The organism is Halomonas sp. E19 (assembly GCF_052439355.1).
In the GTDB taxonomy this organism is placed as follows: Bacteria; Pseudomonadota; Gammaproteobacteria; order Pseudomonadales; family Halomonadaceae; genus Halomonas.
In genome coordinates this window covers 224162-280509 of record NZ_JBNFWU010000001.1, presented here as the reverse complement: position 1 = coordinate 280509, position 56348 = coordinate 224162, and the positions used below count along the sequence as shown (strand labels likewise).

At 65.6% G+C, this 56348-nt stretch carries 46 protein-coding genes and 11 pseudogenes (2 of these 57 running past the window's edge); 22 read left to right on the top strand and 35 right to left on the bottom strand.

Annotated elements, in window-relative coordinates:
• Both ACUDAL_RS01535 and ACUDAL_RS01530 read left to right on the top strand, forming a co-directional pair.
• Nucleotides 1-848, top strand: partial view of a PhoX family protein gene (locus ACUDAL_RS01535; RefSeq protein WP_444676881.1) — the 3' portion only. It extends 250 nt beyond the left edge of the window; only the last 848 of its 1098 coding nucleotides appear in the window; the start codon falls outside the window, past its left edge; it ends in the stop codon at nt 846-848.
• Nucleotides 845-1771, top strand: coding sequence for a PhoX family protein (locus tag ACUDAL_RS01530; protein ID WP_444676880.1), 927 nt, complete (start codon nt 845-847; stop codon nt 1769-1771). Before ACUDAL_RS01535 ends, ACUDAL_RS01530 begins: the two co-directional genes overlap by 4 nt.
• A gap of 62 nt (nt 1772-1833) precedes the next feature.
• Here ACUDAL_RS01530 and ACUDAL_RS01525 read toward each other — a convergent pair whose 3' ends face one another.
• The 6 genes and pseudogenes from ACUDAL_RS01525 to lhgO all read right to left on the bottom strand — a co-directional run bounded on the left by ACUDAL_RS01525 (nt 1834) and on the right by lhgO (nt 8548).
• On the bottom strand, nt 1834-2973 hold the full coding sequence (locus tag ACUDAL_RS01525) for a 5-(carboxyamino)imidazole ribonucleotide synthase (RefSeq protein ID WP_444676879.1): 1140 nt from the start codon (nt 2971-2973) through the stop codon (nt 1834-1836).
• A gap of 39 nt (nt 2974-3012) precedes the next feature.
• Entirely contained in the window at nt 3013-3534 is a 522-nt protein-coding gene (gene purE, locus ACUDAL_RS01520) for a 5-(carboxyamino)imidazole ribonucleotide mutase (protein ID WP_444676878.1), read from the bottom strand.
• Between the two features lie 113 nt (nt 3535-3647).
• Nucleotides 3648-5683 (bottom strand): annotated as a pseudogene (locus ACUDAL_RS01515) (TRAP transporter permease).
• 10 nt (nt 5684-5693) lie between these two features.
• Entirely contained in the window at nt 5694-6122 is a 429-nt protein-coding gene (locus tag ACUDAL_RS01510; RefSeq protein WP_444676877.1) for a DUF1850 domain-containing protein, read from the bottom strand.
• Between the two features lie 91 nt (nt 6123-6213).
• Nucleotides 6214-7170: pseudogene (locus tag ACUDAL_RS01505) on the bottom strand (TAXI family TRAP transporter solute-binding subunit).
• Between the two features lie 181 nt (nt 7171-7351).
• Entirely contained in the window at nt 7352-8548 is a 1197-nt protein-coding gene (lhgO, locus tag ACUDAL_RS01500) for an L-2-hydroxyglutarate oxidase (RefSeq protein ID WP_444676876.1), read from the bottom strand.
• A gap of 237 nt (nt 8549-8785) precedes the next feature.
• Between lhgO and ACUDAL_RS01495 the strand changes: the two genes are divergently transcribed.
• Nucleotides 8786-8965 carry a hypothetical protein gene (locus ACUDAL_RS01495; protein WP_444676875.1) on the top strand — a complete coding sequence of 60 codons (180 nt, stop codon included), beginning with the start codon at nt 8786-8788 and terminating at the stop codon, nt 8963-8965.
• 147 nt (nt 8966-9112) lie between these two features.
• On the opposite strand, the gene ACUDAL_RS01490 is transcribed toward ACUDAL_RS01495, so the two are convergent.
• Nucleotides 9113-9430: a hypothetical protein gene (locus ACUDAL_RS01490; RefSeq protein WP_444676874.1), complete on the bottom strand. Its 318-nt coding sequence runs from the start codon at nt 9428-9430 to the stop codon at nt 9113-9115.
• Nucleotides 9431-9459: 29 nt separating this feature from the next.
• Here ACUDAL_RS01490 and ACUDAL_RS01485 point away from each other — a divergent pair, with 29 nt between their 5' ends.
• The 4 genes and pseudogenes from ACUDAL_RS01485 to ACUDAL_RS01470 all read left to right on the top strand — a co-directional run bounded on the left by ACUDAL_RS01485 (nt 9460) and on the right by ACUDAL_RS01470 (nt 14327).
• Complete coding sequence (locus ACUDAL_RS01485) at nt 9460-10044, top strand: 4Fe-4S dicluster domain-containing protein (protein WP_444676873.1); 585 nt, start codon at nt 9460-9462, stop codon at nt 10042-10044.
• 57 nt (nt 10045-10101) lie between these two features.
• Nucleotides 10102-11241: an NrfD/PsrC family molybdoenzyme membrane anchor subunit gene (nrfD, locus tag ACUDAL_RS01480; RefSeq protein WP_444676872.1), complete on the top strand. Its 1140-nt coding sequence runs from the start codon at nt 10102-10104 to the stop codon at nt 11239-11241.
• A pseudogene (locus ACUDAL_RS01475) lies at nt 11234-12382 on the top strand (molybdopterin-dependent oxidoreductase); the annotation flags it as partial. The gene nrfD and the pseudogene ACUDAL_RS01475, both read left to right, overlap by 8 nt.
• 760 nt (nt 12383-13142) lie before the next feature.
• Nucleotides 13143-14327, top strand: a complete 1185-nt coding sequence (locus ACUDAL_RS01470) for a molybdopterin dinucleotide binding domain-containing protein (RefSeq protein ID WP_444676871.1) — start codon at nt 13143-13145, stop codon at nt 14325-14327.
• 98 nt (nt 14328-14425) lie between these two features.
• Here ACUDAL_RS01470 and ilvD read toward each other — a convergent pair.
• The 13 genes and pseudogenes from ilvD to ACUDAL_RS01405 form a co-directional block, all read right to left on the bottom strand.
• Nucleotides 14426-16111, bottom strand: a pseudogene (gene ilvD, locus ACUDAL_RS01465) (dihydroxy-acid dehydratase).
• Complete coding sequence (locus ACUDAL_RS01460) at nt 16108-17271, bottom strand: sigma 54-interacting transcriptional regulator (protein ID WP_444679277.1); 1164 nt, start codon at nt 17269-17271, stop codon at nt 16108-16110. The pseudogene ilvD and the gene ACUDAL_RS01460 overlap by 4 nt, the downstream one beginning before the upstream one ends.
• Nucleotides 17154-17867 (bottom strand): GAF domain-containing protein, encoded by a 714-nt coding sequence (locus ACUDAL_RS01455; RefSeq protein ID WP_444676870.1) that lies wholly within the window; start codon nt 17865-17867, stop codon nt 17154-17156. The genes ACUDAL_RS01460 and ACUDAL_RS01455 overlap by 118 nt, the downstream gene beginning before the upstream one ends.
• 87 nt (nt 17868-17954) lie before the next feature.
• Nucleotides 17955-18404 carry a cyanase gene (gene cynS / locus ACUDAL_RS01450; RefSeq protein WP_444676869.1) on the bottom strand — a complete coding sequence of 150 codons (450 nt, stop codon included), beginning with the start codon at nt 18402-18404 and terminating at the stop codon, nt 17955-17957.
• 139 nt (nt 18405-18543) lie between these two features.
• Nucleotides 18544-18870 (bottom strand): hypothetical protein, encoded by a 327-nt coding sequence (locus ACUDAL_RS01445; protein ID WP_444676868.1) that lies wholly within the window; start codon nt 18868-18870, stop codon nt 18544-18546.
• A complete protein-coding gene (locus ACUDAL_RS01440) occupies nt 18867-19397 on the bottom strand; it encodes an ABC transporter ATP-binding protein (protein WP_444676867.1) in 531 nt (176 codons plus the stop codon). Before ACUDAL_RS01440 ends, ACUDAL_RS01445 begins: the two co-directional genes overlap by 4 nt.
• Nucleotide 19398: 1 nt before the next feature.
• Nucleotides 19399-19896, bottom strand: coding sequence for an ABC transporter permease (locus ACUDAL_RS01435; protein WP_444676866.1), 498 nt, complete (start codon nt 19894-19896; stop codon nt 19399-19401).
• A 5-nt stretch (nt 19897-19901) separates the two neighbouring features.
• Nucleotides 19902-20246 carry a hypothetical protein gene (locus ACUDAL_RS01430; protein ID WP_444676865.1) on the bottom strand — a complete coding sequence of 115 codons (345 nt, stop codon included), beginning with the start codon at nt 20244-20246 and terminating at the stop codon, nt 19902-19904.
• A gap of 32 nt (nt 20247-20278) precedes the next feature.
• The gene (locus ACUDAL_RS01425; RefSeq protein WP_444679276.1) at nt 20279-21235 is read right to left on the bottom strand and encodes a CmpA/NrtA family ABC transporter substrate-binding protein; all 957 of its coding nucleotides are present in this window, start codon (nt 21233-21235) and stop codon (nt 20279-20281) included.
• Between the two features lie 32 nt (nt 21236-21267).
• Nucleotides 21268-21666: a twin-arginine translocation signal domain-containing protein gene (locus ACUDAL_RS01420; protein ID WP_444676864.1), complete on the bottom strand. Its 399-nt coding sequence runs from the start codon at nt 21664-21666 to the stop codon at nt 21268-21270.
• A 30-nt stretch (nt 21667-21696) separates the two neighbouring features.
• Nucleotides 21697-23030, bottom strand: a pseudogene (locus tag ACUDAL_RS01415) (FAD-dependent oxidoreductase).
• Nucleotides 23031-23683: 653 nt separating this feature from the next.
• Complete coding sequence (locus ACUDAL_RS01410; RefSeq protein WP_444676863.1) at nt 23684-24190, bottom strand: hypothetical protein; 507 nt, start codon at nt 24188-24190, stop codon at nt 23684-23686.
• A gap of 43 nt (nt 24191-24233) precedes the next feature.
• A complete protein-coding gene (locus ACUDAL_RS01405; protein ID WP_444676862.1) occupies nt 24234-24797 on the bottom strand; it encodes an OsmC family protein in 564 nt (187 codons plus the stop codon).
• 446 nt (nt 24798-25243) lie between these two features.
• Here ACUDAL_RS01405 and ACUDAL_RS01400 point away from each other — a divergent pair, with 446 nt between their 5' ends.
• A complete protein-coding gene (locus ACUDAL_RS01400; protein WP_444676861.1) occupies nt 25244-25918 on the top strand; it encodes a hypothetical protein in 675 nt (224 codons plus the stop codon).
• A gap of 68 nt (nt 25919-25986) precedes the next feature.
• Here ACUDAL_RS01400 and ACUDAL_RS01395 read toward each other — a convergent pair whose 3' ends face one another.
• From ACUDAL_RS01395 to ACUDAL_RS01385, 3 genes and pseudogenes are all read right to left on the bottom strand, one after another.
• The gene (locus ACUDAL_RS01395; protein ID WP_444676860.1) at nt 25987-26574 is read right to left on the bottom strand and encodes a peroxidase-related enzyme; all 588 of its coding nucleotides are present in this window, start codon (nt 26572-26574) and stop codon (nt 25987-25989) included.
• A gap of 75 nt (nt 26575-26649) precedes the next feature.
• On the bottom strand, nt 26650-28506 hold the full coding sequence (locus ACUDAL_RS01390) for a sensor domain-containing diguanylate cyclase (protein WP_444676859.1): 1857 nt from the start codon (nt 28504-28506) through the stop codon (nt 26650-26652).
• A gap of 128 nt (nt 28507-28634) precedes the next feature.
• Nucleotides 28635-30132, bottom strand: a pseudogene (locus tag ACUDAL_RS01385) (CoA-acylating methylmalonate-semialdehyde dehydrogenase).
• A gap of 182 nt (nt 30133-30314) precedes the next feature.
• Between ACUDAL_RS01385 and ACUDAL_RS01380 the strand changes: the two are divergent.
• Together ACUDAL_RS01380 and ACUDAL_RS01375 are read left to right on the top strand one after the other, a co-directional pair.
• Nucleotides 30315-31100 carry a LysR family transcriptional regulator gene (locus ACUDAL_RS01380; RefSeq protein WP_444676858.1) on the top strand — a complete coding sequence of 262 codons (786 nt, stop codon included), beginning with the start codon at nt 30315-30317 and terminating at the stop codon, nt 31098-31100.
• On the top strand, nt 31052-31252 hold the full coding sequence (locus ACUDAL_RS01375) for a hypothetical protein (RefSeq protein ID WP_444676857.1): 201 nt from the start codon (nt 31052-31054) through the stop codon (nt 31250-31252). Before ACUDAL_RS01380 ends, ACUDAL_RS01375 begins: the two co-directional genes overlap by 49 nt.
• Before the next feature lie 9 nt (nt 31253-31261).
• Here the strand turns inward: ACUDAL_RS01375 and ACUDAL_RS01370 are convergent.
• Nucleotides 31262-32738 (bottom strand): annotated as a pseudogene (locus tag ACUDAL_RS01370) (protein adenylyltransferase SelO).
• Nucleotides 32739-32925: 187 nt separating this feature from the next.
• On the opposite strand from ACUDAL_RS01370, the gene ACUDAL_RS01365 reads away from it, so the two are divergent.
• From ACUDAL_RS01365 to recD, 5 genes and pseudogenes are all read left to right on the top strand, one after another.
• The gene (locus tag ACUDAL_RS01365) at nt 32926-33879 is read left to right on the top strand and encodes a D-2-hydroxyacid dehydrogenase family protein (RefSeq protein ID WP_444676856.1); all 954 of its coding nucleotides are present in this window, start codon (nt 32926-32928) and stop codon (nt 33877-33879) included.
• A 19-nt stretch (nt 33880-33898) separates the two neighbouring features.
• Nucleotides 33899-34174 (top strand): hypothetical protein, encoded by a 276-nt coding sequence (locus tag ACUDAL_RS01360; RefSeq protein ID WP_444676855.1) that lies wholly within the window; start codon nt 33899-33901, stop codon nt 34172-34174.
• 82 nt (nt 34175-34256) lie between these two features.
• Nucleotides 34257-37902 (top strand): annotated as a pseudogene (recC, locus tag ACUDAL_RS01355) (exodeoxyribonuclease V subunit gamma).
• Nucleotides 37899-41799: pseudogene (gene recB, locus ACUDAL_RS01350) on the top strand (exodeoxyribonuclease V subunit beta). The pseudogenes recC and recB overlap by 4 nt, the downstream one beginning before the upstream one ends.
• Nucleotides 41796-44122: pseudogene (gene recD / locus ACUDAL_RS01345) on the top strand (exodeoxyribonuclease V subunit alpha). Before recB ends, recD begins: the two co-directional pseudogenes overlap by 4 nt.
• Nucleotides 44123-44380: 258 nt before the next feature.
• Here recD and ACUDAL_RS01340 read toward each other — a convergent pair.
• From ACUDAL_RS01340 to ACUDAL_RS01330, 3 genes are read right to left on the bottom strand one after another with little or no spacing between them, the layout of a single operon-like run.
• The gene (locus ACUDAL_RS01340; RefSeq protein WP_444676854.1) at nt 44381-46468 is read right to left on the bottom strand and encodes a helicase HerA-like domain-containing protein; all 2088 of its coding nucleotides are present in this window, start codon (nt 46466-46468) and stop codon (nt 44381-44383) included.
• On the bottom strand, nt 46461-46940 hold the full coding sequence (locus ACUDAL_RS01335; protein WP_444676853.1) for a hypothetical protein: 480 nt from the start codon (nt 46938-46940) through the stop codon (nt 46461-46463). The genes ACUDAL_RS01340 and ACUDAL_RS01335 overlap by 8 nt, the downstream gene beginning before the upstream one ends.
• Nucleotides 46941-46954: 14 nt before the next feature.
• A complete protein-coding gene (locus ACUDAL_RS01330) occupies nt 46955-47677 on the bottom strand; it encodes an SIR2 family protein (protein ID WP_444676852.1) in 723 nt (240 codons plus the stop codon).
• 486 nt (nt 47678-48163) lie between these two features.
• Between ACUDAL_RS01330 and ACUDAL_RS01325 the strand changes: the two genes are divergently transcribed.
• Together ACUDAL_RS01325 and ACUDAL_RS01320 are read left to right on the top strand one after the other, a co-directional pair.
• Nucleotides 48164-48565: an antitoxin Xre-like helix-turn-helix domain-containing protein gene (locus ACUDAL_RS01325; RefSeq protein WP_444676851.1), complete on the top strand. Its 402-nt coding sequence runs from the start codon at nt 48164-48166 to the stop codon at nt 48563-48565.
• 217 nt (nt 48566-48782) lie between these two features.
• Nucleotides 48783-49241, top strand: a complete 459-nt coding sequence (locus tag ACUDAL_RS01320; protein WP_255698297.1) for an RES family NAD+ phosphorylase — start codon at nt 48783-48785, stop codon at nt 49239-49241.
• Nucleotides 49242-49253: 12 nt separating this feature from the next.
• Here the strand turns inward: ACUDAL_RS01320 and ACUDAL_RS01315 are convergent, their stop codons facing one another.
• The 3 genes from ACUDAL_RS01315 to ACUDAL_RS01305 form a co-directional block, all read right to left on the bottom strand.
• Nucleotides 49254-50141 (bottom strand): DUF6544 family protein, encoded by an 888-nt coding sequence (locus ACUDAL_RS01315; RefSeq protein WP_444676850.1) that lies wholly within the window; start codon nt 50139-50141, stop codon nt 49254-49256.
• Nucleotides 50142-50239: 98 nt separating this feature from the next.
• Complete coding sequence (tehB, locus tag ACUDAL_RS01310) at nt 50240-50806, bottom strand: tellurite resistance methyltransferase TehB (RefSeq protein ID WP_444676849.1); 567 nt, start codon at nt 50804-50806, stop codon at nt 50240-50242.
• Between the two features lie 215 nt (nt 50807-51021).
• Nucleotides 51022-51237: a DUF2945 domain-containing protein gene (locus tag ACUDAL_RS01305; RefSeq protein ID WP_444676848.1), complete on the bottom strand. Its 216-nt coding sequence runs from the start codon at nt 51235-51237 to the stop codon at nt 51022-51024.
• A gap of 106 nt (nt 51238-51343) precedes the next feature.
• Between ACUDAL_RS01305 and ACUDAL_RS01300 the strand changes: the two are divergent.
• Nucleotides 51344-51551 (top strand): annotated as a pseudogene (locus ACUDAL_RS01300) (thioredoxin-disulfide reductase); the annotation flags it as partial.
• On the top strand, nt 51528-51719 hold the full coding sequence (locus ACUDAL_RS01295) for a helix-turn-helix domain-containing protein (RefSeq protein ID WP_444679275.1): 192 nt from the start codon (nt 51528-51530) through the stop codon (nt 51717-51719). The pseudogene ACUDAL_RS01300 and the gene ACUDAL_RS01295, both read left to right, overlap by 24 nt.
• Here the strand turns inward: ACUDAL_RS01295 and ACUDAL_RS01290 are convergent.
• The 3 genes from ACUDAL_RS01290 to ACUDAL_RS01280 are packed head-to-tail and all read right to left on the bottom strand — an operon-like array spanning nt 51714 to nt 52857.
• Nucleotides 51714-51902, bottom strand: a complete 189-nt coding sequence (locus tag ACUDAL_RS01290) for a hypothetical protein (protein ID WP_444676847.1) — start codon at nt 51900-51902, stop codon at nt 51714-51716. The genes ACUDAL_RS01295 and ACUDAL_RS01290 overlap by 6 nt on opposite strands.
• A complete protein-coding gene (locus ACUDAL_RS01285) occupies nt 51848-52543 on the bottom strand; it encodes an SDR family oxidoreductase (protein ID WP_444676846.1) in 696 nt (231 codons plus the stop codon). Before ACUDAL_RS01285 ends, ACUDAL_RS01290 begins: the two co-directional genes overlap by 55 nt.
• Nucleotides 52544-52548: 5 nt before the next feature.
• Complete coding sequence (locus tag ACUDAL_RS01280) at nt 52549-52857, bottom strand: hypothetical protein (RefSeq protein WP_444676845.1); 309 nt, start codon at nt 52855-52857, stop codon at nt 52549-52551.
• Here ACUDAL_RS01280 and ACUDAL_RS01275 point away from each other — a divergent pair.
• Nucleotides 52856-53524 carry a 5'-methylthioadenosine/S-adenosylhomocysteine nucleosidase gene (locus ACUDAL_RS01275; RefSeq protein ID WP_444676844.1) on the top strand — a complete coding sequence of 223 codons (669 nt, stop codon included), beginning with the start codon at nt 52856-52858 and terminating at the stop codon, nt 53522-53524. The genes ACUDAL_RS01280 and ACUDAL_RS01275 overlap by 2 nt on opposite strands.
• An 11-nt stretch (nt 53525-53535) precedes the next feature.
• Here the strand turns inward: ACUDAL_RS01275 and trxC are convergent, their stop codons facing one another.
• A complete protein-coding gene (trxC, locus tag ACUDAL_RS01270) occupies nt 53536-53970 on the bottom strand; it encodes a thioredoxin TrxC (protein WP_444676843.1) in 435 nt (144 codons plus the stop codon).
• Nucleotides 53971-54202: 232 nt separating this feature from the next.
• On the opposite strand from trxC, the gene ACUDAL_RS01265 reads away from it, so the two are divergent.
• Nucleotides 54203-54691: a pyridoxamine 5'-phosphate oxidase family protein gene (locus ACUDAL_RS01265; RefSeq protein WP_444676842.1), complete on the top strand. Its 489-nt coding sequence runs from the start codon at nt 54203-54205 to the stop codon at nt 54689-54691.
• Nucleotides 54692-54700: 9 nt separating this feature from the next.
• On the opposite strand, the gene ACUDAL_RS01260 is transcribed toward ACUDAL_RS01265, so the two are convergent.
• Nucleotides 54701-55732: an Acg family FMN-binding oxidoreductase gene (locus ACUDAL_RS01260; protein WP_444676841.1), complete on the bottom strand. Its 1032-nt coding sequence runs from the start codon at nt 55730-55732 to the stop codon at nt 54701-54703.
• Between the two features lie 212 nt (nt 55733-55944).
• Here ACUDAL_RS01260 and ACUDAL_RS01255 point away from each other — a divergent pair, with 212 nt between their 5' ends.
• On the top strand, nt 55945-56348 hold the 5' portion of the coding sequence (locus tag ACUDAL_RS01255) for a TetR/AcrR family transcriptional regulator (protein ID WP_444676840.1). Its footprint extends 163 nt past the window's final position; the window shows 404 of its 567 coding nt (coding positions 1-404); its start codon is at nt 55945-55947; the stop codon falls past the right edge of the window.

The following is a 56348-nucleotide window of genomic DNA, read 5'->3' as shown; positions in this document are numbered from 1 at the left end:
TCGGCACCGGCGACAGCGTGGTGGTACCGGAAGGCTACCGGGTGCAGGCCTTCATTCCCTGGGGCACGCCGATCAGCGGCAGCATGCCGGCCTTCTCGCTGGACGCCAGCGGCGAGGACCAGGCGCACCAGATCGGCAGTCACCATGACGGCATGCACTACTTCGCCATCGACGGCAGTTCCCGCGACGGCCTGCTGGTGCTCAACCACGAATACGTCGAGCCGCGCTTCCTGCACGGGGCGGCGGCCGGGCTGGCGCTGGACGCCGACGGCTTCCCGCAGCACGAGGACGGTTCCCGCGATGCCGACCAGGTGCGCAAGGAGCTCAACGCCCACGGCGTCTCGGTGGTGCGGGTGCGCCAGGGCGACGACGGCCAGTGGCAGGTGGTAGAGGATCGCCTCAACCGTCGGGTCACCGGTCTCACGCCGATGCAGCTGGCCGGGCCGGTAGCGGGCACCGAGCACGTGGTAACGAAGTACAGCCCCGACGGCCGCATGACCCGCGGCACCCTGAACAACTGCGCCCACGGCGTCACGCCGTGGAACACCTACCTGGCCGCCGAGGAGAACTGGGCCGGCTACTTCGCCAACGAAGATGCCGAGCTCGACCGTCGCCAGAGCCGCTACGGCATCGAGACGCGCGCCGAAGGCCGCTACCAATGGCACCGCGCCCAGGGCGGCGCCGACGAGTTCGCACGCTTCGACGCCACTTCCTACGGCGCCTCGCCCAGCGAGGATTACCGCAACGAGCCCCACGCCTTCGGCTACATGGTCGAGATCGACCCCTTCGATCCGGAGAGCACGCCGGTCAAGCGCACCCACCTGGGCCGCTTCGCCCACGAGGGGTGATCTTTGCCCCGGCGGTGGAAGGCCAGCCGGTGGTGGCCTACTCCGGCGACGACGCCCGCTTCGAGTACATCTACAAGTTCGTCTCGGCTCGCCCCTATCAGGCCGCCAGCTCCGACGGCTCGCTGCTCGACGAAGGCACCCTCTACGTGGCCAGGTTCAACGACGATGGCAGCGGCGAGTGGCTGGCGCTGGCCCCGGGCCAGAACGGCCTGACGCCGGAGAACGGCTTCACCGACCTGGCCGACATCCTGGTCAACACCCGCAGCGCCGCCGACCATGTCGGCGCCACCAAGATGGACCGCCCCGAGTGGGGCGCCGTCGACCCCGCCACCGGCCAGGTCTACTTCACCCTGACCAACAACACCCGCCGCAGCGAAGCGCAGCTCGACGCCGCCAACCCGCGCGCCGAGAACCACTTCGGCCACATCATTCGCTGGCAGGAGGACGGCACCCATGCCGCCGAGCACTTCACGTGGGATATCTTCGTGCTGGCCGGCGATCAGGATAGCGGGCGCGACCTGGCCGGTGAGCCGCTGGGCCAGGAGGCGATCTTTGCCAGCCCCGACGGGCTGTGGATCGACCCCGATCGCCGCGTGTGGATCCAGACCGACATCAGCGAGTCGGTGATGAACACCGGCATCCACGAGGTGTTCGGCAACAACCAGATGCTCGTCGCCAACCCCGAGAGCGGCGAGATCCGCCGCTTCCTGACCGGCCCCATCGGCCAGGAGATCACCGGCGTGGTCACCACCCCGGACCAGCGCACCATGTTCGTCAATGTGCAGCACCCCGGCGCCACCACCAGCGCCGAGGCGTTCGCCGCGGGCGAGCTGGTCAGCCACTGGCCGGACGGCGGCAGCGCCATTCCGCGTTCGGCGACGCTGGTGATTACCCGAGAGGACGGCGGTATCATCGGCGCCTAAGAGAGGGCAAAAAAACAGCGGGCCCCGCCAATGGCGGGGCCGCTGCGTTGCGTCTTGCCGTGTTACAGGTTGCCCTGGCGGAACGCGTCCTCGAAGCTGAAGCGCGCCTCCGGCGCCTCGGGCAGCAGCCAGGCGCAGGCGTGCACTTTCTCCAGCAGTTCGCCGTGGGTCGGTGCCAGCAGGTTGACGTGGGCGAGCTTGCGCCCGGGGCGCTCGCTCTTGTCGTAGCGGTGCAGATGGGCGTCGGAGATGGCGAGTATGGCCGCCGGATCGCCCTCCTGGCCGATCACGTTGATCATGCAGGTCGGCATGCGGGCCGAGGTGTCGCCCAGCGGCAGGCCCTGGATCGCGCGCAGGTGGTTCTCGAACTGGCTGGTCACCGCGCCGTCCATGGTCCAGTGGCCGGAATTGTGCACACGGGGCGCCATCTCGTTGGCCAGCAGCTTGCCGTCACGGGTCTGGAACAGCTCCAGGGTCAGCACGCCGACGTAGTCGAGCTCGTCGAGCAGCGCGCGAATATAGCCGTCGGCGGTCTGCTGTACTGCCTCGTCGAGGTCCGGCATCGGCGCCAGCGAATAGCGCAGGATGCCGTCTACGTGCAGGTTCTCGGCCATGGGGTAGAAGGCCATCTCGCCCTCGCGGCCGCGCACGGCGATGATCGAAACCTCGCGCACGAAGTCGACGAAGGCCTCGACGATCAGCTTGGGGTGATTGATCGAACGCCAGGCCTCGGCCGCCTCGGCCGGGTCGCGCAGCACCGCCTGGCCCTTGCCGTCGTAGCCCTCGGTGACCGACTTGGCCACCACCGGCGTGCCCAGCTCGCGGGCCGCCGCTTCCAGCGCCTCGGCGCTCTCCACGATGCGGTAGGCGGGGGTGGGAATGGCCAGGCGGTCGAACAGCGCCTTCTCCTCGGCGCGGTTCTGGCAGATGCGGATCGCCTCGCTCGAGGGGTAGACCGGCTTGACCTCCTCAATGGCCTGCACCAGTGCCACGGGCAGGTGCTCGAACTCATAGGTCACCAGGTCGACCTTGGCCAGGAAGTCGTCGAGCAGGTGATGCTGGTCGGTGTAGACCATGACATCGCCGATCCCGGCGCTGGGGTGGCCGGTAGTATCGAGGAAGGTGAAGCGGTTGCCCAGCGGGTAGCCAGCCAGGGCCAGCATGCGGCCGAGCTGGCCGGCACCGAGTACGCCGATATTCATGTCGCTCTCTCCTCTCGCTGGCTCAATGGATGCGCCGGCTCATTCGTCCGCAGGGCTCGGATCGGGCCGGGGATCGGGGTTGTCGAGCACCGTCTGGGTCTGCTCGGCGCGAAACGCCTCCACGGCAGCACGCACCTTGGCATCCTGCAGGCCGACGATCTGCGCCGCCAGCAGGCCGGCATTGGTCGCCCCGGCCTTGCCGATGGCCAGCGTGCCCACGGCGATGCCGCCCGGCATCTGCACGATGGAAAGCAGCGAATCGAGCCCCTTCAGCGCCTTGGACTCCACCGGCACGCCCAGCACCGGCAGCGCCGTCTGCGAGGCCACCATGCCCGGCAGGTGGGCGGCCCCACCGGCACCGGCGACGATTACCTGCAGGCCGCGCCCGGCGGCGCTCTTGGCGTAGTCGAACAGCAGGTCCGGGGTGCGGTGCGCCGAGACCACGCGGGTCTCGTAGGCCACGCCCAGGCGTTCGAGCATCGCCACGGCGTGCTCCATGACCGGCCAGTCGGATTTCGACCCCATGATCACGCCTACGCGTGGCGGCTCGCTGGATGACATTTTGCGGTTCCCCGTGATGCTGCTGGTTGGCGAAGGGCAGGTATTCTAACGGCGCCCGCAGGCGCCGTCATCTTGACCAGCTGGGCAAGCGGCCGCGCCTGCGGCCGTAGCGATCAGCCCGCCCCGGGCGCGGCGGCATCCACCTCGCGCCGGCTGGCCAGCCAGTTGGCAGCGATGGCGACGATCATCACCGCCACGCCGACCGCCTCGACCAGGAAGTTGGGGTAGAACACCGCCACGATGGCGCCGGATATCGCGATGCGCGGCAGCCACGACATGCGCGTGAAGAGGTACCCCTCCAGCGCCGCGGCGAAGGCGCCGAGCGCGAGTATCGCGATCACCCCGTTCCAGGCCAGCACGTGCAGCGGGCCGCCCATGATGATCTCGGGGTTGAACACCATGAACACCGGGATCAGGTAGAGCCCCTTGGCGAACTTCCACGCCTGCACCCCGGTGGCCATCGGCTTGCTGCCGGCGATGGCCGCCCCGGCGAAGCCGGCCAGGGCGATCGGCGGCGTGACGTTGGAGTCCTGCGAATACCAGAACACCACCAGGTGGGCGATCAGCAGCGGAATGCCGAACTCGGCGGTCAGCGCCGGGCCCACCAGCACGATCAGCACGATGTAGCTGGCGGTGACCGGCAGCCCCATGCCCAGCACCAGGCTGGCCAGCAGCACCAGCAGCAGCGCCAGCACGATATTGCCGCCGGAGAAGGCCAGCATCATGGCGGAGAACTTCAGCCCCAGGCCGGTGAGGCCGACGATGCCGACGATGATCCCCGCCACCGCACAGGCCATGGAGACCGCCACGGCGTTGCGGGCGCCGAGCTCGAGGCCCTGCACCAGCTTCACCCAGCCGGCCCAGACCACGGCCCCTACCCGGGCCAGGGTCACCTTCTCGCCCTGGCGCGGGGCGACGAACAGGAACCAGATGGCGTAGCGCAGCGCCGCCACGGCCAGCATGGTCACCACCGCGTAGAAGCCCACCCGCATGGGCGACATGTGCATCACCAGCAGCCACACCAGCACGCCCAGCGGCAGCAGGAAGTGCCAGCCCTCCTTCATCACCTCGCGCACCTGGGGCAGCTCGCTTCGGGCCATGCCCTGCATGCCCTGCTTGAGGGCGATGATATGCACGAAGAGGTAGACGGTGGCGAAGTACATGATCGCCGGCAGCACGCTGACCTTGACGACTTCCAGGTAGGAGACGCCGGTGTACTCGGCGATCAGGAAGGCCCCGGCGCCCATCAGCGGCGGCATGATCTGCCCGCCGGTGGAGGCCGCCGCCTCGATGCCCCCGGCCTGCTTGGGCTGGTAGCCCAGGCGCTTCATCAGCGGGATGGTGAAGGCACCGGTGGTCACCACGTTGGCGATGGCGCTGCCGGAGATGGAGCCCATGCCGGCGGAGGCGATGACCGCCGCCTTGGCGAGCCCGCCGCGCTGGCGCCCGGTGGCGGCATAGGCCAGGTCGATGAAGAACTTGCCGGCACCGGTGCTCTCGAGAAAGGCGCCGAACAGCACGAAGATGAAGATATAGGTGGCCGCCACCCCCAGGGCAGGCCAAAGATCCCCTCCTGGCCCAGGTAGAGCTGGCCGACCACCCGGTCGATGTTGTAGCCGCGGTGCTCCAGGATGCCGGGCAGGAACTGGCCCAGCCAGGGCAGCTCGCCCCGGGGGCCGGCGAAGGCGTAGAGGATGGCCACGGCGCCGATGATGGTCATGCCGAGTCCCACCGCCCGGCGGCTCGCCTCCAGCACGGTGACCACGGCGATGCAGCCGACCAGGATGTCGGTCTGGCTCCAGAAGCCGGCGCGGCGGAAGATCTCGTCCAGGTAGAACACCAGGTAGCCGCCGGTCAGCAGGGCGCCGGCCAGAAACAGGCAGTCGAGGGCCCAGCCCAGCATGCCGCGCTTTCGATGCGGGCCGAACACAGGGAAGATCAGGAAGGCCAGCAGCATGATCAGCATCAGGTGGATGCTGCGCTGGTAGAAGAGCCCCAGGGGCTGGATACCGGCGGAGTAGAGCTGGAACAGGGAGAGGCCTACGGCCACCAGGGTGATCAGCCAGAGGATGGGGCGCGCCTGGATGGCGCCTCCCCCAGGCACGGTGACCTCGGGCGCAGTGGCGGCGGGCTTGGCGGATTCGCTCATGGGCGTCTCGTCAGGGAGTGGCTGCCGAGGTGCGCAGGTGGATCGTCACCCGCTCGCCGGCGGCCTGGTCGCTCAGGCTGAGCCGGCGGCCCTCGTGCAGCAGTCGATGGTTGACCTCCGGGGAGCCGACCCGGAGGCGATAGCGGTTGCCGGGCACCGGCTCGTCGAGCCCCTCGATCCAGTAGCCGCCCTCCCCGTCGGAGACCTGCCGCCCGCGACCGGGAATATGGTCGAGGCCGGCGGCGAAGTCCGGCAGGTGGCTGCGCTCCAGCACCATCAGTCCCTCGCGGTGGCGATAGCAGTCCAGCACGGGAAAGCCGGCCACGGAGTGGTTCCACTCCAGGCACCAGGCCTCGCCCTCGGGCACCGGCAGGGAGGCGATCATCCGACCATGCTCCGCGGTGACCTCCAGCCACCCCTCGCCGCCGGCCAGGGCCACGGTGTGAAGAGCAGGCTGAGCAGAAGCGCCGCCGGCCCGAGGGCTCGGCGGCTGCGGTCATGGATCAGGGCAGGCATCGGCGTGCCCGGGGTCAGGGACGCTGGTGGTCCTGGACCTCGGCGCCGATCTCCTCGTAGTAGCGCAGGGCGCCGGGATGGAAGGCGACCGGCGTGGAGTTGACGCTGAATTCCACGGTGGTGTCGTTGGCCGCCGGGTGCACCGCGATCAGCTCATCGGTCTGCTCGAAGAGCATCTTCGTGATCTGGTAGGCCAGCTCCTCGTCCATCTCGCTGCTCACCGCCAGCACGTTGGGAATACCGATGGTCTGCACGGCCTCGTCCATGCCCTCGTAGAGGCCGGCACGCAGGTCATAGGCGGCGAACACCGGCTCCGCCTCCCGGGCGCTCTCGACCTCCTCGTCGGAGAGGCCGATCAGGCGGATATCCCGGGTGGTGGCCAGGTTGAGGATGGAGCTGGTGGGCGGCCCCACGCTCCAGAAGCCGGCCTCGATGTCGCCGTCGCGGATGGCGTCGGCGGTCTCGTTGAAGTTGAGCCGCTGGGGGTGAAGTCATCGTAGCTGATGCCGTTGGCCTCCAGCACCGCCCGGGCGTTGAGCTCGGTGCCGCTGCCCGGCGCCCCCACCGAGACGCGCTTGCCGCGCAGGTCCTCCAGGGACTCGATGCCGGAGTCGGCCAGGGTGACCAGCTGCACGGCGTTGGGGTAGACGGAGGCCAGGGCGCGGATGTTGTCGAGCTGGCGACCCTCGAAGTCGCCGGTGCCGTGGTAGGCCTGGTAGACGGTATCGGCCAGGGCGAAGGCGATGTCGGAGTCGCCGCGCCACACCAGGCCCATGTTCTCCACCGAGGCCCCGGTGACCTCGGCCACGGCGCTGGCGCCCTCGATGTGGCTGTTGATCATCTCAGCCAGGCCGCCGCCCAGGGGTAGTAGGTGCCGCCGGTGCCGCCGGTGGCGATGGAGAGCTGCTGGGCCGCGGCCAGCGGGCCGCGGCAAGCAGCGAGGCGGCGACGGCATACTTCATGGCGTTCATGGCAATCCTCCGGGCTGAAACCCGTTTGTTGTGTGGTTGTTGTCGACGCGGATGGGAAAGCGCCTGCAGCAAAGCTAGCATGGCCCCTGCGTGAGAGACCAATGGCCATATTTCTACGTTTTCAGTTTTTTCGGCAATTGCACCAAGGTCGCCTGCGCCGGCTCCCGGGAGCCCCGTCGCTTCACTCCTCCACCAGCGCCTTCACCTGCTCGACGATATGGGCACCGATGGGAATAGCCGAGGTCGCCGCGGGCGACGGGGCATTGCCCACGTTGAGGGTGCGCCGGGTGTTGACGAACAGGAAGTCGTCCACCAGCCTGCCGTCCCGGGAGACCGCCTGGGCGCGCACCCCGGCCGGCCAGGGTTCGAGGTCCTCGAGGGTCAGGCTCGGGCAGTACTTGCGCACCAGCTCCAGATACCCCCGCTTGTAGAGGGAGTTCTTCATCTCCACCAGGCCCGGGCGCAGGTTCCTGCCCAGCACCTTGAGGATGCCCGGGTTGGTGAACATCCGCGCCATGTCGGTGAGCGAGATATCGCGCTTGTGGTAGCCCTCGCGCTTGAGCGCCAGCACCGCATTGGGGCCCACGGTGACGCTGCCGTCGATCATCCGCGTCAGGTGCACGCCCAGGAAGGGCATGGAGGGATCGGGAATCGGATAGATCAGGTGGTTGACGATGGCATTGTGCTTCGCCGGCAGCCGGTAGTACTCGCCGCGGAAGGGGCAGATGGTGAAGCCCGGGTCCTGGCCCAGCAAGCGGATCACCCGGTCGGCCATCAGCCCCGAGCAGGTCACCAGATAGTGCCCCGTGAACTCGCCTCCACTGCTGCTTACCACCACCTCGCGGCTTCGCTCCTCGAGGCCCGTCACCTCGCAACCGTAGCGGATCTCGCCGCCCATCCGCTCGAACTCGGCGGCCATGGCGCGGGTCACCGCGGCGTAGTCGACGATGCCGCTGGAGGGCACGAAGATGCCGCCGACCCCGGTGATATTGGGCTCGCGCTCGGCCAACGCCTCGGCGGAGAGCCACTCGCGCTCGAGGCCGTTGGCCGCGGTGCGCTCCCAGAGCGCCTTCATGCGCTCCATCTCCAGGTCGTTGGTGGCCACCAGCAGCTTGCCGCAGGTGTCGTAGGGAATGCCGTGGGCCTCGCAGAACTCGACGGTGGCCCGGTTGCCGGCCAGGCAGAAGCGCGCCTTGAGGCTGCCCGGGGTGTAGTAGACCCCGGCGTGGATCACGCCGCTGTTGTGGCCGGTCTGGTGCATGGCCGGCTCGGCCTCCTTCTCCAGCAGCAGCATGCGCCGCTCCGGGTAGGCCTGCTTGAGCTGCATGGCGGTGGACATCCCCAGGATGCCGCCGCCGACAATGATGAAATCGTGCATCTTGTCTCGCTCGCCGCGTGGGTCACCGGACCTTCACGGCCCTGTCGAACCATGCCACGAAAGCATCATGGAATCGACACTGGCAAAATCACCGAAGAGCCCCCATAGTGTGGCTATCGCAACCGCCCACTGGAGCACCATGAGTACTGCACGTCACCCCCAAGCCGCGGATCAGCTGGACCCCCGCGAAGTAGCCCTGACCTCGACGTCAGGGACCTGGAAAAACGTACACGCCTCATGCGCATCGTGACTCGGCTGATTGCCGTCTCCGACCTCGGTTGCCGAGAGATCGCCCGACGCGCCGGCCTGCCGGCACAGAAGGTCAGCGACCTGCTCTCCGGCCGCCTGGAGCACCTCTCCGTCGAGGAGCTGCAGCTGCTCTACCGCACCATCGACCCCCAGCCGACGGCCCACTGACGCCGCCGCACCCCCATCTCCTGTCACGCCCTGCCGGGTCACCGGCGGGGCGTGATGCGTTGCGAGCCTCAGGAACACTTTCTGCTCTTTTTCCGCCTCTCTTTTTCTTCCCTGCTTTCCCTTGCCTGCCAGCCACTTGCGCAAACATTACGCCAGCATTAAGAGCATGCTAATGATCTCTTGATGCATATCTTGATGCATATCAAGCCCCTCGACCTTGGTCGCAGGTAGGCTTTCCGGTGTCACCCTCTTATCCCGCCGCGGGGCGATCCCCCGCGACACCCAGGCCACCGGAGGCGCCATGGACCACCTTCGCCGCTCCTTCTCGGCCAGCTCGCTCGCCTCAGCGCGGGTGCCGCCCTGATACCGCTTTCGAGCGTTGCCAGCGCCGGCATCAACAGCCAGCCGCCCCGCCGAGAAGGCGACCCCACCAAGCGCTACGGCATGCTCATCGACCTGCGCCAATGCATCGGCTGCCAGGCCTGCACCGTGTCGTGCCATATCGAGAACGACGCCCCCTGGGCAAGTTCCGCACCACCGTCTCCCAGTACGAGGTGGAGCATCAGGAGACCGGCGAGCTTGCCACCTTCATGCTGCCGCGCCTGTGCAACCACTGCGAGAACCCGCCCTGCGTGCCGGTCTGCCCGGTCCAGGCGACCTACCAGCAGCAGGACGGCATCGTGGTGGTGGACAGCGACCGCTGCGTGGGCTGCGCCTACTGCGTCAACGCCTGCCCCTACGACGCCCGCTTCATCAACGACAGGACCCAGACCGCCGACAAGTGCACGTTCTGCGCCCACCGCCTGGAAGCCGGCCTGCTGCCGGCCTGCGTGGAGAGCTGCGTGGGCGGCGCGCGGATCATCGGCGACATGCGCGACCCGGAAAGCCAGATCAGCCGCATGATCGCGGAGCACCGCGACGCGCTGATGGTGCTGCAGCCTGAAAAGAACACCCTGCCCCAGGTCTTCTACCTCGGCATGGACGAGCGCTTCATCACGCGCCCGCTCGCCGAGCCGGTGGCCCTGGAAGTCCTCGACCCCCACGGCAAGGAGATGGGTTATGAATTCCATGGCCATTGAGCTGCTCGCGCCCCGCTACGCCATCGCCTGGTACCCCTGGGCGGTGCAGTACTTCTTTTGATCGCGCTCTCCTACGCCACCCTGTGGCTGGCGGCCCCGGCGCTGGTGTTCGGCAAGCAGCGCTGGCTACCCACCGCGCGCCTGGCCATGCTGGCCTGCCTGACCACCACCCTGGTGGCCCCGGTGGCGCTGCTCGCCGACCTGCACCAGCCGCTGCGCTTCTGGCACTTCTACGCCTACGCCACCTCGAGCTCCTGGATGTCCATCGGCAGCCTGCTGCTGCCGCTCTACGTGGTGGGCGTGCTGCTGCTCGCCTGGCTGGCCTGGCGCCCGGCGCTGCAGGCCAGCCGCCAGGCACCCGGCCTGGCCGGCCTCGCCGCCCGCCTGCTGGCGTTCGGTGCCGCCCCTACCCCGCGCGCGGCGCTGGTGCTGGTGGGCCTGGGCACCCTCGCCCTCTCCACCGGCATCATGCTCTATACCGGCGCCGAGCTTGCCGTGGTCAAGGCGCGCCCGCTGTGGAACACCGTCTGGCTGCCGCCGATGCTGGTCGCCACCGGCTTTATCGCCGCCGCCGGCCTGACCCTGGTGCTCAACCGGGTCAGCGGCCTGCGTGACCAGGCCACCATCGGCCAGATGCTCAGGGTGCTGCTGGGCGCCTGCCTGGTGGCCGGCCTCGTCGCCGGCAGCTGGTTCCTGGACGGCATCAACGCCAACGTCGGCTCGGTGGCCGCGGCGCTCGACTCGGTGCGTGCAAGCCCCGCCTGGCGCAGCACCGCCCTCTGGGGCGGCCTGACCGGGGTGGCCCTGTTCGGCGCCGTGCTCTTCCTGCTTACCCGCCCCGCCGCCCGCCGCCCGGCCCTCTTCACCTGGGCCTGGGTGCTGGGCCTGGTGGCCATCCACATGGGCTGGATGTTCCGCTGGGTAGTGCTGATGGACGTGCAGCACGTGGCCCGCAACAGCGCCGGCTTCCACCACTACGGCATCCCCGCCGGCTCCTCCGGCATCCTCGGCATCGTCGGCACCTTCGGCCTGTGGCTTGCCGCGGCTCTGGTGATCGACCTGCTGATCCCCTGGCGCCAGGCGCGCCAGGGCGGCAGCGCCGCCGACGTCTCACTCTCGGACAGCTCAGACAGCCCCGCACAGTCCGACGCCCAACGCGCTGCACACAACATGGAAGGAGCGCCCCGCCATGGCTAAGTCCCCCGTCGATACCTCACGCCGCCGCTTCATGAAGGGTGCCGTCGCCGCCGGCGGTGCCGCCACCTTCGTTGCCGGCTACTCCGACCCCCTGGCCAAGATGGCCAAGGGCGTGACCGGCAGCGCCGGCGAGACGCCGAAGCACCCGATCCACGGCAACTCCCTGGCGCCGGAGTACCGGGTCGACCTCGACAGCGGCGAGCTCACCCTCAACCCGGACCAGCGCACCGCCTTCACCATCTGCTACGGCTGCACCACCCAGTGCGGCGTGAGGGTACGCGTCGACAACGAGAGCGACCGGGTGCTGCGCGTCTCCGGCAACCCCTACCACCCGCTCTCCGCCGACGACCACCTGCCCATGCGCACCCCGGTGGCCGAGGCGCTGCGCCACGTCAGCGCCTACGGCGGCCAGGGCCAGGTCAACCGCTCCACCGCCTGCGCCCGCGGCGACGCCATGATGAGCCAGCTGGAGAGCCCCTTCCGCATCGACCACTGCCTCAAGCGGGTGGGCGAGCGCGGCGCTCGCCAGTGGCAGAAGATCTCCTTCGAGCAGCTGATCGAGGAGATCTGCGAGGGCGGCGACCTGTTCGGCGAGGGCCACGTGGACGGCCTGCGCGCCATCCACGACCACGACACCCTGATCGACCCGGAGAACCCGGAGTACGGCCCGAAGGCCAACCAGCTGATGGTGATGGAGGCCACCGACTACGGCCGCTCCGAGCTGCTCAAGCGCTTCACGCTGAACGGCTTCGCCACCCGCAACTACGGCCACCACGGCTCCTACTGCGGCCTGGCCTTCCGCATGGGCTCCGGGGCGGTGATGAACGACCTGGGCGCCAACGCCCACGTCAAGCCGGACATCCAGAACGCCAGTTTCATCATGTACATCGGCACCGCGCCGAGCCAGGCGGGCAACCCCTTCAAGCGCCAGGGCCGGCTGATCGCCAAGGCGCGCGCCGAGGGCACCCTGGAGTACGTGGTGGTGGACCCGGCGCTGAACGCCGCCGCCTCCCACGCCGCCGACCACAACCGCTGGGTGCCGATCCGCCCCGGCACCGACAGCGCCTTCGCCATGGCCATCATCCAGTGGCTGCTGGACAACGAGGGCTATGCCCGGGCGTTCCTCGAGCTGCCCGGCAAGGCTGCCGCGGACGCCGCCGGCGAGGCCACCCACTCCAACGCCACCCATCTGGTGATCGACACCCAGGACCACCCCCGCCGCGGCCACTTCCTGATGGCCAGCGACCTGGGCCTGGCCGAGGCCGGAAGCGACGCCGATGCCCCGCTGGTGGTGATCGACGGCGAGCTCGTTCACGGCGAGGAGGCGATGGCCGCCGAGCTCTTCGTGGAGCGCGAGGTGGAACTTGCCGATGGCGCCACCGTGCGGGTGAAGAGCAGCATGACCCTGCTGCGGGAGTCGGCCAACGAGTACGACCTGGCCACCTACGCCGAGCACTGCGGCATCCCCGAGGCCACCATCGTCGAGCTGGCCGAACGCTACGCCAGCCACGGCCGCCGCGCCGTGGTCAACTGCCACGGCGGCATGATGTCCGGCAACGGCTTCTACGCCGCCTTCGCGGTGCAGATGCTCAACCTGCTGGCCGGCAACTACAACATGAAGGGCGGCAGCGCCGTGGGCGGCGGCCAGTTCAACGGCTTCAGCCAGGGCCCCCGCTACGATCTCGTGGACTTCCCCGGCAAGCGCGGCCCCCAGGGGTCTTTCTCTCCCGTTCGCGTTTCCCCTACGAGCGCTCCTCGGAGTACCGCCGCAAGGTCGAGGCCGGCGAGAACCCTACCCGGCCAAGGCGCCGTGGCGCTCCTTCGCCCTGCCCACCCTCACCGAGCACCTGCCCTCGGCGCTGGACGGCTACCCCTACCCGATCAAGGCACTGATCGGCTGCATGGCCAACCCCATCTACGGCCAGGCCGGGCTCGAGGCGATGATCGTCGACAAGCTCAAGGACCCGAAGCGCCTGGGGCTCTTCGTGGCCGTGGACGGCTTCATCAACGAGACCAACCGCTACGCAGACTACATCGTGCCCGACTCGGTGATGTACGAGGTGTGGGGCTTCACCGGCGCCTGGAAGGGCACGCTGGGCCGGCTGACCACCGCCTGCTGGCCGGTGGTGGAACCGCGCCAGCAGAAGACCGCCGAGGGCGAGCCGGTCTCCATGGACAGCTTCTTCATCGCCGTGGCCAAGCGCCTGGGCCTCGCCGGCTTCGGCGACGAGGCGATCCCGGATGCCGACGGCCACCTCCACCCGCTCAACCGCGCCGAGGACTACTACCTGCGCGCCGCGGCCAACATCGCCTACATGGACGAGCCGCTGCCCGAGGCCGACGAGAGCGACATCGCCCACGCCGGGCTGGCCCTGCTGCTGCCGCGCCTCGAGCGCACCCTCAAGGAAGAGGAGCGCGGTCGGGTGGCCTACCTCTACGCCCGCGGCGGACGCTTCCAGGACGCCAGCGACCACTTCCGGGGCGAGCGGCTGACCAACGCCTGGCGTCGGACCCTGTGCGTCTACAACGAGGTGGTGGGCACCAGCATCGACACCATGAGCGGCAAGCCCAACCGCGGCGTGCCCGGCCACAGCCTGCCGCTGCTGGCCAACCAGCAGACCATGCGCGAGGTGTTCCCCGAGGACGAATGGCCGCTGCTCGCCTTCTCGTTCAAGTCCAACCTGATGAACTCCTACGCCATCGGCAACGAGCGGCTGCGCATGATCAAGCCCTACAACCCGGTGCAGATGCACCGCGAGGACGCCGAGCGCTACGGCATCAGCCACGGCGATACCATCCGCATCGAGAGCCCCGGCGGCAGCGTGGTGGGCCTGGCGCTGGTCAGCGAGAGCGTGATGCCGGGGTCGCTCGGCATCGAGCACGGCTACGGCCACCGGGATCTCGGTGCCACGCCGCATGTGATCGACGGCGAGTCCCAGCCCGACATGCCCTGGCTGCGGGCCGGCATCAACATCAACGACCTGGGCTTCCGGGATCCGACCCGCAACGTGGACGGCACCTGGCTGGAGCCCATCAGCGGCGCCAGCGTGCGCCAGGGCCTGCCGGTGAGGGTCAGCAGGGCCTGAGCCAGCCGCGCCTGGATCCACCACTGCAAGGCAGAGCGCCCCGCCGGGAAACCGGCGGGGGCGCTGTCGTTGGCGACCCTCTCAGCCTCGGCGCGGGCTCAGTCGAAGGCGTCGGTGACCGCCCCGGTGCTGGCGGAGCTGACGGTCTTCGCGTACTTGGCCAGCACCCCGCGAGCGTAGCGCGGCGCCGGCTGCTGCCAGGCGGCGCGACGGCGCGCAAGCTCCTCGTCGGAGAGGTCGACGTCGATGGTGTCGGCCTCGGCGTCGATGGTGATCCGGTCGCCATCCTCCACCAGGGCCAGGGGCCGCCGTCGAAGGCCTCCGGCGTGACGTGGCCCACCACGAAGCCGTGGCTGCCGCCGGAGAAGCGCCCGTCGGTGATCAGCGCCACCGAGTCTCCGAGCCCCCGGCCCATGATCGCCGAGGTGGGGGTGAGCATCTCGCGCATGCCGGGCCCGCCCCTTGGCCCCTCGTAGCGGATCACCACCACGTCGCCGGCCACCACGGTGCCGTCGTTGATGCGCGCCTGGGCCTCCTCCTCGGAGCCGAACACCCGGGCGGTGCCGGAGAAGCGGGTGCCCTCCTTGCCGGTGATCTTGGCCACCGCCCCTCCGGGGCCAGGTTGCCGAAGAGGATGCGCAGGTGGCTCTCCGCCTTGAGGGGCGCATCCAGCGCCGCGATGATCTTCTGGTCATCGGGATAAGTGGCGACATTGGCCAGGTTCTCGGCGAGTGTCTTCCCGGTCACCGTCAGGCAGTCGCCGTGCAAGAGGCCGGCGTCGAGCAGGGTCTTCATCAGCGGCTGGATGCCGCCGATGGCGACCAGCTCGCTCATCATGTAGTGGCCGCTGGGGCGCAGGTCCGCCACTACCGGCACGCGCTTGCCGATGCGGGTGAAGTCCTCCAGGGCGAGCTCCACCCCGACGGTGCGCGCCATGCCGATCAGATGCAGCACCGCGTTGGTGGAGCCGCCCAGCGCGATCACCACGGTGATGGCGTTCTCGAAGGCCTCCCGGGTCATGATGTCGGAGGGCTTGATGTCGCGCTCGAGCAGCGCGAGCACCGCCGCCCCCGCCGCCTCGCAGTCCTCGCGCTTGTCGTTGGAGACGGCGTTCTGCGCAGAGCTGCCCGGCAGGCTCATGCCCAGCGCCTCGATGGCCGAGGCCATGGTGTTGGCGGTGTACATGCCACCGCAGGAGCCCGGCCCGGGGATCGCCGTCTCCTCGATCTGCTTGAGCTCGATCAGGTCGATGTCGCCGCGGCTGTGGGCGCCCATGGCCTCGAACACCGAGACGATATCGGTGTGGCCCTTGCCGGGCAGGATCGTGCCACCGTAGACGAAGACGCTCGGCCGATTCAGCCGCGCCAGCCCCATCAGGCAGCCCGGCATGTTCTTGTCGCAGCCGCCGATGGCCACCAGGCCGTCGAAGCCCTCGCAGCCGGCCACCGTCTCGATGGAGTCGGCGATCACCTCCCGGGAGACCAGCGAATACTTCATGCCCTCGGTGCCATTGGCGATGCCGTCGGAGATGGTGATGGTGTTGAAGATCACCCCTTGCCGCCGGCGGCGTCGGCGCCGTCCCGGGCGTGCTCGGCCAGCTCGTTGATGTGGCTGTTGCAGGGCGTGACCATGCTCCAGGTGGAGGCGATGCCCACCTGGGGCTTGGCGAAGTCCTCATCACGAAAGCCCACCGCGCGCAGCATGGCGCGGCTGGCCGCCTTCCCGGGGCCGTCCACCACCTTGGCGGAGTGGCGGCGGCGGGGGTCCTTGGGGGTGTCGCTCATGGCGGGGCTCCTTGTGAAGATGGGGTAACCCTCAGAGGGTGGACCTCGAGCCCCGGGCTGTCCATAGCCGCCGGCCTGGCTAGTCGGCGAGCCCCAGCTTGTTCCAGCGGTAGCTGAACTGGCGAGGCGTCAGCCCCAGCAGCTGGGCGGCACGGGTCTTGTTGCCCCCGCTGCGCCGCAGGGCGTGGCAGAGCGCCTCGGGGCTGTGGGAGGTGGCCGGCACATAGGGGCGTACGTCGGCGACCGTCGCGGTGGCGCCCGGAAAGGGCCCCCGCCCTCCCCCGGCAGCGGCCCGCCCGCGGCACCTCCCCCGGCGCCCCGGCCGCCATCTCCTGCTCCCCGGGGAGGAAGCGCTCCACGTCCTCCGCCTCCAGGGCCGCCCGATCGGTCAGCAGCACCATGCGCTCGATCACGTTGCCCAGCTCGCGGATATTGCCCGGCCAGGGGTAGGCCTGCAGGCGCTCCAGCGCCCCGCCGGTGAGGTGGACGTTGCGCTGGTTGGCCTGGTTGATCCGGTTTAGGTGGTGCAGCGCCAGGGCCGGGATATCGCCGCTGCGCTCGGCCAGGGAGGGAAGCCGGATCGGGATGACGTTGAGCCGGTAGTAGAGGTCCTGGCGGAAGGCGCCCCGGGCCACCTCCTCCTCGAGGTGGCGGTTGGTGGCCGCCACCAGACGCACGTCGATGGCGAGTTCACTCTTGCCGCCCAGCCGGGTGATCGACCCCTCCTGCAGGGTGCGCAGCAGCTTGGTCTGCATGGCCAGGGGCAGTTCGCCGATCTCATCGAGAAAGAGGGTGCCGCCGTCGGCCTGCTCGAAGGAGCCCTGGCGCAGCGACTGGGCGCCGGTGAAGGCGCCCCTCTCGTAGCCGAAGAGCTCGGACTCGAACAGGGTCTCCGGAATCGCCGCGCAGTTGACCTTGATGAAGGGCGCCTCCCGCCGCGGGCTGGCCAGGTGCAGGGCCCGGGCGAAGAGCTCCTTGCCGGTGCCCGACTCCCCCAGCAGCAGCACGCTGGCGGTGGAGTCGGAGACCTGCTCGAGCTCCGTTACCGCCTGGAGCAGCCGCGGGGAGCTGCCGACGATGCCGTAGCGGCTGGCGCTGGAAGCCAGCGCCCGGGAGAGCAGCCGGTTCTGCTGCCGGAGGGATTCGGTGCGCGCCTGCATCTGGGCGTGCAGCTGCAGCAGCTGGCCGGCATAGGCCGCCAGCAGCTTGAGCATCTGCAGGTCATCCGCCAGGGGCGCGGGCGGCGCCGTATCCGGTGGCAGGCCAGCACCCCCAGGGTGCGCTCGGCCACCCGGATCGGCTGGGCGATGAAGGAGACCGGGCCCTCCGGCAGCCGGCTGCGCGCCACCATCCGCCCCAGAAAGAGCGGGTCGCGGTCGATGTTCTGGCAGACCATCAGCTGGCCGGTGGCCAGCACCCGACCGGTGATCCCCTCGTGGAGCCCGTAGCGGCCCCGGGAGACCTCCTCCCGGGTCAGCCCGTAGGCGTAGCGGATCTCGCCGTGGCGGCCCGCCGCGTCCAGCAGCACGATCCGCCCCCGGTTGAGTCCCAGCAGCTCCGACAGCAGGTGCAGCATCTCCTGGAGCGCCGGCCCCGGGTCCGTCTTGCGCCCCGCCAGCGCCATCACCTGCTGCAGCAGCAGCATCTCCTGGGCCCGCCAGAAGGCGGGAGAGCGCTCGCTGTCGGGCTCCTCGGCCCGGCGTCCGCTCCGCTGCCGCGAAACCCGGCCTGTCTCCGTCTCGCACTCCCTCTCCATGTCGCTCCTCCCGCAACGCAGGTGCCCCGGCCGGGCCGGGGGCAAGGCATCGCGCCTCACAGCGCCTGTTCTCTGGTCGACGCCGGCTCAGTAGCTCTTGTAGGGCAGGAACTTGCCCGACAGCACCACCTTGACCCGGTCGCCGTTGGGATTCTCCTCGCGCTGAATGTCCATGGCGAAGTCGATGGCGCTCATGATGCCGTCACCGAACTCCTCATGGATCAGCTCCTTGATGGTGGTGCCGTAAACGCTGACCACCTCGTACCAGCGGTAAATCAGCGGGTCGCTGGGTACTTCGGAAGGCAGCGATCCCTTGTAGGGCACCACCTGCAACCAGGCCACCGCCTCGTCGGGCAGGTCGAAGATCTCGCCCAGCACCTCGGCCTGCTGCTTGTTGAAGGTCATCTGGCCGAGGCATCCGGCGGTGGTCCACTCCTTGCTCAGGCCCACGGCCTGAGCCACGTCACCCCACTTCACGCCCTTGCTCACCTTGGCGGAGAGGATCATCTCGGTAACTTGCTTGCGGTCGGTAATCATAGGGTCGTTCTCCTGATCGCTAATCGAGAGGTACTGCGTAAAAGGGGCCGAGCGGGAACTTCCCCGCCTCAGGCCGGGCCTGCCGCAGTGCGGCGGGGTGTATTCGTCGGCGGCTCATCATCCCGGGAGGCGACAACCTTCAGGGAGTCGAGCCCCGGCCGCACCACTTTGGGCTCGCCGTAGGCGGACTTGAGGTCCCGCGTCTCCTGAAGCTTCTTCGAGCGGTGCACCAGAAAGTCCACCAGGTGGTTGCGCAGCCGGTAGAACTGGGGGTCGTGGTGTATTGTCTCGCGCTGCCGCTCCTGGGCAGCGTATTGATGACGATCTCGGCGATATGGGCCCGAGGGCCGTTGCTCATCAGCAGGATCTTGTCGGCCAGCAGGATCGCCTCGTCCACGTCGTGGGTGATCATGAAGACTGTCTGGCGAGTATCGGCGCAGATCCTGAGCAGCTCATCTTGGATCACCCCCGGGTCAGCGCGTCCAAGGCGCCGAAGGGCTCGTCCATCAGCAGCATCTTCGGCTCCACCGCGAAGGCCCGGGCGATGCCCACCCGCTGCTTCATGCCGCCGGAGAGCTCCGTGGGCTTCTTCTTTTCCGCCCCCACCAGCCCCACCATCTTTAGGAAGCGGGCGCCGTGCTCGGCCACCCGGTTGCGCGACCACCCCGGATGGCGGGAGCGCACCGCAAAGGCAATGTTTTCCTCCACGCTGAGCCAGGGCAGCAGCGCATGGCTCTGGAAAACCACGCCGCGGTCGAGGCTAGGGCCATCCACCTCCTTGCCGTCCATCACGATGCCCCCACAACTGGCCTGCTCCAGGCCGGCCAGGGCATTGAGGATGGTGCTCTTGCCGCATCCCGAGTGGCCGATGATGCAGATGAACTCACCCTTGTGGATAGAAAAGCTCACATTCTCGAACACCGGCGGCAGATCGCTGCGATACTGCTTGGTCAGGCCTTCCACTTTGACGAAGGGCACTTTGCTGTCTTTCACATCATTCGACATAGGTCACCTTCCTCTGCAGTTGGGCAAACATCAGGTCAAGCAGCATGCCGATCAGGCCGATCATCAGGACCGCGAAGATCACGTTGTTCAGCGACAGGTTGTTCCACTCGTTCCATACGAAGTAGCCAATCCCAGTCCCGCCCACTAGCATCTCGGCAGCGACGATGACCAGCCAGGCGATGCCCATGGAGATCCGCATGCCGGTGATGATGGTGGGCGCCGCGGCAGGCAGCACCACGCGGAAGGCCTTTCGCAGGGGGTTCACCTCCAAGGTGCGCGCCACGTCCAGCCAGTCCTTGCGTACCCCCGCCACACCGAAGGCAGTGTTGACCAGCATCGGCCAGATGGAGCAGATGAAGATCACGAAAATTGCCGAGATGGTGGAGTCCTTGATGGTGTAAAGCGCGATTGGCATCCAAGCCAGCGGCGAGATCGGCTTGAGCACCTGAATGAAGGGGTTAAGGGTCTGGTAGAGCAGCGGCGACATGCCAATCACGAAGCCCAGGGAATTGCTACTGCCATGGCCAGCAGGAAGCCGGCTGCTACCCGCCATAGAGAGTGGGCCAACTGAATGCCGATGCCCTTGTCGTTAGGACCGTTGTCGTAGAAGGGGCTGGCCAGGTGGCCTAGGGCACTGGAGGCGAACTCGCCCGGGGTGGGAAAGCCGGAGCTGCGTTCGCTCTCCGCGGAGAGCCCCATCAGCATCGCGTACTCCGGGTCCAGCGCCTCGCCACCACCGGCGGCGGGCGCCTGGGTCACCGCATGCCAGATGCCGACCAGCACCAGCAGCAGCAGGCACGAGAGCAGCCCGGCGCGCAGTTTCAGTGTCTTGTCCATAGTGTCATCCTCGATTCAGTCGGCTATCGGGCTTAGGCCCGCGACAGCAGCTGGCTCTGCAAATACTCGTCGGCCCGGTGGGGGTCGAAGGTGCGGCCCATGATCTCGAAGCTGGGATAGCCATCCAGCGGCGCCTGCTCCGCTTCGGCCATGCCGAGCTCCGCCATCTGGCGTCTGGCGTCGGTCATCAGGAACACCTCCTCGGCCAGCGCCTTGAAGTCCACCTCCTGCTTCAGGTAGCCCCAGCGCTTCATCTGGGTGAGCATCCAGGTCGCCATGCCGTACCAGGGCATCGGCTCGAAGCCGGAGCGGTCGGGCTGGTCCTGGATGCCGCCCAGGCCGTCGGCGTAGCGCCCGGTCAGCGCCTGGCGAATGACGATCTCCGGCTGGTTGAGGTAGCTGGGGGTGGAGATCGCCTCGGCGATGGTGCCGAGATTAGCCGGATCCCGGGCCATGGCGGAGGCATTGAGCACCGCCCGGTAGAGGGCGGCGAAGGTGTTGGGATTCTCCTGGATGAACGCCTCGGACATGCCGAAAGAGCAGCAGGGGTGGCCGTTCCAGATCTCTTTGGTCAGCAGGTGCAGGAAGCCGATCTGGTCGTAGACGGCGCGCTGGTTGAAGGGGTCCGGCCCCAGGAAGCCGTCGATGTTGCCGGCGCGCAGGTTGGCCACCATCTCCGGGGGCGGCGTGACCCTGAGCTGCACGTCGTTGTCCGGGTCGAGGCCGTGCTCGGCCAGGTAGTGGCGCAGCAGGAAGTTGTGCATGGAGTATTCGAAGGGGATGGCGAAGCGGAAGCCCTTCCAGTTGCGCGGGTCGCGGTTGTCCTTGTGCTTCATGGCCAGGGTGATGGCCTGGCCGTTGGTGTTCTGGATGGTGGCCACTCGCATGGCCTGGCGCGACGAGCCGAGCCCCAGGGAGATGGCCAGCGGCATGGGCGCCAGGAAGTGGGAGGCGTCCAGCTCGCCGTTGAGCATCTGGTCGCGCACCAGGGCCCAGCCCGAGCTCTTGATCAGCGAGACGTTCAGCCCCTGTTCGGCGTAGAAGCCCAGGGGTCGGACATGATCAGCGGCGTGGCGCAGTTGATGGGAATGAAGCCCACCCGCAGGTCCTTCTTCTCCAGCGGCCCCTGGTGCTCCTCGGCCATGGCCTGCAGGCTCTCCATGGGCAGCACGCTGGCGATGGCCGCCATGGCGCTGCCCATGCCCACCGCCTTGAGGAAGCGCCGCCGGGTGGCATCGTGGGGAAACAGCGCCTTGACCGCCGCCGCCTCTACGAAATCCCGGGAGAGGGTATCGGGGTCCTGCGCCCTCGCCTGCCTGGCCGCTGCATCGTGGTCCGCCTGGCTCTCGTGCTGGCCGCAGCTGCAGCCGCCCAGGCGGGAGTCGCTCGAGTAGGGACGGTAGATATTGTTGTCACTCATGGCTTGTCCTCGAAGGTGTTGTGCAAGAGGTCAGGCGGCGCGGCGGCCGGCGCCCACGCTCAGGGTGGCCAGAACGCGCTCGCCCTGGCGCTGTTCCATCTCGAGCCGCTCCGCGTCGTCGCTGACCGTGACCCAGTCGGCATCGGGATCCGGCCAGCCGCTCAGGGTGATCGGCAGCTGCCGGGTCTTGAGGCGCACCACCGGCGCCGCGTGGCGGTAGCCCGGGTGGTCATGCTCCAGCAACGCATGGGCCAGGGCCTCGGCCTGGCGCGCCAGCGGTTCGATGAAGCGACAGGGCTGGCCCTCGATGGCGATGCAGTCGCCCAGGGCGAAGATGCCGGGCACGCTGGTGGCCAGGGTGCGCCCGTCCACGCAGATCCCGCCGGCGAAGTCGAGCCCGGCCTGGCGCGCCAGGCGCGGCTCGGTGGCAAGCCCGGTGGCGGCGACCACCTGATCCACCACCAGCCGCTCGCCGTCGGCCAGCTGCACCACCCGCTCTCCCGCCGCGTTGCATTCGACGCCCGCGACCGCGACGTTCGGGTGCACCGCGATGCCCAGCGCCCGCTGGGCCGCCAGTAGGCGACGCCCGGCGGCCTCCGGCAGCAGTCCGGCCAGGGGGTAGGCGTGGCGGTCCAGCAGGCTCACGCGATGACCGGCCCGGGCGAGATCCTCGGCCAGCTCGCAGCCGACCATGCCGCCCCCACCACCGCCACCCGCGCCTGCCCGTCGGCCAGGGCCCGCTGCAGCCCGCTCCAGCCGGCCAGGTCGTTGACCCGCCAGCAGTGCGCCTCGGGCAGCGCCGCGGGCAGCGCCGGTCGGGCGCCCATGGCCAGCACCAGGCCGGTGTAGCTCAGGGTGCCGCGGGTGGTGCGCAGGCGGCGCGACTGCGGCGAGAGGCCGGTGACGAAGGTGCGGGGCAGCAGCTGCACGCCCAGGCGCCGGGCCGCCTCGCTCCCGGACTCCCGCACCAGGTCATCGGCGCTCTGGCCGCGGCTCAGCGCCACCGACAGCTCCGGCTTGTGGTAGCGGTCGCCCGAGCAGGCGGTCACCAGGGTGATCGGCAGGTCGCGATCCAGGGCCCGCAGGGCCTCCACCGCCGCCCAGCCGGCCAGGCCCGCGCCCACCACCACCGCACCGACGCGGTGGGGGCTGGCATCGGCCGCCACGGCGTCCACCGGCTCCCGGGGCACGAAGGGCTCGAAGTCCGCCTTGGTCACGCCGCACAGCGGGCACTCCCAGTCGTCGGGGATATCCTCGAAGCGGGTGCCGGGGGCCAGGCCGCTGTCCGGGTCACCTTCCGCCTCGTCGTAGATCAGGCCGCAGGCGCGGCAGATGTACTGCTGAAAGGGGCGTTCCTCGCTCATGACGGCATCTCCTCGCGCATCAGGCGCGCCATCTCCCAGCGCAGGTGCTTGATGGCCGGCGTCACGATGGCCACGAAGTGCGCCTCGCGAATGCGCCGCTGGGGGGCCGCGTTCATCAGATAGCCCCTGGCCCCCTGGTGGAGCAGCGCCGACTGGGAGGCGCGCAGCGCCAGCTCGGCCCCTGCACCCGGGCGTCCAGCACCTCGAGCAGGAAGTCGCGGCCGCCCTCGAAGGGGTCTTCGCCAGCGTCAGGGCGCGCTGGCGCAGCTCGTCCAGCTCCGCCTGCAGGGCGTCGGGGCGCTCGTCCAGGTGCTGGTTGACGTGCCCCAGCGCCGGCTCCACCTCGCGGATGGAGTCGATGCTGCCCTGGGTGACCCCCACCGCCATGCCGGTCTGCAGCAGGATGAAGGCCGCCTTGATGCGGGCGATGAAGGGGCGCGCCGGGTCGGCGATCAGCTCATCCTCGCCGACGAAGTAGTCCTTGAGAGTGATGCTCCAGGTGCTCGAGCCCTCCATGCCGGAGAAGGCCGGGCACTGGCGCAGCGCCACCTCCTCCCGGCAGTGCAGCACGAACATGATCTCGTGGGAGAGGCTGCCGTCGGCGCCCTCGACCCCGGCCAGGGCGCCACAGTACTGACCGGCGGCGATATGGCTCACCCATGGCAGGGTGCCGCTGACTCGGTAGCCCCCGGGACCTGCCGGGCCCGCAGCGCCAGGCTCTCGATCCCCGACAGCGCCTTCATGGGGTTGGAGAGCGCCGTGCCGCCGAAACTGTCGCCCCGGGCGTGGCACTCCAGGAAGTCACCGCAGAGCGCCGGGTTGCCCGACTGCTCCAGGTAGAGGCCGAAGACAACGTGGGCCCAGACCAGAAAGCCGGTGGTGCCGCAGTGGCGGCTGACCTCGGCCATGGCGCCGATGGCCTGGTCGAAGCGCTGGCCGCGGCGGTCCAGGTGGGCCCCAGGCCCCGGCGCGGCCCAGGGACGCCATGATCTCCAGCGGATAGTGGCCCCGGTCGATGCGTCCGGCCATCTCAGCCAGGGGGCCGGCGGCGATCCGCTCGACCCGCGAAACGGTATCGGCACTCGAGGCGTCGCCGGGTGGAAGCCCCGGGGCGGGGGCGGCGCGGTGCGAACGGCGTTGGCAGTGGCGGCTTCGATCATGGTCATCTCTCCGTGCAGGCGTTCAGGGGGACGGTCGCGCGGCTTATTCCGGGTCCGCCAGGCTGATGCTGAAGGGGATGGGGTTGCGCATGGTGTTGGCCACCGGGGAGTAGAAGTTGGCGTGCCGGACGATCTCGTCGAGCTCTTCCCGGGTGGCATCGCCCTCGACCAGCACCTTGACCCGAATCTCCTGGAAGCCCATCTCGGGCGGCTGCATCTCGGCGCCGCCGGCGCCCCAGGCGGCCGGATTGCCGATATCCCCCTCCAGGAAGATCTCAAGGCGGCTCAGCTTGACCTGCTTCCAGGTGGCCACGGCGGTGATCCCCACCGCCAGGCAACCGCCCAGGCCGGAGAGGACGATCTCGCCAGGCGCCGGCGCGGTATCCTGGCCAAACAGGTGCAGGGGCTCATCCACCACCACCTGATGCCCGCTGACGTGGCTGATGGTGCGGTACTGCCCCTCGGTGACGGTATGGACCTTGTTGGTGCCCCGGGTGGAAGGGTTGTTGCGGCCTTTCTCGGCAAAACCCAGCAGGCCTTCGCGATTGATGGGGCGCATGTAGTTGGAAATAGAAGAGGAAACAGTGGCGGTGGCTGCTTGGTTCATGGTGCTCTCCTGGAGCGGGTCGCTTGTTGAAGTGGACACATATCATGTCCTGATCTCAACCAAGAACAAGCAACCAGGAGGCCAATCAATCAAAAAAATCTATAAATCCGTTTTAATTCAATAAATTGTTTAATCAGGAAAGCCCAACGAGAGTCATAAAGACAGGGACAATAACCGACAAAATGACAACTATGTTGACAATTTGTGCAGGCGTAAATCACTAAAGCGCCATAATAGGACAAAGAAATAACTCGATTTTATCAGAAAATACTACTTAAGAGGTTGGCTCTAATTTCAGCGTAAGCACGCGCGGAGAAACCTACTGAACCAGGAAAGAAAGGTAACGACTGCCCTCAAGCTGGCCCGATCCAGGCCGATATGACGGCACCCCTGGAATGCTATAACAACGAAAAAACTAAACGCCTTCTTCCCGCAGGGAGCCTGACATGCCTTTCAGCGAAGCCGAGGAACATGCCCCAGGGCGCCTTCACCACATCTTTGCCGACCCTTACACCGCCTTCGACAACCTGGTGACGGAGCGCCAGCTGCATCTGCGAATCGCCCTGCAGGCGCTGGTCCACGAGCCGCTGGCTGAGGGCCGCCTGACGCTTAGGGTCATACACGGCTGGGAGAACGGCGGTTTTGAACCTGCCGACCTGGCACACGGCGACCACCCCATCGCATCGCTGGTTGAATTCGAGGAGGTGTGCCAGCGCTATCAGCCGAGGCTGGACCGCACCTCTTCACTGCCCCGCGACGACGCCACGCTGCTCGCCGCCCCGCTGGCCGACGCCATTGCCGCTGCCAAAGCCAAGGGCCAGGCGCTGGATGACGAGACCCGCAGCATCCCCGCCCACTGGCCCGCCTTCGAGCACGGCCTGACGCTCTACACCTTCTTCAAGGTGTACTACCGGCTCACCTACGGCGAAGACGACCGCTACCGCTCGATCCGCTGCGAAACCCAGGAAGGCACCCGCGAGGTGCATGAATTCCACCTTGAAGAGGGGGAATTCGCCGTGATCCGCCCCGTCGACGGCCAACAAGGACATAGCGTACTGGCCCTGCATATCAGCCAGTTGGAACCCGTGCTGGCGCTACTGAAGGCGTGCCGCAGCACCTGAGCACCGATACCCCGCCATGGCGGTACGCCTACCAGGCTGGCGCCATGAAGCGCTCGCCGGCCGACTGCCTATTTCTCGCGGGGCACCCTGCCCAGCAGGTAGAACTCCGGGTTGGGCGGGGTGCCGGTAAGGGTAACCAGGCGGTTGGAGAGGCTGAAGAAGGCCGCGACGGCACCGATGTCCCAGATGTCGTCGTGGGTAAAGCCCACTTCGGTCAGCCGAGCCTGCCACTCGTCGGTAAGCTCACCCACCTCCAGGCCGCAGTGGAACGCGAAGTCGAGCATCACTCGGTGGCGCTCGCTGATCGGCGCGGTGTGATGGTTGATGGCCACCTGGTCGGCCAGCAGCGGGTCCTTGCTGTAGATGCGTACCAGCGCGCCATGGGCCACCACGCAGTAGAGGCAACGATTGCGGGCGCTGGTGGCAACCACGATCAGCTCTTTTTCCGCCTTGGTCAGGGTGTCGGACTCGCGCTCCATCAGCGCATCGTGATAGGCGAAGAAGGCTCGAAATTCCGCCGGGCGGTGGGCCAGCATCAGAAAGACGTTGGGTACGAAGCCGGCTTTTTCCTGAACGGCCAGGATGGCGTCGCGAATGTCCTGGGGCAGGTCGTCGAGCGACTCGGGAACGGGAAAACGGCTCAGTGGGGTGGGCATGCGAGTGGCTCCTGACATTATCGTTATTCTGCGAATATCCAGTTAACGTTAACGTCAGCTACCTGTCCATGCGACTTAGGCCGTTGCCAGGAAGCGCTTCGCCACGATCCGATTACGCCCCTGCTCCTTGGCTTCGTACATGGCTTGATCCGCTTCACGGTAGAGCACCATGGCGTCGCGGATATGCGCCCGGCCTTGTGTGTACACCAGGCCGAAGGAGCCGGTGATCACGCCGTGGCGCGAGGCAGGGTGAACGATCTCGAGCCCTGCGAGCGCCTGGCGAAAGCGCTCCAGCGCTTGATGCCCGGCGGCAAAGGATTCGGCTTCGAGCAGCAGACCAAACTCCTCGCCGCCCAGGCGAAACAGGCGGTCGCCGGTACGCCGGAAGTGCGACCGCAGCAAGCCCGCCACTTCGACCAGCACATGGTCACCGGCCTGGTGGCCGCAGCTGTCGTTGAATAGCTTGAAGTCGTCGACATCCATCATGGCGAACAGCAGCGGCTTGCCGTCACGCTCGCGCCGCTTGAGCTCCTCGTTGATCGTCGCCTCGAAGGTGCGGCGGTTCATCAGGCCAGTCAACGGGTCTGTCTGCGCCAGGGAGGCTAGCTGCCGATTGGCCTTCTCAAGCTCCCGGGTGCGCTGTCGCACCTCCTCCTCCAGGCGCTCGTTGAGCTGACGCTGCATGTCATGGGCTTGCTGCTGGGCAAGCAGCCGATCGTTCTTGAGCCGATTGAATTTCCAGGCCAGCCCCAGCGCCAGCAGCAGGAATTCAAGGCCTGAACCGGCTTGCACCGCATATTCGGTCACCAGGTTGTAGGGCAGCAGACCCGCCACGCGCAGGAAGTAGAGCCCAACGCCTACCAGCAGCACGCTCCACGCCAGCAGGAAGATCCTTGCCAGCGTATCGCCCCGGATGCTTCGCCAGGCCGCCAACCCGAGCAACAGCAGGGCCAGTGCAATGGCGGAGGGAATCTGCCCGCGCAAGACGGGCGCGTAGTGCCCCAGCAGCGCCGGCAGTGCACTCACCAGGCACAGGCCTGCCATGCCGTACATCGCCCAAGCCAGCCGCGGCGCGTGGCGCCTCAGACCCAGGTACGCGTCGCTGAACATTGCCAGGGTAATGGCGAAAACACCGATGTTGAGCGGTACGATCTGGTTGTTGAAGGTTGGGTGGTCGGGCCACCAGTACTGGAAGGCGTAGCCGCGCGCGATGAACATTAGCAGGAAAAAGGCACCCAGGTAGACCACGTAGATCAGCAGCAGGCGCTCGCGAGTCGCGAGGTAGAGCAGCAAGTTGTAGATCAGCAGCGCCAGCAGCGCGCCGAAATAAAAGCTGAACGCCATCAGCTCGCGCTGGGCACGCTCCAGAAAGCCCAGGGGCGACATAAGATAGAGCGGCGTGGCATCGAACAGCCCGTCGTGGGTATCCAGGCGCAGTACCACCTGGCGCCTTTCACCGGGCGGCAGTTCGAGCGGCAGAACGAAGGTGCGGTGCGCCACCGGCCGCGAATCGAAGGGCAGGCGGTTGCCTGTGTGCCATGACTGGACCACCTGCCCCTGCGCGTCGACGACCCAGGCGTCGAGATAGTCGTGGAGCGGCATGGCCAGCTCCAGCAGTCGCTGCAGGGCGGCCGGCGAATCATTGAGCACCTCGAAGCGCACCCACCACGCCGATGTCGAGAAGCTGAAGTTCAGGTGGTTCTGACGGGAAGCCTGCCAGGCCAGGCCCTGCGGCGATGCCAGGATCGTCTCGATGCTCAGTTTGCGCCCGGCGTCTTCCAGGAGCCACACCTCCGGACCGAGGTTGCGCTCTCCGCTTTCCAGCGACGCGTCGATCGCGGCGCTGGCCTGCAGGGGCAACAGCATCAGTAGTAGCAACAGCCAGGAAATGGCACCCGACAGCAGGCGGGGCAAGGCGCGGTGCTTGGGCACGTTACGTCCCGTTGTCGTTGACGGAGGCGGCTACTTTAGCAGGTCTTGCAGTACGTACGCTGCGCACAGACGTGAATCGGCCCCGTCTCCGGGAAGACGGGGCCGATTTCTTACACCTCGCGTCGCTGTCAGCTCAACGAGATGGTGCTGTTGATGCCGCTGGAGACGTTCTCCGGCTCAAACCAGCGTGCGGTGACGGTCTTGGTCTGGGTCCAGAACTGGATCGCCTGCTTGCCGTTGGGGCCTAGGTCACCGAGCTTGGACGCCCGCGATCCGGTGAAGCTGAAGTAGGCCACCGGCACCGGGATCGGCACGTTGATGCCAATCTGGCCGATGTCGATGTCGGTCTCGAAGCGGCGCGCCACCCAACCGGAGTTGGTGAAGATCGAGGTGCCGTTGCCGTTGGGGTTGGCGTTGATGAATTCGATCGCCTCGTCCAGGGTCTCGACGCTCACCACGCACAGCACCGGGCCGAAGATCTCCTCGCGGTAGATGCTCATCTCCGGGGTCACGTCGGCGAATAGGGTCGGGCCAACGAAGTTGCCGTTCGGGTAGCCTTCTACCTGGTAGCCGCGGCCGTCGACCAGCAGCCTGGCGCCTTCCTTCTCTCCAGCGCTGATCAGGCGCTCCACGCGTTCCTTGGCTGGGGGAGACCAGCGGGCCCAGGTCCGCGTCGGTCTGGGTGCCAGGGCCCACCTTCATGCTGCGGGTGCCCTCGACGATGTCTTCCAGCCACTCGCGGGCCTCGCCTACCAGCACCACCACCGAGTTGGCCATGCAGCGCTGGCCGGCAGCGCCGTAGGCGGAGCCGAGCAGGTTGTTGATGGCCTGGCTGCGATTGGCATCCGGCATGATCACGCAGTGGTTCTTGGCACCCATCATCGACTGCATACGCTTGCCGGCGGCGGCAGCGCGGTTGTAAAGCAGTGAGCCCACGTGGGTGGAGCCGATGAACGAGAGCGCCTTGATGTCCTGGTGGTCGGCGATCTGGTTGGCCACGTCCGGGCCGCCGTGCACCACGTTGAGCACGCCGGCAGGAATGCCCGCCTCGTGCGCCAGCTCGACCAGGCGCATGGTGGAAGTGGGGTCCTGCTCGGAGGGCTTGAGCACGAAGGTGTTGCCGGTGGCAATGGCCAGCGGGAACATGAAGCAGGGCAGCATGATCGGGAAGTTGAAGGCGGTGATGCCCGCCCCCACGCCCAGCGGCTGGTTGAGGGTATAGACATCCACCTCGCTGGCCGCGTTCTCGGCCAGCTCGCCCAGCTGCAGGCTGGTGATCGAGCAGGCGTGCTCCACTACTTCCAGGCCGCGGCCCACCTCGCCCACGGCGTCGGGTAGGGTCTTGCCGTGCTCCTCGGTGATCAGCGCGGCCAGCTCGTCGGTGTGCTCGCGAATCAGCGCCTGGAGCTTGAGCATGATGCGCATGCGCTTGCCCAGCGGCGTCTTGCGCCAGGTCTTGAACGCCTCCTTGGCGCTGGCCACGGCACGATCGACTTCCTCGGCGGTGCAGAACGGCACGCGTGCTACCACTTCCTGCGTGGCAGGATTGACCACGTCACGCCACTCCTGGCTCTGGGACGGGACGGCCTGGCCGTCGATAAACATTGGGATTTCGCGGATCGACATGGCGGCAAAAGCTCCTCTACTTATTGTCATCGTGGCTGTTCAAGCGCATTAGACTTTCTGTGTATAAATACACGAAATACGTTGAAATCGAGTCTATCCAGTCGCGCAGGGAGGTGACAACGGGTAGTTGTTCACATGCTTTGTGCAATAATGCACAAGCAGCGCGTTTATGGAGACTTCCCATGCTCGACTGGCAGGATATCCAGATCTTTCTCGAAGTGGCGCGCAGCCAGCGCCTCACCGACGCCGCCCGACGCCTGGGGGTCGACCACTCCACCCTGTCGCGCCGCACCCGACGCTTCGAGCAGAAACTCAACACCCAGCTCTTCGAGCGTAGCACCCATGGCTATCACCTGACCGAGGCCGGCCAGCAGCTGCTGGCCCACGCCGAGGAGATGGCCCGCCACGCCTTCGAGGCGGGCGAAAGCCTGGCCGACAAGAACCGTCAATTGAGCGGCCAGATCCGCCTGGGCGTAACCGAAGGCTTCGGCACCTGGGTCATCGCCCCGCTGCTTTCGGCCTTCTGCGAGCGTCATCCGGGTATCACTCTGGACCTGCTCGCCCTGCCCCGGGTGGTCAACCTGAGCCGCCACGAGGCGGATCTCGCGATCACCGTGGAGCGCCCGGCAAGCCAGGGGCTGGTGATCTCCCGGCTGTGCGACTACCGGCTCAGGCTCTACGCCAGCCCGGCCTATCTCGCCCGCCACGGGCACCCCTCGCGGCTCGCCGAGCTGAGCCATCACCGGCTGATCGGCTATGTCGACGACCTGATCTTCAGCGAGCAGCTCAACTACCTTGACCCGCTGCTCGATCCCGCGGTGGTGGGCACGGCACCGCACTTCTCGATCCGCAGCACCAGCGTCACCACCCAGCACGCCGCGGCCCTGCAGGGGCGGGGCTTGCCGTGCTGCCCTGCTTCATGGCCGAGACCGGTGAGCGGCTCGAAAGCGTGCTCGACGACGAGGTAGAGATCGTGCGCCAGTTCTGGATCACCGCGCGCCAGGAGCAGCGCAGGCTGGCACGGGTCAGGCTGCTGTGGGATTTCCTGCGCGAGGCGCTGGAGGCCAACCGGGCGCTGCTGATGGGCGAGGCGCGGGAGCTGGTGCTGCCAGGGGCCTGAGAAAGGGCTTTACGTCCCGCAGAAGGTACGAAAGACCCGCTCGGTGGGCTCGGCCGGGAGCGTGAATTCTTCACGGCCCGGCTGGTCATCGAAAGGATGAGTCACGACCTGCAGTAGCGTCTCGAAGGGGCCGAAGTCGTTCTCGTCCATGGCCGCGGTGAGCGCCTGCTGCACGCGGTGGTTACGCGGGATGAACGCCGGGTTGACCCAACGCATCCGCTGCGCCCTCTCGCTCTCGTTTAGCACCTCCTGGGCAAGGCGAGCGCGCCACTCCTCGAGCCAGCCGGCGATCTCCTCGGGGCGCTCGAACAGCGCGACCAGCGCGGCTTCCGCCTCGGGGTTTTCTGCCGCAGCGGCCAGTTGGCGGAAGCTCAGGGTGAAGTCGGCGCGGCCGCGATGCATCGTCGCCAGCAGCGCCTCGATCAACGCCTTGTCGCCCGGCTGCGGCTGCTCAAGGCCGAGCTTGGCGCGCATTACCCCAAGCCATTCGGCTTCGTACTGCTCGGGGAAGCGCTGCAGCAGCTCGGTGGCGCGCTCCACCGCCTTGTCGCTGTCATCATCGATCAGCGGCAGCAGGGTCTCGGCCAGCCGCGCCAGGTTCCACTGGGCGATCCACGGCTGGTTGGAGTAGGCGTAGCGCCCGCCCTCGTCGATGGAGCTGAACACCATCTGCGGGTCGTACTGCTCCATGAAGGCGCAGGGGCCGAAGTCGATGGTCTCGCCGGAAATCGTGGTGTTGTCGGTGTTCATCACGCCATGGATGAAGCCCACCCCCATCCATTTGGCGATCAGCGCCGCCTGGCGCGCCTGCACCGCTTCGAGCAGGCCCAGGTAGCGCTCGCCGCCCTGCTTCGACTCGAGTTCCGGATAGTGACGCTCGATGACGTGCCCGGCCAGCTCGCGTACGCCTTCGATATCGCCGCGGGCGGCGAAGTACTGGAAAGTACCCACGCGGATATGGCTGGAGGCCACCCGGGTCAGGATGGCCCCCGGTTCGGGAATGCCGCGCATCACCCGTTCCCCGGTGGTCACCGCAGCCAGCGCCCGCGTGGCCGGTATGCCCATGGCGTGCATCGCCTCGCTGACGAGGTACTCGCGCAGCACCGGACCCAAGGGCGAACGCCCATCGCCGCCGCGGGAAAGGGCGTGCGCCCCGCCCCTTGAGCTGGATGTCGCGCAACCGGCCGTCGTGGTCGGTCACCTCGCCGAGCAGCACCGCCCGGCCGTCACCCAGTCGCGGCACGAAGCCGCCGAACTGGTGCCCGGCGTAGGCCTGGGCCAGCGGCTCGGCGCCACGCGGCACCACGTTACCGGCAAACCACACGGCAGCCTCTTCCGCATCGAAGGCGGCAAGGTCGAAGCCCAGCGCCTCGGCAAGAGGCCGGTTGAAGGCCACCAAGTGCGGCTCACGTACGGGCACCGGCTCGAAGCGTTCATAGAAGCGCTCGGGCAGGCGGGAATAGCAAAGGGTGAACTCGGGAAACATGACGGCTCCACTGGCGTTCCTGCCGTCACTGTAGGCCCGACATGAGCGAAAATCGAGCGACGTTGCAACCGCTTACCGCTCGCTACCCTGCGGTTGCGCGTGCCGGCGACTGGCAATACACCACGGTTCACCGCACATTAGCATCTTGACGCGACAGATGTTTCTTCAAGCCACCGGAGCCCCACCGATGAAGATCGTGATCCCCGACGACTATCAGGATTGCGTACGCGACCTGGACGCCTTTGCCAAGCTAAAAGGCCACGACGTCACTATCTACAACGATACCCTGACCGACGAAGACGCCCTGGTGGAGCGCTTCACCGACGCCGAGGCCCTGGTGCTGATTCGCGAGCGCACGCCGATTACCGCCTCGCTGCTGGCGCGGCTGCCCGGGCTGAAGGTCATCAGCCAGACCGGCGGCGGCGCGGCCCACGTCGACCTGGCCGCGTGCAAGCGCCATGGGGTCACGGTGATGGCAGGCACCGGCTCGCCGTATGCCGCCGCCGAGCTCACCTGGGGCCTGGTACTGGCCGCCATGCGTCATATTCCCGAGGAATTCGACAACCTCAAGGCGGGCCGCTGGCAGCGCACCCTGGGCACCGGGCTCAAGGGCCGCACGCTGGGCATCTTCGGCTACGGCAAGATCGGCAAGCTGGTGGCCCGCTACGGCCAGGCCTTCGAGATGAACGTGCTGGTGTGGGGCCGCGAGGGCTCAATCAGCCGCGCCGCCGAGGCGGGCCTCGACGTGGCGGCCAGCCAGGCTGAGCTGTTCGAACGCAGCGACGTACTCAGCCTGCACCTGCGCTTGAACGACGCCACCCGCGGCATCGTCAGCGCCGAGGACCTCGCCCGCATGAAGCCCACGGCACTGCTGGTCAACACCAGCCGCGCACCGCTGATCGCCCCGGGCGCCCTGGAAGCGGCCCTGCGCAAAGGCCACCCGGGACGTGCCGCGGTGGATGTCTTCGACGAGGAGCCGGTGGCCGGCCACCCGCTGCTGGCACTGCCCAACATCCTCGCCACCCCGCACCTGGGCTACGTGGAGAAGGACAGCTACGAGCTTTATTTCGGCGATGCCTTCGACAACCTGCTGGCCTTCGACGCGGGCCGGCCGGTGAAGAACCTGGCGAGTGAATCATGAAGCAGCCGGGGGATCCGACATGAACGGAAAGACGACCTGGTGGCCTGCAGAACTCGGCTCACCCAACGCCACCGGCGAACAGAAGGGTTCACGCTATGCCTACTTTGCACAGGCTCGGCGCCTTGTTGTGCAGAGCGGAGACAGCGTCCGGGTCTATGACACCCTTGACCATCGCATCAGTGGCTTTGCCCAGCAGCAGCGAGACCAGAGCCGGTTGACGGTGACCAGCCAGCATGGGGAGATCGATCTCGCCGGCCTGCCGGTCATCTCCACCGACGGGCAGCCGCCGAATTAGATTAGCCAAGACGAATCAACGGCATTTATCCACCTACGCTTTTGCGGCACCATGAAGTCTCGCCATTCGCAGGAAGCCCGCCATGCCGTTCGCCGCCCCCCAGGAGAGTGCCCTCACCCCCGGCTTCATGGTCGTTCACGGCAATCGCCTGGAGGACCTGCGCGGCGTGTCGGTGGCGTGGATGAAGCGCCACCCGCTGGCGCCGCTGGAGAACGAGACGATCCTGGTGCAGAGCAACGGCATCGGCCAGTGGATGAAACTGGCGCTGGCCGCCGACGAGGCCGACGGCGGCAGCGGCATCGCCGCCGCGCTGGACGTCACCCTGCCGGCGCGCTTCCTGTGGCAGGCCTACCGCGCGGTACTCAACCATGTGGAAGACGACCCCAACGCGGTGCCGGCCACCTCGCCCTTCGACAAGTCGCGCCTGCTGTGGCGGCTGCTGCGCCTGCTGCCGGAGTTGATGCCGCGCGACGAGTTCGCCCCGCTGCGCCGCTTTCTCGAAGGCGACAGCGACCTGCGCAAGCATCACCAGCTCGCCGAGCGCCTGGCCGACCTGTTCGACCAGTACCAGGTGTACCGCGCCGACTGGCTCGAGGCCTGGTCCCGCGGCGAAGACGTGCTGATCTCCGCCCGCGGCGAAGCCCAGACGCTTCCCGACACCCAGCGCTGGCAGCCGGCCCTGTGGCGTGCCGTGGTGAACAGCGTTGCCGAGGACGTAGGCGACGACGGCGTGGCCTCCAGCCGCGCCATGGTGCACCGGCGCTTTCTCGCCGCCGCCCGCGAGCTTCACGGTGGCAAGTGCCCCCGGCCTGCCGCGGCGGGTGATGGTGTTCGGCATCTCCTCGCTGCCGCAGCAGGCGCTGGAAGCCCTGGCCGCCATCGCCCGCTGCTGCCAGGTGGTGCTGTGCGTGCACAACCCTGCCAGCACTACTGGGCCGACATCATCGAACACAAGGACCTGCTCCGCGCCCAGCGCTACCGCCAACGGCGCAAGGCCGGCATGCCCGAACGGCTCGACGTGCTCGGCGTTGGCGACGCCAGTGGTGACGGAGCCGAGAGCCTGCACCTGCACGCTCAGCCGCTGCTCGCCGCCTGGGGTAAGCAGGGCCGCGACTACCTGCGCCTGCTCGACGAGCACGACGACGCCCAGCAGTACGAGGCCTTGTTCCGGGCCGACTCGCTGCGCATCGACCTGTTCGAGCCCTTCGTGCGCGAGGGCGACGGCCGGCTGCTGCAGCAGTTGCAGGACGACATCCGCGAGCTGCGCCCGCTGCACGAGACCCGCGAGACCTGGCCGGCGGTGGACCCGAGCCGCGACGACTCCATCGTCTTCCACGCCGCCCACAGCCCCCAGCGCGAAGTGGAGATCCTGCACGACCAGCTGCTCGCCGCCTTCAGCGCCGACCCGAAGCTCAAGCCCCGCGACGTGATCGTGATGGTGCCGGATATCGACCACTACGCTCCGCATGTTCAGGCGGTATTCGGACAGCTGGAACGCGACGACCCGCGCTACATCCCCTTCACCCTCTCCGACCAGGGCAGCCGCCACCGCCTGCCGCTGCTGATCGCACTGGAGAAACTGCTGCACCTGCCGGAGCTGCGCCTCTCGGTGAGCGACCTGCTCGACCTGCTCGACGTGCCCGCGCTGCGCGCCCGCTTCGGCATCGACGAGCAGGACGTGCCCACCTTGCGCCGCTGGATCGAGGGTGCCGGCATCCGCTGGGGGCTCGACGCCGGCCAGCGCGGCAGCCTCGACCTGCCCGCCGGCATGGAGCAGAACACCTGGGCCTTCGGCCTGCGCCGGCTGCTGCTGGGCTACGCCGTGGGCGAGGCCACCAGCGGCCCGTGGCAGGGCATCGAACCCTTCGACGACATCGGCGGGCTGGAAGCGGCGCTGGCCGGCCCGCTGGCCGCGCTGCTGGAAACCCTGGAGCAGCAGTGGCGCCGCCTGCGCGAGCCCACCGACGTGGCCAACTGGGTAGCGCGCCTGCGCACCCTGCTGGAGGCGAGCTTTCTGGCGGAAGCACCGGAAGACAGCCTGATGCTGGCCCAGCTCGAACAGGCGCTGCAGAGCTGGCAGGAGAGCGCCGAGGAGGCCGGGCTGACCCGCGAGCTGCCGCTCTCGGTAGTGCGCGAGCACTGGCTGGCCCAGATCGACGAGCCCAGCCTGTCGCAGCGCTTCCTGGCCGGCGCGGTCAATTTCGCCACCCTGATGCCGATGCGCGCCATCCCGTTCAAGCGGGTGTGCCTGCTGGGCATGAACGATGGCGACTACCCGCGCAGCCACCCGCCGATGGACTTCGACCTAATGAACGGCGACTACCGCCCCGGCGACCGCTCGCGCCGCGAGGACGACCGCTACCTGTTCCTGGAAGCGCTGCTCTCCGCCCGGGAGCAGCTCTACGTCAGTTGGGTGGGCCGCAGCATCGTCGACAACAGCGAGAAGCCGCCCTCGGTGCTGGTCGGCCAGCTGCGCGATCATCTACAGGCCGGTTGGCAAACGGCCGACGGCAGCGACCTGCTCGCCGCCCTCACCACCGAGCACCCGCTGCAGCCGTTCAGCCGCCGCTACTTTCCCAGCGAGGCGCAGCAGGCCGAGCACGATGTGGCGGCCAAGCGGCTGTTCACCTACGCCTACGAGTGGCGCGAAATTCATGGACATGCGCATGGTGAAGCGGCCCCGGCAACGGCGCCCCTCGAGCTGACGCCATACACCCAGGACGCCCCGCTGACTATCACGCAGCTAGGGAGCTTTTGAGAGACCCGGCCCGCGCCTTCTTCACCACGCGCCTCAAGGTCTTCCTGGAACGCGAGGATATCGTCAGCCTCGACCACGAGCCCTTCGACCTGGACGGCCTCGCCAACTGGCAGCTACAGGACCTGCTGATCCGCGAGCAGCGCCGCGCCCTGGATGAAGGCCGCGAGCGCCTGCCCGTGCTGCTCGACACCCTCGACCGCTTGCAGGGCCAAGGCGTGCTGGCCATGGGCGCCTTCGGCGAACGCATGCGCGAACAGCTCAGCGAACCGATGGACGCACTGTTCGAAGCCTACGAGGAAGCGCTGGACGCCTGGCCCCGCACCATCGAGGAGCCCGAGCCGGTGCAGCTCGACGTGCCCGGCGCCCCGCCCATCGAAGACTGGCTCGACGAACTGCGCGAGAGCGCCACCGGCGAGCGCTGCCGCCTGGTGCTCGCCAGCAGCAGCCTGGTCAAGAAAGGCAAGTACCGCTGGTCGCACATCCTGCGCCACTGGGTCGCGCACCTGGCAGGCCATTTGAACGACCGGCCCATGACCAGCCTGCTGCTCTCCAAGGCCGGCCACGTCACCCTGCCGCCCCTCGACCCGGAAGCGGCCCGCCAGCAGCTGCGCGAAATCGTTCGCACCTGGCAGGCCGGCATGCAGATACCGCTGCCGCTCCCTGTGATACCGCCTTCGTCTGGCTTAGCAAGTTGGGAACGCCCGATACCGAGCGCGACAGCGACGCCTGGCGCGCCGCCGCCAGTACCTACAACGGCGACGACTTCAACGCCGGTGAGGCGGGCCGCAACGCCTACCTCGCCCACCGCTGGCCCAGCTTCACCGCGCTCTATGAAGCCCGTCAGGACAGGCTCGGCTTCGCCGAACTCACCGAACGGCTGCTCGCCCCGGTGCATCTGGCCGTGAAAGGCGACAAGAAAGAGGGTGACAAGAAACAGAGCGGGAAGAAGGCAACGGGGAGCCAGGCATGAGCAACGTCACGCAGCTGAATCCGCTCGACTTCCCTCTGCATGGCAGCAGGCTCATTGAGGCCAGCGCCGGCACAGGCAAGACCTTCACCATCGCCCTGCTCTACGTGCGCCTGGTACTCGGCGCCCGCTCGGCCAACGACGAGGCCGCCTTCGAGCGCCCGCTCACGCCACCCGAGATCCTCGTCGTCACCTTTACCAACGCCGCCACCCAGGAGCTGCGCGAGCGGATTCGCGCGCGGCTGGTGGAAGCCGCTGGTGTGTTTCTAGAAGGGCATGAATCGAACCTGAACCTTGCAGAGGCCTCGGGGGCAGCTCCTGGCGGAGATCATTTGACAGGGATGTCAAATGTAGCGCCCAGGGATGGGTTCACAGCGCCTCCGCAGGAGCTGCACGCGAAGGCCTGCGACCACCAGATCCACTGCTCCTGGCCCTCCGCGACCAATACGATCCCTCCACCTGGCCCGCCTGCGCCCGACGCCTGCAGCTCGCCGCCGAATGGATGGACGAGGCCGCCGTCTCTACCATCCACAGCTGGTGCTATCGCATGCTGCGCGAGCACGCCTTCGACAGCGGCAGCCTGTTCTCGCTCAACCTGGAAAACGACCAGACCGAGCTGGAACTCGAGGTGGTGCGCGACTACTGGCGCAGCTTCTACTACCCGCTCAACCTCGACGAGCTGGCCACCGTGGTGCGCCACTGGAGTACCCCCGAGCAGCTGCACGCCGCCGTGCGCGGCCTGATGCCCGAAGCCGATGCACTGAACAAGCACGCCCCGCCCCCGGCCGAGACCATCGCCAACGCCAGCCGCGAAACCGCCGAGCGCCTGGCCCAGCTCAAGGCCCCTGGCCCCAGTGGGTGGACGAGTGCGAAGCGCTGTTCGAAGAGGCCGCCCAGCAGAAGGCCTTCAAGGGCCAGAGCTTCAACGCCAAGAGCCGCGCCAACTGGCTCGGCGCCCTGCGTGAATGGTGCCAAGGGGAGGCCACTTGGCCCGGCCTGACCGAGGCCGCCTGGAAGCGCCTCACGCCCCAGGGCATGGCCGATATCTGGCTCAAGGGCGAGCCGCCGGATCACCCGGCGCTGGCCGCGCTGGAAAAGCTCCAGGACGAACTCAACGCCCTGCCCGATCCCTACGCCGATCTGCTCACCCACGCCGTGCACTGGTGCCGGGCGCGGCTCGACCGCGAGCAGGAGCGCCGCGCCGAGATGGGCCCCAACGAGCTGCTCACCCATCTCGACCGGGCCCTCACCGGCCCCAACTGCGAGGCGCTGGGCGCACAGATCCGCCGCCAGTTCCCGGTCGCCCTGGTCGACGAGTTCCAGGACACCGACCCGGTGCAGTACCGCATCTTCGACTGCGTGTACCGCATCCGCGAGAACCGCCCAGAGTGCGGAGTATTTCTGATCGGCGACCCCAAGCAGGCGATCTACGCCTTCCGCGGCGCCGACATCCATACCTACCTGCGCGCCCGCCGCGACACCCAAGGCCGCCACGTCACCCTGGGCACCAACTTCCGCTCCAGCCGCGAGATGGTCGAGGCGGTGAACCGCTGCTTCGCATTCGCCGAAGCCCACCCGCCCGGCGCCTTCCTGTTCAACTCGCCCGAGGGAACCCCGTTCCCTTCAATGCGGTTGGCGCCAAAGGACGCAAGGACTCACTCACCCGCCAGGGCCAGCCCCTGCCGGCCATGACCCTGTGGCAGCTAGAGTGCGACGAACCGCTCTCCAAGACCGCCTACCAGCAGGAGATGGCCGAGCGCTGCGCCTCCACCATGGTGGAGTTGCTCAACGAGGGGCTAAGCGGCAGTGCCGGCTTCCGCAACGAGCAGGGCGAATTGCAGCCGCTCAAGCCTTCCGATATGGCGGTGCTGGTCAACGGCCTGGGCGAGGCGCGCTCGATCCGCCAGGCGCTGGCCCGGCGCGGGGTGAAGAGCGTCTACCTCTCCGACAAGGACAAGGTGTTCGCCTCGCCGGTCGCCCCCCAGCTCGACGCCTGGCTGCGCGCCTGCGCGGCGCCCGACGACGACAGGCTGCTGCGTACCGCCCTGGCCACCCCGGTGCTGGGGCTCGATATCGCCACGCTGGATAAGTTGAACGAAGACGAGCTGGCCTGGGAAGGCCGCGTACTGCAGTTCCGCGACTACCATCGGCTGTGGCAGCGCCAGGGTGTGCTGCCATTGGTGCGCAAGATCATCCATGACTTCAACGTGGCTACGCGTCTGCTCGCCTGGGGGCCTGCCAGTGACGGTGAGAGAGCACTTACCGACCTGCTGCACTTAGGGGAATTATTGCAACACGCCAGCCAGGAGCTCGACGGCGAACACGCGCTGATCCGCTTTCTCGCCGAGGCCATCGCCAACCCCGAAGGCCACGGCGACACCCACAAGCTGCGCCTGGAGAGCGACGCCGACCTGGTGCAGGTCATCACCATTCACAAGTCCAAGGGGTTGGAGTACCCGCTGGTGTTCCTGCCCTTCATCTGCAACCACCGCCCGACGAAGAAGGACGACTCGCCGCTGCGCTGGCACGACGCCGAGGGCCGCCTGCGCATCAGCCTGGAAGCCGACGACGAGGCCCTGGCCACCGTCGACCGCGAACGCCTGGGCGAAGACCTGCGCAAGCTCTACGTGGCGCTGACCCGCGCCCGCCACGCCACCTGGCTCGGCATGGCCCCGCTCAAGGGCGGCGAAGGCAGCGCCACCGGCCAGCTGCTGGCCAACGGCGAAGCGCTGAGCCCGGCTGGATTCAGCGAAGCGCTCGCCAGGCTCAAGGGCGACTGCGCCGCCATCGAGATCGCCCCGGCGCCGCCGGCCCATGCGCAGATCGTCCGCCAAACCGAGCGCGACGATGCCCTTGGCGAAGCGCGCATTCCAACGCGCCCCGCCCGAGAGCACTGGTGGATCGCCAGCTACTCGGCGCTGCGCCTCTCCGGCGAGATCGTCAGCGTCGAATCGGCCAGCGCCCCAGTAAGGACTAACTCACCTGTTAAGCCCCATGACAGCGAAGCGCAGCGGAGCGGCAGCCTGCCGGAACCCGCCACCGCCATGGAGGCCACCGCGCTGGAGGTATTGGAAGAGCCCCGCGACAGCGGCCAGAGCGAACCGTTGCCTTCCTTACACCGGTTCCCCAGAGGCCCCGGGCCTGGGACATTCCTGCATGGGATTTTGGAGTGGGCGGGCGAGCACGGTTTCTCACGGGTGGCCCGCGACCCCGCCTTGCGCGAGGAGACCCTGGCGCGGCGCTGCCAGGTGCGCGGCTGGCAGCCGTGGCTGAACACCCTGCACGCCTGGTTCGGCACCCTGCTCGCCGCCCCGCTGCCGCTGCCCAACGGCGCGGGCAGCCTCAGGCTCGAAGCGCTGACGAGCTACCAGGTCGAGATGGAGTTCTGGTTCGCCTCGCGCCAGGTCGACACTCGCCGGCTGGACGCCCTCGTAAGTGCTTACACACTGGCAAGCCCGGATAACGGCTCGGGTGCCGGCCTGCCCCGCCCCGCGCTGGATGCCGACACCCTCAACGGCATGCTCAAGGGCTTCATCGACCTGGTGTTCGAATTTGATGGGCGCTACTACGTGGCCGACTGGAAATCGAACCACCTGGGGCCGGACGACAGCGCCTACCGCCAGGAGGCCATGCGCCAGGCGGTGGCCGCCAAGCGCTACGACCTGCAGTACGCGCTCTACCTGCTGGCCCTGCATCGGCTGCTCAAGGCGCGCCTACCAGGCTACGATTACGACCGGCATATCGGCGGCTCGCTCACCGTCTTTCTCAGGGGGCGAATGCGGAGAGTCGCGGCGTACACGCCGAGCGCCCCCGCGGGAGCTGATCGAAGCGCTGGATGCACTGTTCCAGGGCGACGCCCGAGCGGCAGGCACCCGCACCACCACGGAGGCGCCGGCATGAGCAAGCGCAGCAAGCACCACGACGACGCCACCCCGGACCTGTTCGCCGATCTCGGTGAGGAACCCGCAGGCGGCAGCCAGGCAGCCGACGAGGGCGCCGAACCTGAACCGCCCCAAGCCGCCCAGGGCAATGTACAAGCCGCGCTCCACGACACCCAGGCGCTGTTCGCTCTGCTCGACCGCTGGGTGGAGCGCGGCTGGCTGCGCGCGCTGGACCGGGCGCTGGCCAGCTTCTTCCAGCGCGAGGTGAGCGACGCCCCGCCCCTGCTGCTGCTCGCCGCGGCGCTGGCCAGCCATCAGCTGGGCCGCGGCCACGTGTGCCTCGATCTCGCCCAGACCCTGGCCGCCCCCGACCTGGCGCTCTCGCTGCCGCCGGAAGGCGACGACCTGAGCGACCCGCCGCCGCTGCCCAGCGACCTGCTGGCCGAGCTGGATCTCGCCACCTGGCGCGACGCCCTGTACCACCCTGCCCTGGTGGCGGATGGAAACGAACCACCGGGAAACACTCCGCTGGTGCGCAGCGAGCGCGACGGCAACGTGCGGCTCTACCTGCGCCGCTACTGGCAGTACGAGCAGGACATTCGCGGCCTGATCGGCAGCCGACTTACTGCCACCACCGACGCAGAAGCCGATACCGTCACCCTGGCCCGGGCACTGGCGGCACTCTTCACCCCGGGACATGAGCTCGACTGGCAGCAGGCCGCCTGTGCGCTGGCCAGCCGCTCGCGCTTCGCGGTGATCACCGGCGGCCCCGGCACCGGCAAGACCACCACCGTGGTCAAGCTGCTCGCGTTGCTGCAGGCGCTGGCCCTAGGCGAAACCGCACCCGCCGGCGCCGCCCCGCGCCCGCTGCGCATTCGCCTGGCCGCCCCCACCGGCAAGGCCGCCGCCCGGCTCAACGAATCCATCGCCAAGCAGGTGCAGGGGCTTTCGCTGGTGGAACTGGCCGCCGCCGTGGGCCAACAGGGTGTGGATATCTCAACCCTGCGCGACAGCATTCCCACCGAAGTGACCACACTGCATCGCCTGCTGGGCTCACGGCCGGATACCCGCCACTTCCGCCACCATGCCGGCAATCCGCTGACGCTGGACGCCCTGGTGATCGACGAAGCCTCAATGGTGGATATCGAGATGATGGCTGCCGTGCTCACCGCCCTGCCGCCCAGGGCGCGGCTGATCCTGCTCGGCGACAAGGACCAGCTCGCCTCGGTGGAAGCCGGCGCCGTACTCGGCGACCTATGCCAACGCGCCGAAGGCGGCCACTACACCCCGGCCACCTGCGACTGGTTGCAACGGGTGACCGGCACGCCGATTCCTGAGCAGTACAAGGACGAAGGCGGCCAGCCGCTGGACCAGGCCATCGCCATGCTGCGGGTGAGCCACCGCTTCGATGCCAAGAGCGGCATCGGCCAGCTCGCCGAAGCGGTCAACCGCCCGCTCGGTTCCGGTCAGAATGAGAAAGAGGGCCAGAAAGAGAAGAAACGCGCCGTGCGCGAGATCTTCCAACAGGGTTACGCCGATATAGCCCGCCTCGCCCTGGCGGACGCCGACGACCCGGCGCTGGATCGCCTGGTGGTGAACGGCAACCCCGCCGGATTCACCGACAGCGGCGAAGGTCGTCACGACCGACGCGGCGAACCCATCGCGCCGCCGCGAGGCTACGCCCACTACCTGGACGTGATGCAGGCGGTACGTCCCACGCAGCCCTACTTCGGCGAAGGCGAAGCGCGCCAATCCTACGACGACTGGGCCCGCCAGGTGCTCGCCGCCCACGGCCACTTTCAGCTGCTGTGCGCACTCAGGAAAGGCCCTGGGGCATCGAAGGGCTTAACCCGCGCATCGGCCGCGCCCTGCGCCGCGCCGGCTGGCTCAAGGCCAGCGACCTGGAGCTGGAACAGGGCTGGTTCGAAGGCCGCCCGGTACTCGTTACCCGCAACGACTACGGCCTGGGGCTGATGAACGGCGATATCGGTATCACCCTCGCCGTACCCGAGGCCCGCAGCGCCAGTGAAACGCCCGGTCGCACCCTGCTGCGCGTCGCCTTTCCGGCCAGCGACGGCAGCGGCGACATCAAGTGGGTACTGCCCAGCCGCCTGCAGGCGGTGGAAACCGTTTTTGCCATGACAGTACACAAATCCCAGGGCTCGGAATTCACCCACACCGCCCTGCTGCTCCCCGACGCCCCCAACCCCATCCTCACCCGGGAGCTGGTCTATACCGGCATCACCCGGGCAAGGGACTGGCTCACGCTGGTAGAGACGGGGCGTGGGATGCTGGATGAGGCGGTGACGAGGGAGGTGGTCAGGGTGAGTGGGTTGAGGTGAAGTGACGGTATTTACCTAACAGTCGACCGCTAAAAAGCAAAATGGGTCATAGCCCCCATGGGTTATAAAACGAGTGTCTGACGCTCGGCTGTAACATCAAGAGGAAACGACTATGACCGTCGAAAGAAAGTTAGCACATCTAGCATATTATTCTCTAGACATATAAGAACCTCTCAACCATAAGCAGTCTCACAAGACATGCTCGAAGAAAGTGCCGTGACTATGCATGTAAGCCAGACACCCTAAAAAACCACTTTTTCAGACTCTTGAATATCTATACACCCCCTTAATGTTCGATGCCAAATACCCACCTACAGAGTCGGCGCCACGCAGTCCTTCAAAAATATATTGCGGCACCTCAAAATACTGATAAACCGCACCATTCTTAAATTCAACCTGCAGTGTCTCACTCTCTTCATCATAGCCAACCGCTGCAACATTGCTTGAAACAACAGATGTCATTTCCACGTCGCTCTCCTTCTTCACCTTATTGACTTGTGGGTCTTGCGCTCTCCATGCTTCAACCAACTCATGGTAGTTTGGGTCATCTTCCATTCTTATACCCCATCCACCTGGATGCTGTGAATCCTCCAAAGAGACATCATCATAAACTATAGGATCTTGACTATCAGGACGCCTGCTCCTAGGTGGTGCTTGTATTGTTGTACGCATCGGCAGCTTAACCGCCTCCCCCAAGATGATTGCTTCACCTGTCCTTAGTATTGGAAGCATGCCTGTCAATCCATCCAAATTATCTGATAGCGCAGATGTAATGCAACTCCTATCTGAAGAATTAGTTAACCTCAAGGCAAAAAATGTTCCGCATTGAGAAAGTATAGTCGGGCTTATCTCAGAAGGCCTTTGGCTAACAATCATAGCCCCAATACCGTATTTTCTTCCTTCCTTCACTATTCTTTGAACCAACTTTGATGCTATGCCTTTGAACTCATCATTCAAATAAATATGCGCCTCCTCCATGACTAGCAGCAGGGGCCTATGCCTACCACCTTGATGCAGATCCCTAGCCCAAAAGAGTGCTTCATATAACAATCTCAACAACGCTCCTATGGTTGTTTGTAAAATATCAGACGGAACCCCCGACAGGTCTAGAACAGTAACAGGCTTGCTACTTCCTATCCAATTCTTAAGCAAGGAGTCTAAGTCCTCACCAACTTTCCCATCAATATCCGGAGCCCAGCCACTAGGCTTAAAAATAAAGTCGTACCTAGGAATTCTTAGCTTGGTTCCTAATAGCGAAACCTGCTTTCCCAAATTCAAAGCCCCAGGCAAATAATTGATTTTTTCCTCACCAGCCTCCGTCACTACATTTTTAAATACTGGGGGTATGCCTGAGAGAGGATCGCCTTTTAACTCAACGCCACGCTCATCTAGCTCATAAGCCAAATTATCGACCGGCCTTCCACCCCTCCCCTTATAATAAGTACCAAAGACTTCAATAAATAGCTCATACCATAACTGATGAATACAGAAGGGAATCGGCGAGTCCACGCTAAGCGTATCGGGCTGAACCCCTTTTCTAGGATATTTTTCGAGAGACTCAAGTTTATATTTATAAACTCTCTCCATCACTATATTTCTATCTTTCTCACTACCGAAGTCGCCAAAACAAACTTCACACAACTCATCAAATTTCAGAGCCCAGAAGGGTATGTGTAGTTTATTTTTCTGTGCTAGCCTAGCGCCTCCCTGTATCTTGTAAACATTGGCTTTCTCTTGTAAAGCCTGTCCGTATTCTCCATGAAGGTCTAGCATCAATATTCTAGAAGAAGGGTATTTTTTCTCATCAGCCAATGCGTTAATGATACTGGCTACTGTGGTTGACTTTCCAGACCCTGTTGCACCTACTACGGCAGAATGTCTTGTCACCAGCTTATTAACATCAACGAGCGCAGGTATTGAATCTGCGTTTGAAATGCTACCCAGCTTGACAAAATATGGTTTATCCGGCTGCCCATAAATATTGCCTAGCTCTTTTTCCGATACCAAATGAACTTCATCACCAATAGTTGGATACTGAGATAGCCCTCTTTGAAAAACCCCATTCCTCGGCCCTTCTCCGATCAGCTGAATGGTCATCCACCTGTTTCCGTTACCCAACTCTTCAGAATGGTTTCCTGGTACAGCGCTTGCCCCAACTTGGCTAACGATCCCAAACAAATCGCTAAACCCTATAGGAATTCTAACAAAACTCCCTATTTGACCCACCCTATAACCTTGCCCTTCAATATACACAAACCCAGTTAAAGATTTTTTGGACAGAGAAACACTAACCGATGTCCCATTAACATCCTGAACATCCCCAAGATAAGTTTCCTTGCTAGGCATCCTTCCCTTCCTTATCAGCCCCTATTATTGCTTTCAAGAAATTCGTAAATTCTGAAAAATCTCCTAGCCTTACCTCATACCCAACATCATCAGAATCAACTTTATTTTTATGCGAAAAACTCAAGATGACATCATCTTCACCACCCTTTTCTTGCCATGCACCTAAAGTTGTACCAATGATAGCCCTGTCGAAAGTCCAAATATTAAGATTATGCTGTTTTTTTGCTAATCTGTATGCCTCTGGATACCTTTCAACACAACCATCATCTCCAGCCTCATATTTCCCAAACATTAGGCCGAGAACCATTGCTGTTGGATTTGCCTTTAGTGCATTGACAATAGCATCGTTCAAGTGGCCATCATTAAACGAATAGCCGCACAAAATCAAAAGAGACGACTTTTTCCTTATGAACTTACCAAGCTTATCTATTAAAGCCAAATAAGGCATCTTACGACTTTCTTCATATTTCAAATGCGATGGATAAATCAGATGTGAAGCATTTTTTTCACCTCAGAAGACCTAAAAATCCTATTTACACCATCTTGCTTTTCTTGATACCAATTAATAGATCCATGTATCTTCCAAAGCCTTGACCAATGTGTAGGTATTAGATCATCCTCCACCGCACCAAGATCAAAAAAGGATCTTCGTGACCCAATAAAACCGTCAAAATAAGGAACCTCAAGTTCTTCTAGAGCTTGCTCCATCAACAGGTCGTAATTTGTAGTAAATATCTCAACTGGCGTCTTGCGATCAATAGACCTTATCCAACTGGCCAAACGGTGATAGGGTGTATATGGACCAGGCAAGTCCACATCAAGCTTATTTACTATCTCAGCGCAGATCTTGCCTTCTAAGCTCAAGAAATCTTCTTCTATTAACCCTCTAACCTCCCCACCTTTAGAAACCAAAAGACAGCTTCTAACAAAACTTAATACATCCTCTATGTTTTCACAATTTTTTTCTGCTTTGCTCAATTCACCTAGCAAAGAAGCATATTTCTCATCACCCTTTAACTGCTCATTAATATATTTAGTGAGATTTTTAACATCAGGAATTAAAGGCCAGCAATCACTTGACATTTCCACTGACAACGGGCATCCGGCCGATAAGAAAAAGCCGATAGACTCATTATCTTGTGATAGTGACTGTCTTAGATATTTCAAATGCCTAGTACAGTCATGAAAACTTCTCATCCCACCCCCCATGACAACTCTCGTCTTTATTCCTTTCCACACGCAACAAAAACTGTCGATTATTTATTTTACATCCAAGCTGTTCCTGCGTGCACTGATGTGCCGTTATGTGCCTTTTAGTTTCAGCCTAGCACCAGAGCATGACTTTTCCCATGCGCTGGATCAACGGAACCCAACGACAGGCAAAGCACTAGCACTACCGAGCTGGTAAGCGCATCACCCTCGCCCGGAAGAATGAGTAATACGCCTCCGTGCCGAAGTGATTGCCGCCTCGACCTTGCTGGGCAGGGTGAAAACTTCGAAATTACAGAAGTCATCCGGGTACCGCTCCTTCTCGCTCTTAGCGTTGCTCCAGCGCTGAAACTGCAGCCCTCTCGGTCACGGCGATCTCTATCTCATGCTCCAGAGTCCCGTGGGGGCGTACCGCCTGTGCCTTGCCGGCATCCACCATTTGGTCGATAATTGTGAGAAACCGCCATTTGGCGAATGGAGGTCATCATGGCCCTACCTCAAATGCCCGCCGAAAAGCGCCAACACATGAGCGCTGCGGCGATGCGTACCTATCCCAATATCGCCAATGATTGGGGGCTGAAAGAGCAGGAAGCCGCCTTGCTGCTTGGCGTGCCAGAGTCGACCTATCGACGTTGGCGCAAGCAGCCCACGGCGGCGCGGCTCGACGTCAATCAGCTCGAGCGCATGTCGCTGATCCTGGGGATCTACAAGGCTCTGCAGATCCTGCTACCGCGGGCCGACGCGGCGGACTCCTGGTTGCGCCGGCCCAATCACAATCCTCTGTTTGCGGGCCAGTCGCCTCTTGATCGGCTGCGCAGCGGCCTGGTGCAGGATCTCTATGTGGTCCGCCAGCACCTCGATACGGCCCGAGGCGGGGGCCATGCGTGACGTTTCCGCTCTCCCCCGTCAGCTGGCGCCCCTGCTACCGAATCATTCCTTCGCGTTTCCCGCCTATCGACTTGTTCGAGCGCGTCGCGGCACCTGACGACTGGGAGTTGCTCCAGGAACTCGAGGAGAAACCTCGGCACGCCTGCGAGAGCAGGCCGGGGCGATCCACCTGGTACGCGATGAGGACCGCCGATATGGCCTCGGCTGGACGCCGGTGATGGCGGCGTTCTGTCACTTCAGCGAACACGGTTCCCGCTTCACCGATGGCACCTTTGGCGCCTATTACTGCGCCTTGACCGAGGCCACGGCCATCGCGGAAACCCGCTATCGTGCCGAGCGCTTCATGCAGGAATCCAATGAGCCGCCCATGCAGCTCCAGCAGCGGGTCTACCTGGCGGACCTAGAGGGCGAACTCTTCGACTTGCGCGACAACCCACCCGGGGCCGCCCCTCTGTTGGATCCTGATGACTGGAGTGCGGGCCAGGCGTTTGGCCGCAAGGCCTGGGAGTCCCATGCCGATGGGATTGTATACCCAAGCGTGCGTGATCCGGACGGTGAGTGTGCCGCGGTGCTACGCCCACCGGTATTGTCGGCTACATGGCAGGGCCGACACCTCGGCTATGAGTGGGACGGCGAGCGAATTCGCCATGTCCTTGAGCTGCGATTGGTGGAGTGAGGCTGGGGCTCGCTACGGCACCGAAAACCGCACCGCCTCCACACTAACCCGAAAGAACGGAAAGTACGCCTCGGTGCCGAAGTGATTGCCCGCCTCGACCTGGGTGGGCAGGGTGAAGCCTTCGAAGTTTTGGAAGTCGTCGAGGTAGCCGCCGAAGGGCTGGAGTCGCCACTCCTTCTCGGGGTTGGCATCGCTCCAGCGCTGGAACTGTACCCAGCGCGGTTGGCCGTTCTCGGCCACGGCGATCTCTATGGCTTGTTCCAGGGAGCCGTGGGTGATGATCGCACGCGCCAGATTGGGCTCGCCGGTCTCTTCCCAGCGCACTCCGGCCTCTTCCAAGCGCACTCCGTGCTGGGGCAGCAGCGCTGCCGGGGCCCAGAAGGCGGCTTCCGCCACGGCTCGGCCGAACGAGGCGCGCAGGTGGTTGTCGTCGCCCCCGGCCCTGGCGACGGGCAGCGTGGCGTTGAGCCAGAAGCGCGTCCAGGAGCGGCCGTTCGCCATGCCGTCCGAGCCACTCATTTGCATCAGGCCGGCGCCGGCCCGTTCGAGCCGCCAGATAAAGCCGTGCGGCGGAGCGAGTATCTGGCGTGCCTGCATGGGGCGATAGCCGGGTGCCTCCTTGCTACCGAGGCCGATCTCTCCCGTCATGTGGATTTCGCTGACCACGTGAAGCGGCGTACCTGGGGCGATGGTGTAGAGGAAGTAGCGCCGGGCGGCGTCGGGAAGGCCTTCCACCATGGCGGGGTCGAACACGTCGACGCTGGCAGGCGCCTGGGCTTGCAGCCATGCCCAGGAATTCTCCATCGCGCGGTTATCGGCCAAGCGCCAGGCCTGCATGGCCAGTACGCCGGTGAGCAGCAGCGCCAGCAGCAGGGTTACGGCCATTGCCAGATATGCCATTCGCCTGCTCCTTCGCTCCGCAGCCGTTCTCGGCGTTGTCTTCAGATTTTAGCCTTCAGCCGACGCGCCACAGGTTGAAGCGCAACGAGATGGAGCCTCTACGCCGGCTTACGCGCCAGCATGGTGGCAAACTGGAGCTTTACACCGTTGTGCATGGTGCCCAAGTCTTCGTTGTATTTGATCAGCTCCCATCCCGTGTAGGCGTCACGCAGTTGGGCTTCCTGAAGAGTAAACGGGAAAGGCACCGGGCACGGGTGCTCTTGCGTACTCATGGCGCACACAATCAGGTTATAGCCGCCGGGACGAGTGTGTGCCTGCATGTCGGCAAGCACGGCGGGAACGCTTGCCGGGTTGAGAAACATCAAGGTGACGGTGCAAACAATGAAGTCGTAATCCGCTTCCAACGCCGCCGTGTGGATGTCGTATACCCGAGCCGAGATGTTGGCGATCGCTTCAGCGCTCACAATTTGCTGCAGCATGCTGATGGCGCCGGGGTTGTTGTCGACTGCAGTCACGTCAAAGCCAAGCTCGCTCAGGTATAGCGCATTACGCCCGTTGGAGCAGCCCATATCCAGGGCGCTGCATGGCGCGATCAACTTGCACGCTTCTACCACTTCGCTATGCGCAGGGCTCAGGCCATAACGGCTGTTAAGATTGGAAGTCATGATGCTCACCTGGGGCTCAATAAGAGGGCGCATGGTACTACGATGGTCACTGGCGCCGAGCGCAATACCCGAACATTTCACTCTAGTATTGTTCCATGTCATCCATTCAGCCCCACTGCGCCTGAGCCCTTCCCCACTCGCTCGACCTTGAGCATTGGGGAAGCGCAGCGCCTTGTGTGGCGATCACTTGCCTGGGGCCGCCCTCATCCCACTTGTCAGTCGTCCTTCTTGGTCAGCGCCGAGTCCTTGTGCATGGCAATGTGTTCGGTCTTGTCGCTCTTGATCTCGTATTGCGGTTCATCCTCGCTGGCGTGGCGCCGGTGTCCTTTGTACTCCGTGTCCTGGGTATGGACGCGGATGATCTTGCCGCTGACACGCCCCGCCTCGGAGTTCCAGCTCACGTGGTCACCCACCTTGAATCGCTTGGCCATGGTTCACCTCATGACGAAAAGGGTTCAACGGAGTGAAGCGTAGTTCAGGCAGCCCCCGGGCGGCACGCTTCCGGCAAACGCGACAAGGGGTTCCGCTGCGGCCGGGGCCATCGGCCACAAGCCCAACACTGAGCTGTTTCGCGGGTAGCTGCCCATGATCGACAGCAACATCCGCGTACGCAGCGGGCTTGCCGGCAACGCCACGGCCTTCTCGGTGCCCGGCGTGTTCGCGGCGGGCGACGTGACGGATCACGTCTACCGCCAGGCGACACGTCTGCCGGCATGGCTGCATGGCCGCACTGGACGCCGAACGCGCCGCCCAGAGCCCGCTGCACATCACCCACCAGACCCTGGCCGTGGAGCTGGGCACGGCCAGGGAAGTGGTGAGCCGCCTGCTCAAGGAGTTCGAGCGCCGAGGATGGCCACACCTCTCCCGCGGGTGTATCGACATCGTCGAGGCGCCGCCGACAGGCGGCTTATAGTCCGAAGGTTTCCTTTATCTTCGCTTCGAAAGCCTTGTCGTCCATCTCCTTGCGCATGGGCACGAACAGCTCTGCCTCCTGGCCAACCTTCACGGCGATCTCGCTCTCCTCGTTCTCGATGATCGACTTCACGGCCTGCGCGATCGGCAGCGGGTCGGGGCCTTCATTGATGGCCTTGGCCACGATCGGCACGAGATGGGAGACCAGCGCCTGGTAGGGGAGTCGTCGCCGGTCGTGCGGCTGTTGGCGACAAGGCCTTTCTTCACGAAGTTGGTGCCGAACAGGCCGGCCAGAACGGAATGTACTCGAATGCCGAAGGGGGCAACCTCGAACCTCAGCGAGTCGGTGATGCCTTCGACCGCGTACTTGCTGGCATTGTAGTGCGAGAGCAGGGGCAGGCCCATTTTGCCCAGGAAGGAGGAAATGTTGATGATCACGCCGCTGCCGGCATTTCGCATATGCGGCAGAACTTCACGGGTCGTCTTGATCAAGCCGAAGACATTCACGTCGAACTGCTTGAAGATTTCCTCGTCGGTACCTTCTTCCAGGCTGGCAAGAAGTCCGAAGCCGGCATTGTTAACCAGTACATCGAGCTTCCCTTCTTTTTCGATAACGTGCTGCACGGCGTTCCGAATCGACGCAGTCTCCTGCACATCCAACGGAACGGTATGGACAGTCAGGCCGCGCTGGCCGGCCTCGTCGAGCAGCGCCTGGCTGTCATTGCGGATGCCGGCATAGACGGTATAACCATGCTCGGCGAGCAGCAGCGCAGTGGCCTTGCCCATGCCCGACGCTGCGCCAGTGATCAAGACGGTTTTATTCACAGCACTTACCTTTTCAAGTGGAAGCCGTGCCCAGAAGCAGGGGCGACGGGAACGAAGGGGTCAGCAACGGTGGCACGACAGGGCCAGCGCAGCCCAGGGCTTTGCCCGGCGTCGGCGAGCCTCGCCTTCGCTCGTTTATCGGCCTTTTCCCACTTGGTGATATTGATCCTTGGCAAGGTCGAGCGAGATTTGCCCACCGGGAAGGCGCCATGCATGGCCAAGCCCTGCCCGACAGCGGCATATCGCATGGCGAGCCAGTACACTGGAACACCCACCCCCATGCCAAGGCATACAGCGTCGATGAGCAACTCCATGACGTCAGATAACCGAACCGATGACCACGACGAGCACAGGCTGACGGCTCTCGGCAGCCGCCACGTGCTTTTCGTGATGGCGGCCGAGGCCGAGTACGGCCCACACCTCAGGCAGCGTTTCACGCCGCTCATGACCGGCATTGGCCCGGTGGAGGCGGCGGTGGAACTCACCGCGGCGTTGGCCACGCTTGCCCAGCAGGAGCGGCTGCCAGATCTGGTGGTGTCGCTGGGCTCGGCGGGCAGCCGAAAGCTGGAGCAGGCCGAGGTCTATCAGGCGACCTCCGTGGCTTACCGCGACATGGACGCCTCACCGCTGGGCTTCGAGAAGGGCTCCACGCCCTTTCTCGACCTGCCCGCGATCGTTCCGCTGCCGCTGCGTATCCCCGGCATTGCCGAGGCCACGCTCTCCACCGGCGCCAACATCGTCTCGGGCGAGGCCTATGCCGCCATCGCCGCCGACATGGTGGACATGGAGAGCTACGCCTGCCTGCGCGCCTGCACCCGCTTCGGAGTGCCGCTGGTGGCGCTGCGCGGTATCTCAGACGGCAAGGCGGAGCTGCACCACGTGGATGACTGGACGGAGTACCTGCATGTCATCGACGAGAAGCTGGCCACCGCCGTGGACCGGCTTGGCGAGGCGCTGGCCGAAGGCCTGCTGGATCGCTGACCTTTGGGGTATCAGGCCAGGAAGGGTTTAAGCCAGTGCTTGAGCTGCGGCCCTTGCATCAGCCCGGCCTGGCGGGCGATCTCACGCCCCTGCTGGAACACGATCAGGGTGGGAATGCTGCGAATGCCGAAGCGCCCAGCCAGGGTCGGCTCCGCCTCGGTGTCGAGCTTGGCGAAGCGGATGCGCGGCTCCAGCTCGGCGGCGGCCTGGGCGAACACCGGCGCCATCATCTTGCACGGGCCGCACCAGCCGGCCCAGAAGTCCACCACCACCGGCAGCTCGCTGCGCTCGATCAGCGCCGTGTAGTTGGCGCCAGTGAGCTCAAGCGGCGCGCCGGTGAACATGGGCTGCTTGCACTTGCCACAGCGCGAGGCGGCCAGGCGCGCCGTGGCCACGCGGTTGATCGCCTGGCAGTGGGGGCAGGCCAGGTGCAGGGAGTCGGACATGGTGGGGCTCCGGATAGGTGGGATAAGTATGGATATGGAGGCTTCTGGCCGCAAAGTAAAGCCAAGCAGGGTCTTGCCGGCAGGTTCCGGTGAGCCGAACGGTAGAGGCATTCGGCGCTTCCCATGCGCCGATAGGAAGCGAATTCGATTCATTGCTCCGTTTGCCGGGGTTGGCCCGGCTAGCTGAGGCTGAAACCCTGTTACCCACGCGATTCGACAGGAGGTCGACACCATGTCCAGCCCGGAGCACAAACAGAAGATATGGAAGCTGATCGAGGAGATTCAGGTCGGCATGCTGGTTACCCTGGACGGCGAGATGCCGCGCGCGCGACCGATGCATCTGGTGCAGAAGGAGTACGACGGCACCCTGTGGTTCTTCACCCGGCGCAGCGCCGAAAAAGTGTCGGAAACCGACCGCGACCATGAGGTCTGCCTGAGCTTTGCCGACCCCGACAAGGGCGTGTACGTTTCGCTCTCCGGCACCGCCAACCTGACCGATGATCGCGAGCTGATCGAGAAGTACTGGAACCCGTTCGTGGCCGCCTGGTTCACCGAAGGCAAGGACGACCCGGACGTCGCCATGCTGGAGGTAAAGGTGACCATGGGCGAGCACTGGAAGGCCAAGGAGAGCAAGGTGTTCCAGCTCTACGAGTTCGCCAAGGCCAACCTCAAGAAGGACGCCAAGCCCAACGTGGGCGAGAACGAGAAGTTCGGCGGCTGAGCCCCCGCTTCATGCCATGCCCCCGGGCATGAGAACCGCTTCCACCGGTCGCCGTAGGGAGCGCGGCATTGCCTTGCCCCGGCCGAACCTCACCACCAGGTCGGGGCGCCCGCCTACGATGCCCAAGGCTTCGGCGAACGCCGGGCGTACGCTGGCCTCCTCTACCGGCTGGTTAATGAAGGCGTTGCAGATGCCGAGTGCCGTGGCCTGCAGGGCGAAACGCTGATAGCAGCGCCCGGCTTCCACCCAGTTGGCCTTGTCATCGCTCTCCGAGATGAACACGGCAATGCCGGCGGAGCTGCGTACCTGGCGGGCCACCTTGGCGCTTTCGGCGCCTTGTCGAAACAGGGCGCGGAATAGCCATCTGCCGAGCCAGCGCGGAGTCGGCGGGCTCCCCATCGCACGCGCAAAGAGCCCATCCCCGGCTTCGAGGGCCTCGCGCTCACCGAAGCGGATCCAGGCTTCTAGCTCCTCTCGGAATGCCCGGTTCGCAATTTGCCGGCCATTGGCCTGAAGCACGAAGGCTAGGACTTGCTCTATCGCCGGCCGTTCGGTCAGCAGGCTGATGGATACCCCTTTTCCTGTTCCGGCGCCCTGAAGGAGGTAGAGCTCCTGGTCGGTAACGGGCAAGCCGTCGTAGTCGCTGCGGCTGCACTGGCGGGCCGGGATAGCCTCGAACAGTGGGGAGCGCTCCGGTGGGCAGGGTGCCAACGTGACGCGTACTTCTCCATCGCCTTCTGCATGAAACAAGACCTCGCCCTGCATGCCGAGCGCCTGCGCAGCCAGGCTAAGATTCTCGGCGGCGCAGCCCAACGAAACGTAGAGATGGTGGTCGTCCGGATCGACCACTGGGGTGCGCCGCGTGAGATCCGGCAGGATGGTGATGGCCTCATCCGCGACTCTGAAGCGCCAGCACTGGGTGTTATGCCCCGAAGGGGCCAGGGTGGCATAGCGAATGAGTTCGTTCAGCCGCGCGGCTCGATCGGTTGCTTGCCCACTGCCATGACGCCACAGACTCGCCACTACCTGTTCGTAGTTCATCGCTCGTCCCACCCTGCCCACGCCGCTGCCGAAGCCCCTGCTTGCCTCAGTTTAGCGGCTAACCACCCGGGAAAAAGACCGGAACGTCAGGCTGCTCGTCGCAGACACTCCTAGGCATGACGCTTTTGACACGCTCCCCTTCGTGGTCTTAGATAGAGTCATATTTAGATAGACCGGTCTATATAAGCATAGAGAAACAGGAGCACAAGCGAATGCCAGCTTCAAAGCGCGACCAACTGCTCGCCACGGCCGAGCGACTCTTCTACGAAGAGGGATTTCACGCCACCGGCATCGACCGCATCGTGGCGGCGGCCGGAGTGGTGCGCATGACGCTCTACAACCACTTTGACTCCAAGGAGGCGCTGGTCGCGGCGGTGCTGCAGGCCCGCCATGAACGCTTCATGGCCAGCCTGGAGGCGGCCAGTGCCGCCGCACTGCCGGGCGAGGCGACCCTGGCGCTGGTCGAGGCTCACGGCCGCTGGCTGGCGCAGTGCAGCCAGCAGGGCTGCATCCTGGTCAAGGCGATGGGCGAGTTCGCCGGGCACAGCGCCGAGATCCATGCCCTGGCAACAGCCGCCAAGCGCGAGCTGCTGGCCCGCTTCGAAGTCGCGGTAGC

What these genes read in the sequence shown, in the direction of transcription:
- ACUDAL_RS01525 (WP_444676879.1), bottom strand. Translation starts at nt 2,973, where the DNA reads ATGAATATCGGCGTACTCGGTGCCGGCCAGCTCGGCCGCATGCTGGCC.
- purE (WP_444676878.1), bottom strand. Translation starts at nt 3,534, where the DNA reads ATGTCATCCAGCGAGCCGCCACGCGTAGGCGTGATCATGGGGTCGAAA.
- lhgO (WP_444676876.1), bottom strand. Translation starts at nt 8,548, where the DNA reads ATGCACGATTTCATCATTGTCGGCGGCGGCATCCTGGGGATGTCCACC.
- ACUDAL_RS01495 (WP_444676875.1), top strand. Translation starts at nt 8,786, where the DNA reads ATGCGCATCGTGACTCGGCTGATTGCCGTCTCCGACCTCGGTTGCCGA.
- ACUDAL_RS01470 (WP_444676871.1), top strand. Translation starts at nt 13,143, where the DNA reads ATGGCCAACCCCATCTACGGCCAGGCCGGGCTCGAGGCGATGATCGTC.
- ACUDAL_RS01460 (WP_444679277.1), bottom strand. Translation starts at nt 17,271, where the DNA reads ATGCAGGCGCGCACCGAATCCCTCCGGCAGCAGAACCGGCTGCTCTCC.
- ACUDAL_RS01455 (WP_444676870.1), bottom strand. Translation starts at nt 17,867, where the DNA reads ATGGAGAGGGAGTGCGAGACGGAGACAGGCCGGGTTTCGCGGCAGCGG.
- cynS (WP_444676869.1), bottom strand. Translation starts at nt 18,404, where the DNA reads ATGATTACCGACCGCAAGCAAGTTACCGAGATGATCCTCTCCGCCAAG.
- ACUDAL_RS01435 (WP_444676866.1), bottom strand. Translation starts at nt 19,896, where the DNA reads ATGTCGCCGCTGCTCTACCAGACCCTTAACCCCTTCATTCAGGTGCTC.
- ACUDAL_RS01430 (WP_444676865.1), bottom strand. Translation starts at nt 20,246, where the DNA reads ATGGACAAGACACTGAAACTGCGCGCCGGGCTGCTCTCGTGCCTGCTG.
- ACUDAL_RS01420 (WP_444676864.1), bottom strand. Translation starts at nt 21,666, where the DNA reads ATGAGTGACAACAATATCTACCGTCCCTACTCGAGCGACTCCCGCCTG.
- ACUDAL_RS01410 (WP_444676863.1), bottom strand. Translation starts at nt 24,190, where the DNA reads ATGATCGAAGCCGCCACTGCCAACGCCGTTCGCACCGCGCCGCCCCCG.
- ACUDAL_RS01405 (WP_444676862.1), bottom strand. Translation starts at nt 24,797, where the DNA reads ATGAACCAAGCAGCCACCGCCACTGTTTCCTCTTCTATTTCCAACTAC.
- ACUDAL_RS01400 (WP_444676861.1), top strand. Translation starts at nt 25,244, where the DNA reads ATGCCTTTCAGCGAAGCCGAGGAACATGCCCCAGGGCGCCTTCACCAC.
- ACUDAL_RS01395 (WP_444676860.1), bottom strand. Translation starts at nt 26,574, where the DNA reads ATGCCCACCCCACTGAGCCGTTTTCCCGTTCCCGAGTCGCTCGACGAC.
- ACUDAL_RS01380 (WP_444676858.1), top strand. Translation starts at nt 30,315, where the DNA reads ATGCTCGACTGGCAGGATATCCAGATCTTTCTCGAAGTGGCGCGCAGC.
- ACUDAL_RS01375 (WP_444676857.1), top strand. Translation starts at nt 31,052, where the DNA reads ATGGCCGAGACCGGTGAGCGGCTCGAAAGCGTGCTCGACGACGAGGTA.
- ACUDAL_RS01365 (WP_444676856.1), top strand. Translation starts at nt 32,926, where the DNA reads ATGAAGATCGTGATCCCCGACGACTATCAGGATTGCGTACGCGACCTG.
- ACUDAL_RS01360 (WP_444676855.1), top strand. Translation starts at nt 33,899, where the DNA reads ATGAACGGAAAGACGACCTGGTGGCCTGCAGAACTCGGCTCACCCAAC.
- ACUDAL_RS01340 (WP_444676854.1), bottom strand. Translation starts at nt 46,468, where the DNA reads ATGCCTAGCAAGGAAACTTATCTTGGGGATGTTCAGGATGTTAATGGG.
- ACUDAL_RS01330 (WP_444676852.1), bottom strand. Translation starts at nt 47,677, where the DNA reads ATGGGGGGTGGGATGAGAAGTTTTCATGACTGTACTAGGCATTTGAAA.
- ACUDAL_RS01325 (WP_444676851.1), top strand. Translation starts at nt 48,164, where the DNA reads ATGGCCCTACCTCAAATGCCCGCCGAAAAGCGCCAACACATGAGCGCT.
- ACUDAL_RS01320 (WP_255698297.1), top strand. Translation starts at nt 48,783, where the DNA reads ATGGCGGCGTTCTGTCACTTCAGCGAACACGGTTCCCGCTTCACCGAT.
- ACUDAL_RS01315 (WP_444676850.1), bottom strand. Translation starts at nt 50,141, where the DNA reads ATGGCATATCTGGCAATGGCCGTAACCCTGCTGCTGGCGCTGCTGCTC.
- tehB (WP_444676849.1), bottom strand. Translation starts at nt 50,806, where the DNA reads ATGACTTCCAATCTTAACAGCCGTTATGGCCTGAGCCCTGCGCATAGC.
- ACUDAL_RS01305 (WP_444676848.1), bottom strand. Translation starts at nt 51,237, where the DNA reads ATGGCCAAGCGATTCAAGGTGGGTGACCACGTGAGCTGGAACTCCGAG.
- ACUDAL_RS01295 (WP_444679275.1), top strand. Translation starts at nt 51,528, where the DNA reads ATGGCCGCACTGGACGCCGAACGCGCCGCCCAGAGCCCGCTGCACATC.
- ACUDAL_RS01275 (WP_444676844.1), top strand. Translation starts at nt 52,856, where the DNA reads ATGACGTCAGATAACCGAACCGATGACCACGACGAGCACAGGCTGACG.
- ACUDAL_RS01280 (WP_444676845.1), bottom strand. Translation starts at nt 52,857, where the DNA reads ATGGAGTTGCTCATCGACGCTGTATGCCTTGGCATGGGGGTGGGTGTT.
- trxC (WP_444676843.1), bottom strand. Translation starts at nt 53,970, where the DNA reads ATGTCCGACTCCCTGCACCTGGCCTGCCCCCACTGCCAGGCGATCAAC.
- ACUDAL_RS01265 (WP_444676842.1), top strand. Translation starts at nt 54,203, where the DNA reads ATGTCCAGCCCGGAGCACAAACAGAAGATATGGAAGCTGATCGAGGAG.
- ACUDAL_RS01260 (WP_444676841.1), bottom strand. Translation starts at nt 55,732, where the DNA reads ATGAACTACGAACAGGTAGTGGCGAGTCTGTGGCGTCATGGCAGTGGG.